General features: G+C 27.9%; 45 protein-coding genes (1 of these 45 only partly in view). 23 read left to right on the forward strand and 22 right to left on the reverse strand.

All coding sequences use genetic code 11. The features are described 5' to 3' along the window. The 3 genes from L3J60_RS00580 to L3J60_RS00590 all read right to left on the reverse strand — a co-directional run. Positions 1 to 2,310: the 5' portion of a CHAT domain-containing tetratricopeptide repeat protein gene (locus L3J60_RS00580; protein WP_291973312.1), read on the reverse strand. Its footprint begins 381 nt before the window's first position; 2,310 of the gene's 2,691 nt are visible here — the first part of the coding sequence; its start codon is at positions 2,308 to 2,310; the stop codon falls past the left edge of the window. Positions 2,311 to 2,319: 9 nt separating this feature from the next. After that, positions 2,320 to 4,308, reverse strand: coding sequence for a PKD domain-containing protein (locus L3J60_RS00585; RefSeq protein WP_291973314.1), 1,989 nt, complete (start codon positions 4,306 to 4,308; stop codon positions 2,320 to 2,322). Positions 4,309 to 4,426: 118 nt separating this feature from the next. Beyond that, entirely contained in the window at positions 4,427 to 5,452 is a 1,026-nt protein-coding gene (locus L3J60_RS00590) for a hypothetical protein (RefSeq protein WP_291973316.1), read from the reverse strand. 116 nt (positions 5,453 to 5,568) lie between these two features. On the opposite strand from L3J60_RS00590, the gene L3J60_RS00595 reads away from it, so the two are divergent. Next, complete coding sequence (locus L3J60_RS00595) at positions 5,569 to 6,144, forward strand: sigma-70 family RNA polymerase sigma factor (RefSeq protein WP_291973318.1); 576 nt, start codon at positions 5,569 to 5,571, stop codon at positions 6,142 to 6,144. Positions 6,145 to 6,154: 10 nt separating this feature from the next. Next, positions 6,155 to 6,892 carry a hypothetical protein gene (locus L3J60_RS00600; protein WP_291973320.1) on the forward strand — a complete coding sequence of 246 codons (738 nt, stop codon included), beginning with the start codon at positions 6,155 to 6,157 and terminating at the stop codon, positions 6,890 to 6,892. An 11-nt stretch (positions 6,893 to 6,903) separates the two neighbouring features. Here L3J60_RS00600 and L3J60_RS00605 read toward each other — a convergent pair whose 3' ends face one another. Further along, a complete protein-coding gene (locus L3J60_RS00605; RefSeq protein ID WP_291973322.1) occupies positions 6,904 to 7,626 on the reverse strand; it encodes a hypothetical protein in 723 nt (240 codons plus the stop codon). A 103-nt stretch (positions 7,627 to 7,729) separates the two neighbouring features. Between L3J60_RS00605 and L3J60_RS00610 the strand changes: the two genes are divergently transcribed. The 5 genes from L3J60_RS00610 to L3J60_RS00630 all read left to right on the forward strand — a co-directional run bounded on the left by L3J60_RS00610 (position 7,730) and on the right by L3J60_RS00630 (position 13,709). Beyond that, positions 7,730 to 8,497: a TatD family hydrolase gene (locus L3J60_RS00610; RefSeq protein WP_291973324.1), complete on the forward strand. Its 768-nt coding sequence runs from the start codon at positions 7,730 to 7,732 to the stop codon at positions 8,495 to 8,497. Continuing rightward, positions 8,487 to 8,969, forward strand: coding sequence for a methylated-DNA--[protein]-cysteine S-methyltransferase (locus L3J60_RS00615; protein WP_291973326.1), 483 nt, complete (start codon positions 8,487 to 8,489; stop codon positions 8,967 to 8,969). The genes L3J60_RS00610 and L3J60_RS00615 overlap by 11 nt, the downstream gene beginning before the upstream one ends. 32 nt (positions 8,970 to 9,001) lie before the next feature. Further along, entirely contained in the window at positions 9,002 to 12,382 is a 3,381-nt protein-coding gene (locus L3J60_RS00620; protein WP_291973328.1) for a hypothetical protein, read from the forward strand. Between the two features lie 61 nt (positions 12,383 to 12,443). Next, complete coding sequence (locus L3J60_RS00625; RefSeq protein WP_291973330.1) at positions 12,444 to 12,992, forward strand: DUF3575 domain-containing protein; 549 nt, start codon at positions 12,444 to 12,446, stop codon at positions 12,990 to 12,992. Between the two features lie 147 nt (positions 12,993 to 13,139). Beyond that, on the forward strand, positions 13,140 to 13,709 hold the full coding sequence (locus L3J60_RS00630) for a hypothetical protein (protein ID WP_291973332.1): 570 nt from the start codon (positions 13,140 to 13,142) through the stop codon (positions 13,707 to 13,709). Positions 13,710 to 13,836: 127 nt separating this feature from the next. Here L3J60_RS00630 and L3J60_RS00635 read toward each other — a convergent pair whose 3' ends face one another. Together L3J60_RS00635 and L3J60_RS00640 are read right to left on the reverse strand one after the other, a co-directional pair. After that, complete coding sequence (locus L3J60_RS00635) at positions 13,837 to 15,378, reverse strand: glycine--tRNA ligase (protein WP_291973333.1); 1,542 nt, start codon at positions 15,376 to 15,378, stop codon at positions 13,837 to 13,839. A gap of 104 nt (positions 15,379 to 15,482) precedes the next feature. Further along, positions 15,483 to 16,367 carry a hypothetical protein gene (locus tag L3J60_RS00640; RefSeq protein ID WP_291973335.1) on the reverse strand — a complete coding sequence of 295 codons (885 nt, stop codon included), beginning with the start codon at positions 16,365 to 16,367 and terminating at the stop codon, positions 15,483 to 15,485. Positions 16,368 to 16,547: 180 nt separating this feature from the next. On the opposite strand from L3J60_RS00640, the gene L3J60_RS00645 reads away from it, so the two are divergent. From L3J60_RS00645 to L3J60_RS00655, 3 genes are all read left to right on the forward strand, one after another. Then, positions 16,548 to 17,234, forward strand: coding sequence for a ComF family protein (locus L3J60_RS00645; protein WP_291973337.1), 687 nt, complete (start codon positions 16,548 to 16,550; stop codon positions 17,232 to 17,234). Positions 17,235 to 17,305: 71 nt separating this feature from the next. Next, complete coding sequence (locus tag L3J60_RS00650; RefSeq protein ID WP_291973339.1) at positions 17,306 to 18,904, forward strand: Ig-like domain-containing protein; 1,599 nt, start codon at positions 17,306 to 17,308, stop codon at positions 18,902 to 18,904. Between the two features lie 118 nt (positions 18,905 to 19,022). Then, complete coding sequence (locus L3J60_RS00655) at positions 19,023 to 19,766, forward strand: glutamate dehydrogenase (protein ID WP_291973340.1); 744 nt, start codon at positions 19,023 to 19,025, stop codon at positions 19,764 to 19,766. Here L3J60_RS00655 and L3J60_RS00660 read toward each other — a convergent pair. Genes L3J60_RS00660 through L3J60_RS00675 form a run of 4 tightly spaced genes read right to left on the reverse strand, consistent with a single transcriptional unit; the run spans position 19,758 to position 23,626 of the window. Beyond that, positions 19,758 to 20,903, reverse strand: coding sequence for a cystathionine gamma-synthase (locus L3J60_RS00660; RefSeq protein WP_291973342.1), 1,146 nt, complete (start codon positions 20,901 to 20,903; stop codon positions 19,758 to 19,760). The two genes, L3J60_RS00655 and L3J60_RS00660, sit on opposite strands and share 9 nt — an antisense overlap. A gap of 46 nt (positions 20,904 to 20,949) precedes the next feature. Continuing rightward, positions 20,950 to 22,188, reverse strand: a complete 1,239-nt coding sequence (locus L3J60_RS00665) for a sodium:proton antiporter (protein WP_291973344.1) — start codon at positions 22,186 to 22,188, stop codon at positions 20,950 to 20,952. A gap of 2 nt (positions 22,189 to 22,190) precedes the next feature. Then, positions 22,191 to 22,637: a DinB family protein gene (locus tag L3J60_RS00670; RefSeq protein ID WP_291973394.1), complete on the reverse strand. Its 447-nt coding sequence runs from the start codon at positions 22,635 to 22,637 to the stop codon at positions 22,191 to 22,193. Further along, the gene (locus tag L3J60_RS00675; RefSeq protein WP_291973346.1) at positions 22,607 to 23,626 is read right to left on the reverse strand and encodes an IS1595 family transposase; all 1,020 of its coding nucleotides are present in this window, start codon (positions 23,624 to 23,626) and stop codon (positions 22,607 to 22,609) included. Before L3J60_RS00675 ends, L3J60_RS00670 begins: the two co-directional genes overlap by 31 nt. Positions 23,627 to 23,808: 182 nt before the next feature. On the opposite strand from L3J60_RS00675, the gene L3J60_RS00680 reads away from it, so the two are divergent. Then, the gene (locus tag L3J60_RS00680) at positions 23,809 to 24,141 is read left to right on the forward strand and encodes an ArsC/Spx/MgsR family protein (RefSeq protein ID WP_291973348.1); all 333 of its coding nucleotides are present in this window, start codon (positions 23,809 to 23,811) and stop codon (positions 24,139 to 24,141) included. A 134-nt stretch (positions 24,142 to 24,275) separates the two neighbouring features. Beyond that, positions 24,276 to 25,175: an outer membrane beta-barrel protein gene (locus tag L3J60_RS00685; protein WP_291973349.1), complete on the forward strand. Its 900-nt coding sequence runs from the start codon at positions 24,276 to 24,278 to the stop codon at positions 25,173 to 25,175. 165 nt (positions 25,176 to 25,340) lie between these two features. On the opposite strand, the gene L3J60_RS00690 is transcribed toward L3J60_RS00685, so the two are convergent. The 4 genes from L3J60_RS00690 to L3J60_RS00705 all read right to left on the reverse strand — a co-directional run bounded on the left by L3J60_RS00690 (position 25,341) and on the right by L3J60_RS00705 (position 28,568). Then, positions 25,341 to 25,943 (reverse strand): DUF4254 domain-containing protein, encoded by a 603-nt coding sequence (locus L3J60_RS00690; RefSeq protein WP_291973351.1) that lies wholly within the window; start codon positions 25,941 to 25,943, stop codon positions 25,341 to 25,343. Beyond that, positions 25,940 to 26,941, reverse strand: coding sequence for a DNA adenine methylase (locus L3J60_RS00695; RefSeq protein ID WP_291973353.1), 1,002 nt, complete (start codon positions 26,939 to 26,941; stop codon positions 25,940 to 25,942). Before L3J60_RS00695 ends, L3J60_RS00690 begins: the two co-directional genes overlap by 4 nt. Positions 26,942 to 27,064: 123 nt before the next feature. Next, entirely contained in the window at positions 27,065 to 27,700 is a 636-nt protein-coding gene (locus L3J60_RS00700; RefSeq protein ID WP_291973355.1) for a hypothetical protein, read from the reverse strand. Between the two features lie 139 nt (positions 27,701 to 27,839). Further along, a complete protein-coding gene (locus L3J60_RS00705) occupies positions 27,840 to 28,568 on the reverse strand; it encodes a hypothetical protein (RefSeq protein WP_291973357.1) in 729 nt (242 codons plus the stop codon). Positions 28,569 to 28,748: 180 nt separating this feature from the next. On the opposite strand from L3J60_RS00705, the gene L3J60_RS00710 reads away from it, so the two are divergent. Genes L3J60_RS00710 through mscL form a run of 3 tightly spaced genes read left to right on the forward strand, consistent with a single transcriptional unit; the run spans position 28,749 to position 30,922 of the window. Continuing rightward, a complete protein-coding gene (locus tag L3J60_RS00710; RefSeq protein WP_291973359.1) occupies positions 28,749 to 29,366 on the forward strand; it encodes a thymidine kinase in 618 nt (205 codons plus the stop codon). Then, positions 29,359 to 30,459 (forward strand): alanine racemase, encoded by a 1,101-nt coding sequence (gene alr / locus L3J60_RS00715; protein ID WP_291973361.1) that lies wholly within the window; start codon positions 29,359 to 29,361, stop codon positions 30,457 to 30,459. Before L3J60_RS00710 ends, alr begins: the two co-directional genes overlap by 8 nt. A gap of 49 nt (positions 30,460 to 30,508) precedes the next feature. Continuing rightward, entirely contained in the window at positions 30,509 to 30,922 is a 414-nt protein-coding gene (gene mscL, locus L3J60_RS00720; RefSeq protein WP_291973363.1) for a large conductance mechanosensitive channel protein MscL, read from the forward strand. A 339-nt stretch (positions 30,923 to 31,261) separates the two neighbouring features. On the opposite strand, the gene L3J60_RS00725 is transcribed toward mscL, so the two are convergent. Genes L3J60_RS00725 through L3J60_RS00750 form a run of 6 tightly spaced genes read right to left on the reverse strand, consistent with a single transcriptional unit; the run spans position 31,262 to position 36,273 of the window. Next, positions 31,262 to 31,828, reverse strand: coding sequence for an MOSC domain-containing protein (locus L3J60_RS00725; RefSeq protein WP_291973365.1), 567 nt, complete (start codon positions 31,826 to 31,828; stop codon positions 31,262 to 31,264). Further along, positions 31,828 to 33,324 (reverse strand): GH3 auxin-responsive promoter family protein, encoded by a 1,497-nt coding sequence (locus tag L3J60_RS00730; protein WP_291973367.1) that lies wholly within the window; start codon positions 33,322 to 33,324, stop codon positions 31,828 to 31,830. The genes L3J60_RS00725 and L3J60_RS00730 overlap by 1 nt, the downstream gene beginning before the upstream one ends. Further along, a complete protein-coding gene (locus tag L3J60_RS00735; RefSeq protein ID WP_291973369.1) occupies positions 33,324 to 34,196 on the reverse strand; it encodes a M23 family metallopeptidase in 873 nt (290 codons plus the stop codon). The genes L3J60_RS00730 and L3J60_RS00735 overlap by 1 nt, the downstream gene beginning before the upstream one ends. Positions 34,197 to 34,250: 54 nt before the next feature. After that, complete coding sequence (gene nadD / locus L3J60_RS00740; RefSeq protein WP_291973370.1) at positions 34,251 to 34,829, reverse strand: nicotinate (nicotinamide) nucleotide adenylyltransferase; 579 nt, start codon at positions 34,827 to 34,829, stop codon at positions 34,251 to 34,253. Beyond that, complete coding sequence (gene gmk / locus L3J60_RS00745) at positions 34,826 to 35,401, reverse strand: guanylate kinase (RefSeq protein WP_291973372.1); 576 nt, start codon at positions 35,399 to 35,401, stop codon at positions 34,826 to 34,828. The genes nadD and gmk overlap by 4 nt, the downstream gene beginning before the upstream one ends. 14 nt (positions 35,402 to 35,415) lie before the next feature. Next, positions 35,416 to 36,273 (reverse strand): YicC/YloC family endoribonuclease, encoded by an 858-nt coding sequence (locus L3J60_RS00750; RefSeq protein ID WP_291973374.1) that lies wholly within the window; start codon positions 36,271 to 36,273, stop codon positions 35,416 to 35,418. Between the two features lie 120 nt (positions 36,274 to 36,393). On the opposite strand from L3J60_RS00750, the gene L3J60_RS00755 reads away from it, so the two are divergent. Then, positions 36,394 to 37,428 (forward strand): glycosyltransferase family 9 protein, encoded by a 1,035-nt coding sequence (locus L3J60_RS00755; protein ID WP_291973376.1) that lies wholly within the window; start codon positions 36,394 to 36,396, stop codon positions 37,426 to 37,428. A gap of 132 nt (positions 37,429 to 37,560) precedes the next feature. Here L3J60_RS00755 and lysM read toward each other — a convergent pair whose 3' ends face one another. After that, a complete protein-coding gene (lysM, locus tag L3J60_RS00760) occupies positions 37,561 to 38,028 on the reverse strand; it encodes a peptidoglycan-binding protein LysM (protein WP_291973378.1) in 468 nt (155 codons plus the stop codon). 116 nt (positions 38,029 to 38,144) lie between these two features. On the opposite strand from lysM, the gene upp reads away from it, so the two are divergent. After that, positions 38,145 to 38,795, forward strand: coding sequence for a uracil phosphoribosyltransferase (upp, locus tag L3J60_RS00765; RefSeq protein WP_291973381.1), 651 nt, complete (start codon positions 38,145 to 38,147; stop codon positions 38,793 to 38,795). Here the strand turns inward: upp and L3J60_RS00770 are convergent. Continuing rightward, positions 38,790 to 39,713, reverse strand: coding sequence for a DUF6427 family protein (locus L3J60_RS00770; protein WP_291973383.1), 924 nt, complete (start codon positions 39,711 to 39,713; stop codon positions 38,790 to 38,792). The two genes, upp and L3J60_RS00770, sit on opposite strands and share 6 nt — an antisense overlap. A 40-nt stretch (positions 39,714 to 39,753) precedes the next feature. Between L3J60_RS00770 and L3J60_RS00775 the strand changes: the two genes are divergently transcribed. The 6 genes from L3J60_RS00775 to L3J60_RS00800 all read left to right on the forward strand — a co-directional run. Then, positions 39,754 to 39,948: a uracil phosphoribosyltransferase gene (locus tag L3J60_RS00775; RefSeq protein ID WP_291973385.1), complete on the forward strand. Its 195-nt coding sequence runs from the start codon at positions 39,754 to 39,756 to the stop codon at positions 39,946 to 39,948. 44 nt (positions 39,949 to 39,992) lie between these two features. Then, positions 39,993 to 40,664, forward strand: a complete 672-nt coding sequence (trmB, locus tag L3J60_RS00780) for a tRNA (guanosine(46)-N7)-methyltransferase TrmB (protein WP_291973387.1) — start codon at positions 39,993 to 39,995, stop codon at positions 40,662 to 40,664. Between the two features lie 17 nt (positions 40,665 to 40,681). Further along, positions 40,682 to 41,014, forward strand: coding sequence for an MGMT family protein (locus L3J60_RS00785; protein WP_291973389.1), 333 nt, complete (start codon positions 40,682 to 40,684; stop codon positions 41,012 to 41,014). 118 nt (positions 41,015 to 41,132) lie between these two features. Further along, entirely contained in the window at positions 41,133 to 42,257 is a 1,125-nt protein-coding gene (locus L3J60_RS00790; protein WP_291973391.1) for an Mrp/NBP35 family ATP-binding protein, read from the forward strand. Between the two features lie 3 nt (positions 42,258 to 42,260). Further along, entirely contained in the window at positions 42,261 to 42,509 is a 249-nt protein-coding gene (locus L3J60_RS00795; RefSeq protein ID WP_291973392.1) for a NifU family protein, read from the forward strand. Between the two features lie 299 nt (positions 42,510 to 42,808). Then, positions 42,809 to 43,292, forward strand: a 484-nt coding sequence (locus L3J60_RS00800; RefSeq protein ID WP_291973393.1) for a homogentisate 1,2-dioxygenase, incomplete at its 3' end; no start/stop codon positions are given.

Consider the following 43,292-nt stretch of genomic DNA (forward strand, 5'->3'; position numbering starts at 1 on the left):
TTCACAGGCACTTAACACCAGTAAATCTGTTTGTAAATTATATCCGTAAATTTCGGGTAAATATAAAGTTTTATCATAAAATTCAATAGCTGGTGGCGTGTAGTAATTACCTGCAGTTGCATGTGTTGATAAATGAATTATTGAATATTTTTTGGCTTGCTTTTCAAATGCTTCTTTTGAAGCGTTCGAATTAAATAAAAACTGACCAGCTTCATAGTTTTTTATACTTTTAGCTTCCTGTATTGTATAACTAAGTTCAGATAAATTTCGGTGATTATTTTTAAAAACAGGAAAAAATCCTATAAAATTATTTTTATTATTTTGAATAATTGTATTCTCATGCATTAAAATTGAAGCAGAAAATGCGTAACTAATTACAGTTTTATGAAGTAAATATGGTAATTTTTCAAAATTGAATATTGAAGTTTTTTTAGTAATTAGTGCATCAAACGGAATAAATGAGAATAAGTCATCGGGTATTATAATTGTATTTTTATGGAGCTTAGTGTTAAATAGATTTTTGTATAATTTAAAACCTAATTCGGTATATTTTTGAACATTATTTTGTAAAGCAGTTCCTCTAGCATCTGCAAATAAATTTATAAATTCCGAAATTTGTTCATTAACCTTTTTTGTTTTAATAATTTTATTAATGCTAATTGGATTACTTTTTGAAATTGAAAAAACATAAATATTGCTTTTCCCATCAAAAAATTCAACTAACAATTCATTATTTTTTAATAGTTTTTTTCTAACTTTTTTTACGGTTATTAAACTATCTTTTTGAAGTAGTATTTGTGGATATTTTAATTTAATTTGTTGTTTTAATAGCTGTATTTTATTCGAAATTTTATTTCGTTGTTTTGTTAAATTTACTAATAATGCTACGGAAGCTTTTTCTTCTTTTAAGGTTTCAATTATTATACTTTTATTTAATTGAGCACTTTTAAAAGCTAATTTTTTTTCAAGAATAAACAAACTGTCATTTTTAAAGGGTGACTTTAAAAAAGTAGCTTCTTTTGCTTCTAACAACACTAAAGATTTAGATTGCTCTGCATACTGAAAACCTCTTTCAAGCCAAACATTATTACTAGTTTGCTGATATAATTTAAAGCACAAATCTATACAACTTTCACTTCTGTTTCTATTTCCTTGCTGCTGTATTAATTTTGAATTTTGACTTAAATATGATGTTCTCAATTTATCTTCAACATTAAAGGCTAAATCAAAATTTTTTAATGCATTTTTATAATTATTTGTTTGAATAAGTGCATTTGCTCTTCCATCTAAAGATTCTTTTAAGGTGTTTTCTGGATAAAAATATAAGGTTAATGGATTTTCAAATACAGTTTTAGGATTGTATTTTGGCAACAATGTTTGTAAAGATTTTTGATAAAACCTTAATGCTTTTTCAAACTGCTTTTGTATTGTATAAACCTCAGCCTTTCGGTTGTAAATTTTAGCAACTTCTCTGTCATTTTTTCCAAATGCAATTTTAGCGGTTTTTAACGCTTTGTCAAATTCAATTAAAGCTTTGTCAAACTCTTTTTGTGTTATAAAACAATTTCCTAATGTAATGGCATTTCTTGTTGAAACTGAAAGGTTTCTTTTAATATTCAATTTATTTGACAATAAACTGTTTTCTTTAGCTTTTTCAACTTCGTTTAAAAAGAAATAATCAATTGCTAAATCGGAATATAACCTAGATTTAATTGGTTTTTTAACACTTAAATCTAAGGCTAAATTTAAGTAGTTTATGGCTGATTTATAAGCTCCTTTTGTTCTATAAACTATCGCTAAATTAGAATATCCTGCTATTATTTGAGCAGTGTTATTTTCCTTTTGAGCTTTTTCTATAGTAATTTTTAAGATATCTTCAGCTCTGTCAACATCGCCTAATCTTGTATAATTATTTGCCAAAGGTTTTAGGCAAAATTCAATAATATTATAATTTAGTATTCTTTTACTTTTGTATATGGCATATGCTTTTTCATATTGAATAATAGATTGATTTATAAAGCCAAATTGTTTTAAATAAAAAGCATAATTAATATATAAATAAAGTTGAGCCGTAAATTCTTTTTTATGGATAGGTTTACGCCATAATTTAGAGGTTATTTTTTTAAAAATAGATAATTTTTCTACTGAAGGATTTTTAGCAAACTCGTCTAAATACACATAAATATATTCTGAGTAATTATCTTGTTGCCTTAATGATTTAACTTTATCCTCAAAATTAATATCTGATTTTTGAGCAACCGCTAGTGCTGAAAAAAATATAAAAATAACTACATTAATTTTAGTTAACATAAGCATCTTTTATATTTTCCAAATGGCATAAAAATGAAGTTGGGAATGAGGTTCATTAAAATTATAGATATAACGTATGCCAATGCTTGGCCCAATTCTAGCGGCTCCAATAGTAATATCACCAAAAATACCGTATTTAATATCTTTAAATGAAGATTTATTTTCAAATGTTCTGGTTTCATTGAGTGTATCAATTGGATCTCCTACAGTATTTTTATAATAGGTGAAATAACTCGAATTTATAGTATTGTTTGATTTATTAGAAATATCAAATGAAAGTTGAGGTCCAACTCCCAAACCAAAAATGCCATTCAAATTATAACGAAAAGAAACAGGAACAACATCAATATTTAATTCGGTAATTTTTGAAGTTATATCATCAAACCGTATGGCACTATCAATTATACCTGCCTGAGTGTCAATTGGCCCAATAATTTCACTGGCATTTTTAAAATCTGCAAATTTATGAGTAGAAATCATTAACTCTGCTTGTAAATATTTTTTATATGATTTATAGGGAGAAATAGTGGCTCCAACAAAATAACTTTTAGAGTTTTTTACATTTAAATAACTATTATAACCCGATTTTACTCCAATCGAAATTCCTGGAGAAAACCGAGACGTTGACGTATTTGTAATTATGGGTTCGTTTTTATCAAAAATTATTTCGGTTTTACTTTTTGATTTCTTTTTATGAAAATCTTTTCCAAATTTTAAAGAATATTTTACAAATCCTTTGGTAGAATCTTTATCGTGCACTCCTTTTTGGGCTGTTCCTGGAAGATAGATGTTTTTAAATTGAAATGAAATTTTATCTTTACTAATAATTGTATCTAAACAACTATATCGGACTTCTGTATCTGGACAAATTGGACATTTAGGATACATATCGAGTACCTTTAACGTTGATTTATCTAACATTTCAGGAATATCAACATTTAATTTAATTAATCTGGCAGGTCCTTCGCCATTATTTTGGAATTGAACTTTGTATTTTAATCGTTTAAAACGAACCAATCTATAATTTAACCGAGTATCATAAACTGCCATTTTATTTGGATCGTGTGAGGTTACAATTTCCATTTCTTTAGTAATTACTTTATGTGAATCGCCACTGCGTTCAGGGACATAAATACTTCTGATTGAAATTACGGCACTGGTATCTTTTAGCATTTCGGGTGTAGTTTTAAAACTAAAAAACATATTGCGTGTTTCATTGGCATCTAAATTATCAACATCATAAATTTTAACATCTTGATAATATGCTTCTGCATCCTTTAATGTTTGTGGAAAATTTTGCTTTAAAGTATCATTTCCAATTAAGTTCTTATCAATAAAAGTAGTAATACCTGTGCTTTTTATAAATTCATCTTTTGAAATATATTTATTGTTATCTGCAACTGTTTTTGAAAAAACTTCACTTTCATTATGGTACAATCTAACAGCTACTAAATCAAAATTTTTGGCTTTATATTTTTTTTCATTAAAAAATAGATAAATTTTTCCATTAGTTATATATTCTTTTGAATTGCCATAACTTAAAACTAATTGTATTTCTTCATCTGGTTTTGGATCTCTATTTATTTGCAATCTAAAACCATTATGTGCTGCTAATAAATAATGATTTTCATTTTCTGAAATAGCAAACTTTTCTTCATTTACAGTTACCTCTTTTGGACGTGTAGTAGGTGGTTTACCATCATCATAATTATTAGTTACTGAAAGTTGTACTTTGTAATTTCCTTTATTTTTATAAACATGCTTTGGTTCCTTTTCAAAACTATAATTTCCATCACCAAACTCCCAATAATAGGTGTAAAATGCTTTAGGTGCTCCAGCAATTTGATTTAACTGAGGTGTTTGCGGATTAAAAAAAACTTTATTCTCATCCACCGTATAATTAATAGTTGCAGACCTATTAATTGTATCATTTTCAATTTCTTGTGCGTAAAAACACGTTTGAAATAATAAAAAAAAGAGTATAAAATAATTTTTCATAGTTAGTAGATTTAAACAAATATAAAGAAAGCATTTTAATTAATTTTTTTAATGAGATAATCTCCCTTGCAATTAAGCCAAGGGAGATTTTACTTATTTACTACAATTTGTGGGGATACTATGGCAGTCCGTTAATTAAAGCTTCTAAAGCTGGTTGTGTTATTGGAGTTAAACTTGAAATAACTTCTATATGACCATCAACAATTGTTGTTCCTTGTATTGCATAATTTAGTTGTCCGTTTATTTCTGCAACCATAATAATGTGAACTTGTTGTCCTATTGGAATCATTCCATAATGTTCAGTAAACATTTCAAGTGCTGTATCCCAAACATCCATTCTTGCTAAAGCTGTTGGCTCTCCATCGTATGATAAATACACTGCACAATTCTCTTGGTTAAATTCATTTGGCACATCAATATAAAGTTGAGTTTTAGGTCCTGTAAAGTTGTACCATCTGTCAAGATTAGTCCAACCAAAATCACCAATATCATAGTTGTAAGTTGCAAATTCGCCATTTGCACCTCCTCCATCTTTAATTTGAGCATTATCATTTTCCCCATCATTATCCTCATCAGTTTCAATCCAATTTCCATTTGTATCATCATCTCCTCTAAAAATTTGCATTCCGCCATCTAAATCTGCAAAATCAATAGGTCTGCTTTCCACTGAAGCCATTTCTAATAATTCTAAATTATTTGTGTCTTGTTCGGCATTTATAAAAAATTCTCCTGCTGATTTTAATACTTCTTTGTCTCCGTTAGCTCTCATTCCTAAGGTTGACTTATTTTTCAAAAGCATGGAAGCTTTATCATAAATCTCAATTAATTTTACGGTTACATTTCCTGTTACTGGTGTTCCATTTAATCCGAAAGAATTTGGCTGAAATGTTACTTTAGTTCCTTGTGTTCCTGTAATAACACCACCTGTTGAGGCATCAATAGTAAATTCTTGTACTGCATTGGCTCTGTTGTCATCAAACCTTTGATTAAGTGCTGCTCCATCTGGCAACGGTGGCTGTATATCTTCTTTTGGATTACAGCTAGTAACAAATACTAATAATGATATGCCTACCACATTTTTTAAAATACTGCTCACAACTTTCCTTTTATTAAAGTTTGTGAAATTTTGTTTTTTGTTTTTCATAATTATTAAAATTTAATTGTTTTTAATTTCGTTTTACATTTACATATCAACTAAATTTTATTTTGTTACCTCTTTTTCTTTAAAAAAAATTAAATTAGCTATCTGTAGCTAAAAAAATGAAACAAAAACCGCATAAAGATCACTTATATATTGAGGCCTTATTAAAAAACGACAGTAGGGTGCTTTCTAAAATTTATGAGAAGTATTCTTATAAAATTGTTTCTTATGTTAGAAAAAACAGTGGAAATTCAGATGATGCACAAGATATTATTCAAGAAGTGTTGGTTACCATATATCATCAAGCAAAAGAGAAAAACTTTATACTTACTTGTCCGTTTGATGCTTATTTTTATTTGTTATGTAAACGTAAATGGTTAAATGAATTAAAAAAAAGAGGGAATACTAGGGTAACAATTTTAGATGATGACATATCTATTACTGAAGAGCAAGAACAACAAGTTGAAGAAACTGAAATTTTTGAACTGCAACATCAGCTTTTTGAATTAAAATTTAAAGAATTAGGTAAAAAATGTCAAGAATTATTAAAAACATCCTTTAAAATTAAATCCATGGAAAAAGTTGCAAAAATTTTAGGCGTTACTTATGGATATGCTCGCAAAAAGAAATCAGAATGTATGAAAAAATTAACCCTACTTGTGAAAAATTCGAGAGAATATCATCAGTTAAAATAGTATTATTAAAATGAAAGAAGATAGATACATATTATTTGAAAATTACTTAACGAATAAACTTTCTAATACCGAACTTCAATCTTTTGAAAAAAAATTAGAAAAGGATACTGATTTTAAACAAGAATTTGAAATTTATAAAAATTTAAATACTTCATTAAAATCTAAGTTTGAAAATGAAGAATCTGAAATAGCACTTAAAAAAACCTTAAATAATTTAGGATCTCAGTTTATTAAACACAACAAATCAAAAAAACAAAAAGTAATTTCATTATTTAATTATAAAAGTTTAATGATAGCTGCTAGTATTGCATTATTGGTTAGTTTATTTATATTTAAAAACGGAAAGCCTGTTTATAGTGATTTTTCCAATCATAACGCTTTAGAAATAGTTGTTAGAGGTGAAAATAATGGCACTGTTGTTAAAGCTGAAAACGCATTCAATTCAAAAAATTATAAAGAAGCATTACAACAATTAACCATTTTATCTAATACCTATCCAAACGATACTGAAATTAAATTATACCAAGGGATTTCTAACCTTGAATTAGGGAATTATACAAATGCAGAAACTATTTTTAATAAAATTAGTGAAGGAAATTCAGCTTTTGCAACTACAGCAACTTGGTATAAAGCATTAAATTATTTAAAACAAAAAGAGTTTAAAAAGTGTAAAGAAGTTTTAAAAACGATTCCTAAAAGTGCTGATAAATTTGGACAAGCTAAAAAATTATTGAATAAATTAAAGTAAAACACTAAATTCTAATTGCTATTTTTCTTTAAATAATAGGGTAACAATTTATTTTTTCCGTGCTCAAATCGTGTTTGGCAATTATCAATTTTACCTTCATATTTTAATTCATTTGGCACCTCTAAGTTAAAAATACCTTTCCCTTTTGCCATTTTTTCTAATCTGTGAATAGCTTTAAAAGTTAGTTTATGGTACAACGGTTGAAGGATTTTACATTGCTCAATTTCGCCATAAGTTAAATCCCAGAGTTTCGCTTTTTCTCCCTTTATAATTTCTTTAGAAAAGTAAACCTCCTTTAGCAATGGAAATGCAAATTCAAATACTTTTTGTGAACCATTGTTCGCAAATAATACAATTTCTTTATTTCTAACAATAAAAAAACGAATTAAAAAATTATCCATTTTTGATAATTGATTGGCGGCAATAGATGCAATTCCAATGCTTTTTATTTCATGACCTTTCTTTTTTCTTTCAGCATCAAACCAATAATAAAAATCTCTAATTTGACTAATAGTTCTATATTTTAAATTTCCATTTGTTACAGATATATTAAAAACATTGGCTTTATTCCAAACTTCAGTTTGTTTTTTTCGGTCTTTCTTTAACCAGCAACCATTTATTAAAATAGGATTCCCAGTTTCAATTTGATAAGCTTTTAGCGTCTTCCATTCTTGAGCATTGGAATACTTAAAAACAAGCAACATAAGTACTATTATTATATATTTTATTTTCATCAATCTACAGAGGTTTAACCATAAACTAAAGTAGCCATAAAATGGATGTCAGTGACAAAAATTTCAATAAAAAGGTTTACAAGTTTTTAATTACTTTTACGCTATGATAATTACAGATACACACACCCATTTATATAGTGAACAGTTTGATGAAGACAGAAATGAAATGATTCAGCGTGCTATAAAAGCTGGTGTTACTCGGTTTTTTATTCCTGCCATAGACTCATCGTACTATCAAAATATGCTTAATCTTGAAAAGGAATTTCCAAAGAATACTTACTTAATGACTGGTTTGCATCCGACTTCAGTTAAAGAAAATTTTGAAGAAGAATTAGCTTTTGTACAAAACACTTTGATTGAACGTAATTTTTATGGAATTGGTGAAATTGGCATCGATTTATATTGGGATAAATCATTTTTAAAACAACAACAGTTTGCTTTTAAAACTCAAATTAAATGGGCGAAAGAAAAAAAATTACCTATAATAATCCATTGCAGAGACGCTTTTAATGAAGTTTTTGAAATTTTAGAAAAAGAAAATGATGAAGATTTGTTCGGAATTTTTCATTGTTTTACCGGAACATTAGAGCAAGCAAATAAAGCAATATCGTATGATATGAAATTAGGAATTGGTGGAGTTGTTACCTTTAAAAATGGTAAAATTGACCAGTTTTTGAACCAAATTCCTATTAAAAATATTGTATTAGAAACCGATGCACCATATTTAGCTCCAACACCTTTTAGAGGAAAAAGAAATGAGAGTAGTTACATAATTAAAGTTGTAGAAAAATTAGCTGAAATTTATAATATTTCACAAGAAGAAATTGCTAACATAACCACTCAAAACTCAAAAAATATTTTTGGAATCTAATCAAACTACATATTATAAAACACCTATTGGAACTGCCAAAATTATAGGTAATGACCTTGGAATTTCAAGCATTACAGTTATTGATGATGAAATTGAAACCACAAAAAATATATCTGAATTTTTAACGGATTGCGTACAACAATTAGATGAATATTTTAAAGGCAAACGCACAGAATTTACATTAAAGTTAAATCCAAAAGGAACTGATTTTCAAAAAAAAGTATGGTCTGAGTTACTAAATATTCCTTACGGTAAAACACGAACGTATTTAGAGCAAACTAAAAAACTAGGTAATGTAAAAGCTATTAGAGCGGTAGCTTCTGCAAACGGTAAAAATCCTATTTGGATTGTAATTCCGTGCCATAGAATTATTGGAAGTGATGGTTCATTAACAGGTTATGCAGGTGGATTATGGCGTAAAAAATGGTTGTTAGCTCATGAAAGTCCTGCAAAACAACAAACACTATTTTAAACTAAAACGAATTTTAAATCGTTAAATTACCTATGAAGAAAGGATTTTTTTTAGTCTTATTTTTTTTGACGGTTGTTTTGCACGCTCAAAGTCCAGCAACCAAATTAAAATCTTTCTTGGTAAAAAATGATACCATTAAAATTGATTCGGTAAGTATCAGCTCTTTTGATTTTAAAGTTTTTAAAAATGATTCCTTAATTAATCCTTCAGAATATTCAATTGATTTTTCAAAAGCACAACTAATTTTTAATAATAGGGCTCAAAATAAATTGGATTCTATTAAAATTCAATACAAACCTTATCCCAAATTTTTAACCAAGAAATACCAACTTTTTGATAAAAAATTAATTGTTACTAACAACACTTCTCAAAATTTATATAGCTTAACCACAAATAAGTCTAAAAAAATCAACAAACCATTTGAAGGTTTAAATGCCGTTGGAAATATCACACGAGGATTAACCATTGGAAATAATCAAAATGGAGTTGTTAATTCAAGTTTAGATTTGCAAATTGCTGGAAAAATTTCAGATAAAGTTACCTTAAAAGGCTCAATAATTGACACTAATATTCCTATTCAGGAAAACGGAAATACTTATAAATTAAATGAATTTGATAGAGTTTTTATCGAGCTATTTAGTAAAAACTGGAAAATTACTGCAGGTGATATTTATTTGAATAACAGCGAAACCAAATATTTAAATTTCAATAAAAAAGTTTCAGGATTAGCCGTAAATGCAATCATAAAAAATAAACATTCCGAAATAAACATTGAAACTTCAGGAGCAGTGGTTCGAGGAAAATATAAAAAAGTTGAATTTGTGGGTGAAGAAGGGAATCAAGGCCCATATAAACTTAATGACTTAAACAATAATTCCTATATTTTAATTTTATCTGGAACCGAAAATATTTATATTAACGGACAGCTTTTAAAACGTGGAGAAAATAACGATTACACTATTGATTATAACAATGCCGAACTAACTTTTAACACTACTTTTCCTATTACTGCCAATATGAGAATATCAGCAGAATTTCAATTTAACGATCGCGTTTTCACTCGATTTATCACTTATAATAACATTAAATTTAAGAGTGAAAAATTGGTGGTAAGTAGTTATTTTTATAATGAAAATGATGTTAAAAATCAACCTTTAGAACAAGATTTAACCGATGCTCAAAAACAAATTTTAGCCAATGCCGGAAATGATTTAACCAAAATGGCAAGTCCTTCTGCTTATATTGACACGTATTCTGATAATAAAATTTTATATAAAAAAACACCTTTAGGCACATCTGAAATTTTTGAATATTCCACCAATGAAAATGATATTTTGTATCATGTTTCTTTTTCTTTTGTTGGTGCAAATTTGGGAAATTATAAATTAAAGGAAGTTATTGCCATTGGTAAAGTTTATGAATATATTGGTGCAAATTTGGGAAATTATAATCCAATTATAAAACTAACTGCTCCAAACAAATTACAAGTTGCCGTTTTTAAAGCAAATTACCAGCCTTCTGTTAAAACTTCAATTCAGGCTGAAGCCGCTTTTAGTATAAATGATGCCAATTTATTTTCAACTATTGATGATGAAAATAATAACGGATTTGCTACTCAATTTAATTGGAACCAGATAATCTATTCTAAAAAATGGGAGTTAAAAAGCCAACTGGGTTTAGATTATATTGATGCACATTTTAAGAGTATTCAACGTATTCAAAATATTGAATTTAATAGAGATTGGAATATTGTGAATTTAACAGGAAAGCAGCAATTAATTACCACAGGATTACAATTAAATAATCAACAAAATAGTAGCATTACCTATAAATTTGAAAACCTACTACTAGGTAATTCATTTACAGGAAATAAACATCATTTGTTTGGAAATATTACTCAAAAGAACTTCGCTGTTAATTTTGATGGAAGCATTTTAGAGAACGCTTCAGAAATCAGAAAAGGAACTTTTTCAAGATATCATTTAACCGCGACTTATACTTTAGGAAAAAGCTGGTTTGGGACACAATTTTCTGGTGAAAACAATGAACAAACATCAGTATTAACCCAATTAAAAGAAAATAACAGTCATAAATTTAATGAATATGAAGGCTTTTTTGGAATAGGAGATTCTACCAAAATATTTACTCAAATAGGAGCAAAATTTAGAGTTACTGATAGTATTCAAAATAATAAATTTGAACGAGTTAATAATTCCAAAACATACTATTTAAAATCGAATTTTATAAAATCTAAAACTGCAAATTTATCGACTTATATAAATTATAGAACGGTAAAAAATACTAATTTTAAAGATGAAGAATCACTTAACTCAAAGTTGGTGTATCAACAACAATTATTTCATCAATTTTTAAATTTTAGTACTGTTTATCAAACACTTTCTGGCACCTTACCTCAACAAGATTATAGTTATTTAAAAACAGAACCCGGACAAGGTTATTACACTTGGATTGATTATAACAACAACGGTATTAAAGAGTTAAATGAATTTGAAATTGCACAATTTCCTGACCAAGCAGAATATTTACGAATTATTTTACCTACCATAAATTATATTGCAACACATCAAAATAAATTTACGCAAACTATTAGGATAAACGCCCAGCAGTGGAGTTCAAAAAAAGGATTTAAAAAAACACTTTCTCATTTTAATAATCAGACCTATATTTTGGTGGATAACAAACAGTTAAAACAACCTAAAAAATTCAATTTAAACCCATTTGACATAAGCAATCCTAATGTGTTGGCTTTAAATTATCATTTTACCAATAGTATTTATTTTAATCGAGGAAAAAAACACTTTACCACCAGTTATAGTTATCAAAAATCAAAAAATGTTAGCACTACTACCATTGATAATTTAAGCAATAATTTACAAATCCAACAGTTAACCTTTGAACATAAAGTGGGGAAATTTTGGCTATTTTATATTAGTGGAAATCAAAGTAAAAATACAACAAACTCTCTTAATTATAGTAATCGGAATTTTAAGTTAAAAAACTATTCCTTTGCTCCAAAATTATCTTATTATTACAATCGAAACGTTTATTTTTCAATGTTTTATGAATATAAAAACAAAGAAAATTTAATTCAAAATTTAGAAGCTTTACAATTGAATAAATTTGGATTTGAATTTAACAGTGCCAACAATACAAAAAATTCATTAAAAATAACCTTGAATTTGTTTAACAATAAATTTAAGGGAAATGCAAACTCACCTGTTGGATATCAAATGCTAGAAGGTTTTCAGGTAGGGAAAAATTATACTTGGAGCTTTCTATTCCATAGAAAAATAAATTCATATTTACATTTAAATATTAACTATTTGGGAAGAAAAAGTGAAACATCAAACACCATTCATACAGGATCAATACAGTTAAAAGCTATTTTTTAATATTATGTTAGTTTGGTTTAATCTTTGTAATTATCTTTACTTTTTAATTTAAATTTAATCTATGAAAAAAATTAACCTAATTGTACTATTATTTATTAGCAGTGTATCATTGTTTGCCCAACAAAATAAAACTAATTCCTTAGCTAAAAATGAACTAAAAATTAATATGTCTAATTTAATTGCCTTTAAGTTTTTGGATGTTGGCTATGAAGCAATTCTTAATGAAGAATCCTCTATAGGTGTTAATGTTTTATTTAACCTAGATAGCAATTCAGATTCTAATAGTCTTGATGAATACAGAACTTTTTCAATAACTCCTTATTATCGCCATTTTTTTTCTAATAAATATGCAAGTGGTTTCTTTGTAGAGGTATTTACCATGCTTCATTCTGGGGAAGAAGAAAATTATTATAGTAATTCTGCTCCATACGATTCATATGTTAATGAAAAATACACAGATTTTGCCGTTGGAATTTCTGCTGGTTCAAAATTTGTATCTAAAAGAGGTTTTGTTGCTGAAATTTATCTTGGAATTGGTAGAGATTTGTTAAATAATAATGATACTGAAGTTGTTGGGCGTGGAGGTATTTCTATAGGTTACAGATTTTAAAACTTATATTTTATTTTACGATTAACATAATTTATGTTAATCGTTTTTTATTTAAGGAAAGTTTAACCTTATTTAACTTTCTCTTATAGATTTTCAATTCATTCTTAAATTACATTTGGTCATTATTAATCAAATTTTATAATGACTATGAAAATAATTAAAATAACCTTTTGGGTTGTATGTGTATTATTTGTATCAAACATAAATGCACAAGAAGTAAAAAAAATTGAAAAAGAAAAAGAGCCAAAACATGAAATTTCGTTAGAGCTATTTGAGTTAGTTACAATTAATAAACTTGAAATTTCTTACAGCTATTTATTAAATAATTCTAATAGTATTGGGCTAACATTAGCTCACACTAATAAAGGTGAGAGTATTTTTGGTGTAGATAATTTTCATGATAATTTTTCTGTAAACATGAATTATAAGCACTTTTTTTCAGAAAAACATACACAAGGTTTTTACATAGAATTTTTTGGAAGATATAGTAATGGAGATGCTTTTGTTTATAATAATCATGTTTACCAATATTCTGTAGAACAAAATTCTTTATATTTAGGAGCCGGAGTAGGCTATAAGTTTGTAACCAAATGCAATTTTTTTATTAATGTTAATGTTGGGTTAGCCAAAAAGGTTTATTCATTTAATAAAAATATTCCTTATTCTAAACCTAATATTTTTGTACAAACAGGTATTTCAATAGGTAAACGATTTTAAATATAAAAGGTTGCCTAAAAGCAACCTTTATGTTTTTTTGAGCAAAGTTAAAAACTCTAAAATTTTATTAATCAGATTTTAATCAATGTAATACTTTTTATAGAGATTGTTTAAAATTCTTAATAAGCTACATTCTCATTAGCCACTTTTTATGAGAAATTTCCTTTTTAATAACGCTTTGTAATTCTTCAATTTTAACACGTTTTTGTTCCATAGAATCTCTATATCTAATGGTAACCGTATTATCTTTTAACGTGTCATGATCAACGGTAATACAAAATGGAGTTCCTACTGCATCTTGTCTTCTATATCTTCTACCAACGGCATCTTTTTCATCATAAGCTACATTAAACTCCCATTTTAAATTGCTCACAATATTTTTAGCTATTTCTGGTAATCCATCCTTTTTAACTAAAGGTAAAATTGCTGCTTTTACAGGTGCTAAAACTGAAGGTAATTTTAAAACGGTTCTTGTAGTTCCATTTTCTAATGTTTCTTCTTGTAATGCATTTGAAAAAACTGCCAAAAACATACGATCTAATCCAATTGAAGTTTCTACAACGTAAGGGGTATAATGTTCGTTTAATTCTGTATCAAAATATTTGATTTTTTTACCTGAGAATTTTTCGTGACTTGATAAATCAAAATCGGTTCTGGAATGAATTCCTTCTAATTCTTTAAATCCAAAAGGAAATTTAAATTCTATATCTGCGGCAGCATCGGCATAATGTGCTAGTTTATCGTGATTATGAAAACGATAGTTTTCTTCGCCCATACCTAATGATAAATGCCATTTTAAACGAGTTTCTTTCCATTTTTCATACCATTCTTTTTGTGTACCAGGACGTACAAAAAATTGCATTTCCATTTGTTCAAATTCTCGCATTCTAAATATAAATTGACGAGCAACTATTTCGTTTCTAAAGGCTTTTCCGGTTTGTGCAATTCCAAAAGGGATTTTCATTCTTCCTGTTTTTTGCACATTTAAAAAGTTTACAAAAATTCCTTGTGCAGTTTCAGGACGCAAATATAAATCCATTGCAGAATCTGCTGAAGCGCCCAATTTTGTGCCAAACATTAAATTAAATTGCTTAACATCTGTCCAGTTTTTTGAGCCAGAAACAGGACAAACTATTTCCAATTCTTCAATTAATGCTTTTACATCGGCTAAATCTTCATTTTCTAAAGATTTCCCCATTCGTTTTAATATGGCTTCTCCTTTTTCTTTATAGCTAATAACTCTTGCGTTAGTGGTTATAAATTCATTTTTATTAAAAGAGTCTCCAAAACGTTTTGCTGCTTTTTTAACTTCTTTTTCAATTTTAGCATCTAATTTAGCTACATAATCTTCAATTAAAACATCGGCTCTATAGCGTTTTTTAGAATCTTTATTATCAATTAGCGGGTCATTAAAAGCATCCACATGACCAGAAGCTTTCCAAACAGTTGGATGCATAAATATTGCAGAATCAATACCTACAATGTTTTCATTCAATTGCACCATTGCTTTCCACCAATATTCTCTAATATTTTTCTTTAATTCAACACCATTTTGTGCGTAATCATAAACAGCACCTAAGCCATCATAAATTTCACTAGATTGAAATACAAATCCGTATTCTTTTGCGTGTGAAACTACTTTTTTAAATTGATCTTCTTGTTTTGCCATGGTGCAAAAATAGTAAAGGTTTTACATCTACAAAATAAAAAAGTGGAAATAGCCTAAACTATTTCCACTCAATTAACATTAAATATAAATTGGAGTTTCCTTTTTTACTTTAATATAATTTTGGTTTCTCCAGCAAATTTATCGTTTATAAAAATATTTGCCATATAAGATCCACGACTTATAGTAGCTCTATCTACTTCAACTAACGAGATTACATCTACTGTTTCATTTAAATAATTTACAATAGTTTTATCGCTATAATCAATAGTGGTGGTTCCGTCAGCTAAAGTTAAAGAGCCTTTTGCGGCAATTGCTTTTCCTTTAGCATTTATTATTTGTATATAAACATTTCTTTCTCCTTGGTCAGTAATTTCATTTTTATCAATGGTAAAATTAATTCTAAATGCATCTGTATTTCTTGCTCTTGAAGTTTCTACTAATTTACCATTATTACGAGTTCTCATCGCTAACATTTTAGCAGTTTTCACCTTTAAAACAGAAGCTATTGCAACTTTTTCTGATAAATTTAAATTTTGTAATGATAAGGTATCATTCAAAGCTAATTGAGTTGATATTTTAACATTAGCACTATCTAAATTTGTTTTTAATAAGGAATTCATCCCTGTTAATGAATCATTTAAAAAGAATAAACGCTGATTTGTTTTTTGCAAATTGGCAATTTGTCTGCGATATTTTCTTAGTAAACGATAATCTGTTATTTTTAAATTTTTTATAGAATCTCGTAATCCAATAATTCTATCTCTTTCTAAAGAAAGTTCATTTGACATAGACGTTTTTTGAGAAATAGCATCTTCATATTTCACAATCATACTATCTAAATTTTGTTCAATTTCAACTTTTTCATCTTTAATAACATTGGTCAATTTTTTATGTTCATAGTTACTGTAAATTGTGTAACCTATTACCCCAGCTAAGAGAATTGCCAATACTATGATAATTAGTTTGTTATTGTTTTTTTTGTCTTCCATTATAAATACTTTTAGTTATAATTTAGTAACGCAATTTATTACTTTAAATTATACTTTAAATAAAAAATTTGGAGTTTCTTTAGGCGAATTATAAAATTACAAAAATATTTACTTTAAAACTCTATTTATTTTAATTTTAACAGTTATTTAAAAAATAGTATTTTTATAAAAAGTTTTGCTATGAATTTTTTAAGAAATGTTTTTGATGTCTTTTTCCCAAAAGTTTGTTTGTCTTGTAATGCTATATTAGCATCAAATGAAGACGTTCTTTGTGTAACATGTAGGCACGATTTACCTTTAACCAACTTTAGCTTTGAGCCAAATAATTTGGTAGAAAAATCATTTTATGGTAAATATCCTATACAAAACGGAACGGCTTTATTTTACTTTTATAAACAAGGAACCGTTCAAAAGCTAATTCATAATTTAAAATATAAAAATCAGCAACAAGTAGGTGCTTTTGTTGGATTTTGGCTTGGCGAAGAAATGCTTGAAAGCAAAAGGTTTCAAAATATTGATTATATAATTCCTGTCCCTCTACATAAAAATAAACTAGCCAAACGCGGATATAACCAAGTTACTACCTTTGGTGAGAGTTTATCAAAGAAACTAAACATTCCTTTTAAAGAAAATATTTTAGTGCGTGTTTCCTATACCAAAACTCAAACTAAAAAGATTAGGTTAGATAGGTGGAAAAATGTTCAAGAACTTTTTCATGTTCCAGAACCTGCTAAAACAAATTATAAACATATATTATTAATTGACGATGTTATTACCACCGGTGCTACGCTAGAAGCTTGTTGCAATGCTTTTAAAAAATCAACCAAAATCAAAATCAGTATTGCCTGTATGGCTTTTACCAAGTAAGAAAAGTAAGCCTCATCTTTTTTATTAGATTAAACAAATAAATTGTTATTTTGCATTAAATCTAATTTTCAATGAAATTAAAATATTATTCTTTCTTTTTAGTGATTTTATTAGGATTTTCATTTTCTAATTGTGCCAAAAGAGGAAGACCTACTGGTGGTAAAAAAGATAGTATTCCACCACTTTTAGTACATGCCATTCCTGCTAATAAAAGTATTAATTTTAAGGCGAAAAAAATTAAAATTTCATTTGATGAATATATAAAACTAAAAGATGTAAATAAACAATTAGTGATTTCGCCTCCACTAAAAAATGCGCCTATCATTACACCTGTTGGTACCGCAAGCAAATTTATAAGTCTTAAAATTTTGGACACGCTAAAACCCAACACTACTTATACTTTTAATTTTGGGAATAGCATAGTTGATAATAATGAAGGAAACAAATTAGAACGTTTTAAATATGTAGTTTCTACAGGTAGTTATATTGATTCTTTAACAGTTTCGGGAAGCGTTTATGATGCTTTTAACCAGAAAACAGATGAAGACATTACAGTGGAATTATACGAAATAAATGAAGCGTTTAATGATTCTATAATTTTCAAACAAAAGCCAACATACGTAACTAGCACTATAGACACCACAGCTAATTTTGAAATTGAAAATATTAAAGCTGGCAAATATTTACTAGTAGCTTTAAAACAACCCTCCAAAAGTTACATTTATCATCCAAGACAAGATAAAATAGGTTTTTATAAAGATAGTATTACTATTCCAACCGACAGTTCTTATAAAATTTCCTTATTTAAAGAAATACCTCTTTTTAAAATAATAAAACCAAAAGAGGTTACTAAAGGACATTTGATATTTGGTTACGAAGGAGTTCCTAAAAATTTAAAAATTGAATTGTTAAATTCAACGCCAGACACTTTTAGAAAAGTAACGTATTTTGAAAAAAATAAAGATACTTTAAACTATTGGTTTTCTGATATTAACGTAGATTCATTACAATTTAAAGTTAGTAATGAAAAATATATAGATACTTTTACCGTAAGACTAAGAACTTCTAAAAAAGATACTTTAAGAATCTCAAATATTACCAAAGCTATTTTAGATTTACGTGATACTTTTGCAATAAAATCTAACATTCCAATAATAGCTATTGATACTTCAAAAATTAAACTTTTATCTGATTCCTTAATTATTAAATACACTCCAATTTTAAATAAGAGCAAAACAAAACTTTACTTAAACTTTGAGAAAAAATTTAATAAAAAATATACCGTTAATTTATTGCCTAAAGCTATTCAAGATGTTTTTGAAAACACAAATGACACGTTAAACTATAAATTTTCAACTAAAAATATAGATAGTTATGGAAACATAAATTTGACCATTTCAAATGTAAATTCTCCCATAATTATTCAATTACTAACAGATAAAAACGTATTAATTTCTACTAAATATATATCAAAATCGGGAGTATTAAACTTTAAGCTTTTACCTCCTAAAACCTATTTAGTTAGAGCAATTTTTGATAGTAATAACAATGGAATTTGGGATACTGGTAATTTTTTGAAAAGAAAATATCCAGAGAAAGTACAGTATTTTGATAAGAATCTTAAATTAAGAGCTAACTGGGATTTAAATGAAATATTTATACTAAAATAAAATTCAATTAGTTAATTATTACTAGATTAAAAAGAATTTATTACATTTGAACCAATTAATGACCTCAAATTTGAATAACTTGCTAAAAATTATAACCCCTTTTTTAACATGCTTTTTTATGTTAACTAGCTTTGCTCAAGACCATGCCAGCCATGAAATTGGGTTTATTACTGGTGCTGCATCTTTTACTACCGATTATGGTCAACGCTATAATTTTAAGGCAAATGTAGGAGGTAATGTTGGTATGGGAATTGGTTTAATTTACTATTATAATTTTAGTGATTATAGATATAGATGGAATCAACGTACTAATTATTTCAATGAACATTTTAGAATTAGAGCTGAATTATCTTATATGTCCGCTAAATTAGACCATTTTAGTACTTGGGCTCAAGAAAATTCTATTTGGGGAGAAAAACTACGTGCCATGCATGGCACATCACGAATTATTAATTTTGGAGCTCAACTTGAATTTCATTTTGTAGATATAATCGATTTTGGTTCAAGAAGAATCCCTGATTTAAAATGGTCTCCTTATATTAGTGCAGGTGCTATGGTAGATTATTATAAACCTGGTTTAAAATCAGATTTAGGCGATTGGACTCAAGATATTTCAGTAATTTATGAAAAATGGCAAGTGCCGGGTGCAATTAATGTTAACGCAAATTTCACCATGTCAGCTACCCTTGGAATAGGTACTAGACATAAATTAGGAGAATATTCTGACGTTCTAATTGAAGCTCGTTGGCAATATTTTTTCTCTAATTACATTGATGGTCTAAACGCCAAACAAGATCCAGCTAATAAATATAATGATTGGCTACTTTGGGTTCACGTAGGTTACGTTTACTATTTAAATTAATTGAAGTGCCTGTTCTAAATCATTTATTAGATCTTCTTTATCTTCAATACCAACACTTAATCTAATTAAACCATCTACTACGCCTGTTTTTTCACGTTCTTCTTTAGGAATGGAAGCGTGCGTCATACTTGCAGGATGACCACAAAGTGATTCTACGCCTCCTAAAGATTCAGCTAGTGTAAATATTTTAAGATTTTCAACAATTTTAAAAGCATCTTTTATATCATTTCCTTCAGTTACAAAAGAAACCATGCCTCCAAAATCGTTCATTTGTTTTTTGGCAATTTTATGATTTGGATGACTTTCAAATCCTGGCCAATATACTTTTTCGATTTTAGGATGATTGTCCAAAAATTCTGCTACAACTTTTCCGTTTTCACAATGACGTTGCATGCGAACGTGTAATGTTTTTATCCCTCGTAATACTAAAAAACTATCCATTGGCCCACAAACCGCTCCACATGAATTTTGAATAAAGTACAATTTATCTGCTAATTCTTTATCGTTTACTATCAAAGCACCCATTACCACATCAGAATGGCCGCCTAAATATTTTGTTGCGGAATGCATAACAATATCTGCTCCTAAATTTAAAGGTTGTTGCAAATAAGGTGTTGCAAAAGTATTATCTACAGCTAAAAGTACATTATGTTTTTTTGCGATTTTAGAAACTGCTTCAATATCAATAATATTCATCATTGGATTGGTTGGCGTTTCTACCCAAATAAGTTTTGTGTTTTTAGTTATAAATGAATCAATATTGGTAGCATTTTCCATGCCAATAAAACGAAATTTAATTCCAAAGTTTTCAAATATTTTAGTGAATATTCTGTAAGAACCTCCATATAAATCATTAGTTGAAACTACTTCATCACCAGGTTTTAACAACTTTAAAACCGTATCAATTGCTGCTAAACCTGAACCAAATGCTAAACCAAACTTACCATTTTCAATACTTGCAAAAGCATTTTCCAAAGCAGTTCTAGTAGGGTTTGCAGTACGAGAATATTCGTATCCTTTATGATCTCCAGGAGAAGTTTGAGCGTAGGTTGATGTTTGGTATATTGGAGGCATCACAGCTCCCGTTGCTGGGTCGTGTTGTTGATTTCCGTGGATGGTTTTTGTATTAAATTTCATCTTCGTTTAGTTTTAAATTCACCTATTAATTGGATGACAAATGTACTTATTCTCTAGTAATTTTTTTAATTAATTTACCAACCGTTAATCCTTGAATAATTATGGAGAAAACCACCACAATATAAGTAATTACCAAAAATAAATCGCGATGCATTTCTGATGTTAAACTTAATGCTAAGGCAATTGAAATTCCACCTCGCAAACCACCCCAAGTCATAATTAAGTTGGTGTTTGGAACAAAATCTAATTTTTTAGCAAAAATCTTAATAGGATACATTAAAGAGATATAACGAGCTAATAATAGTATTGGAATACTAATTAAACCAGCTAAAATATAAGATTTATTAAAAGTAAGTACTAAAATTTCCATGCCAATCATTACAAATAGTATGGTATTTAAAAGCACATCGGTTAGTTCCCAAAATTTATCTACATATTGCTCTGTGGTTTTACTCATCGAGGTTTCACGAACGGTATCATTACCCACAAACAAACCTGCAGTAACCATCGCTAAAGGTGCAGATAAATGAAATTTTTGAGCTATTAAAGTTCCTCCCATAACGGTTGCAATAGTTATAATTACTTCAACATCATAATCATCAATAGATTTTAATAATTTAAACGTTAGCCATCCTAAAAGTAAACCAAAAGCAATTCCTCCAACTACTTCAAACAAAAACATTTCTGCTACATGACTAAAGGTAATATTGCTACCGCCACTGGCTATTTTATAAATCGTTAAAAAAATGACTACGCCAATTCCATCATTAAATAATGATTCTCCTACTATTTTGGTTTCTAAATTTTTTGGAGCTCCTACCTGCTTTAAAATTCCTAAAACGGCTATTGGATCGGTTGGAGATATTAACGCCCCAAATAACAAGCAGTAAATAAAATCTATATCTAAATTTATTAATTTAAACACGTAGAAGGTAATTATTCCAACTAGCAATGTTGAAATTAAAGTACTAAAAGTAGCAAATGCTATTATAGGTTTACGTTGCACTTTTAATTGTTGAAAATTGGTGTGTAAAGCACCTGCAAATAATAAAAAGCTAAGCATTACATCTAGTAAAACTGTCTTAAAATCAATTTGAGCAATTAACATTTTTTCGTGCTCTAATAAAGTATTATTAAACAGACTTGTTGCTAAAACCAACAATGTAAAAATAATGGTGATTAACATTAAACCAATAGTGTTTGGTAATTTTAAAAACCGAACATTTATATAGCCAAACAATGCAGATAATACAATTAAAATAGTAGCAACTAAATATAAACTCATCGCTATATAAATTTTAAAAGCTGTAAAATAATTCCTAAATGAATTCCTTCATGATAAGTATTAAATTCAATACCATCTTCTATAGAATTCAATGTAATATTTACACTAGTTTCATATGGATAATATTTTTGAAATAATTTATTATTATAATCTTCTTTTAACTTTTTAGGCAATTCTAAAAACAGCTTTTTTATGGTATTAAACTCTTCTTCAGAAATTGGTTGTAACGGAGCCGTTCCTTTTTGATATTTCTCAATTATTTCATCAGAAATTAAACAAGGTAATCCTGCTAATTTATAACATAATAGTTGTTGGGTTACCACTAAATGAGCAATATTCCATGCAATGTTATTTTTAAATCCGTTAGGAATTTTAGTTATTTTTTCCAAAGATATACTTTCAATATTATTTAAAATGGTTATGTTCTTAAATAATGTGGAATATTCAATTTCTCATATTCTTTTCCAATATTCCTATATTGGTTTATGGTTTTAATGTTTATCATTATGATCTTTGCAAATTCTTTTATAGGTTCTGATGATTTTTTAATCTTCTGAAGAAAAACAAACCAATTTAAATATTGCGAAAGATATTTTGTAGCGACTCCGTAAAAAGGTTTAATCCATCTTTCATAACGATTGTCAAGCGAGTTCACATGTTGCACATGATAACACTGGTTTTTTACATGTTGTTTAGAGGCTACAAAAGTATGATGCTCTAATTCTTTATTCTTTGCCCATAAAATTATTGACGGATGGGAATCAGAACACAGGATGTTATTAGGACTTATAAACGAACCAATGGTTTTTTCAACACTATCTGAATCTATTCTTCCCATTTTTGCAATCTTCATTAAAGGATTTCCTTTTCTGTCTGTAGCAACCATAACCGATAATTTATCATTGCTAATCCCTCTTTTGGTTTTCCTATCGCTAGGTCTTTTATATGCTTCTCTATCTAATTTACGACTTCCTTTTTCATTTATCTTGAATTGTTTGTCATCACATTCAACTATTCCATCAAAAGAATTACCGTTAACCATCGATAATGAAGCTAAAATTTTATGACGCCAATCAAAAATTGTATTAGTACTGACGCTTAATCTTTTAGCGGCTTTCCTTATAGATACACTCTCTAATGTAAGTTCAAGATATTCTTGAAATTTATCGATTTTTTTTATTCCAGATATCGCTGTGCCTGTAAAATCATTAAATGTCTTGCCACATTGTTTGCACTTATATCTTTTCCGACCTTTATAAATACCATGCCCGTATATATCCTCTGTATGACAATGAGGGCAAAGGACTTTTTGATTCTCGTTAATGGTTGAACGGACTTTGGCTAATTGTGGCGTTTCTCCTAATTCCCTCTTTAAAATAACTAGAAGATCTTTCTTATCTTGATCTGCTAATTCCTCAATCATTAATTGTAAATCCATAATACTCTAAATTTATATAAAGATAGTAAAATCTACATCATTTCGCAACATAACCTTTAAAATTAACTTTCTGGTTTGTTGTAAAATTTCAAATTGTTTATCCATGTTTCTGATTTTTTTATAAAAGTATTCAAAATTTAATTAATAACCTTTTAAATTTACAGTTCACAAAATTTAAACTTATGAAAAAAATATATTACTTAAAAACTTGTGATACTTGTAGAAGAATTTTAAAAAACATGGATACAAGTGATTACATTTTACAAGAAATTAAAACCGAGCCAATAACGGTTAAACAGCTAGAAGAATTACATAATTTAACCAAAAGCTACGAAGTTTTATTTAGCAGAAGAGCCAAAAAATACAAACAAATGGATCTAAAAAATCAGAAATTAAGCGAAAACGATTTCGCACAGCTCATTTTAGAAGAATACACTTTTTTAAAACGCCCCGTTGTAATTAATGGAACAGCTATTTTTGTAGGAAATACGCAAAAAAATGTTAGCATTTTTTAGATTTTCACAAATAATATTCCTGTTTACTGATTAATAATTAAAAACCGTTTTTAAAAAATAAATAAATATATTTTTTATTTAAAACGTTAAAATAAAGGTAATTTAGTCTGTTATTAAAATTAACTTATAAAAAAATGAAAAAATACTTATTATTATTAGTTGCTGTAGCAATGGCAACAAGTGCAAGTGCACAGTTTTATGTATCTGCAACGGGCGGTTACGCAATAGGAAGTGCAGGTGTGCTTATGGGCACCTCATTAAATGCAGATCAATCTAAAGCTACTAACCATTATGGTAGTTATGGAGAAGGAGCTAATTACCAAATTAGAACTGGTTATATGTTTGATGATACTTTTGGAGTAGAATTAGGTGTAGGTTATTTAAATGGTGCAGATCAAAACAAAGATTCCTATGTTCAAAATTCTGATGGTACTTTTAAAGAAGTTACTGATGCTATTGCATATGGAAGAGCTTATGGTTTAACAGCATCTTTAGTTTATAAATTTACTCAAAATATTTATGGAAGATTTGGTCTTTTAACTAAAATTGGAGGGAAAACAGTTGCAGAATTTACTAAAAATACAACTACGCCGTTTGGTCCAATTGTATCAGTTGGTAAACAAGATTTTCATGGAAGACTTCCTCTTGGATTTAATGGTGCTTTAGGATATAAGTACAAAATTTCTGATCACTTAAATTTATTTGCTGAATTAGAATACTTAGGAATTCAAGTAACTAGAGATTATTCTGAATTTAAATCTTTAACAATTACTACTCCTGCAATTCCTGCAAATGCATTAGGTGCTGGTTCTCCAGCGATGCCATCACAAACTTGGAATTTAGGTGATGCTCCATTGGTACACCCAGTTTTTGGAACTATTTATGCTCCAACAAAAATTACTTATGTAGATACTTTAAGTACCTCAAATACAGATCCTTCAAAAGCATTATCAGAAACAGTTCCTTATTCTTCATTCGGAATTAACTTTGGTATAACTTATACTTTTGGAAGTAAAAAAGAAGCTAAAAACTAACTAAATTTAGTTTTATAAATGTAAAAGAGGCAGTATAAAAAAGTATTGAAAACCGTCATTCTGAACTTGTTTCAGAATCTCATTTTAATGATTACCAATCTTTATGAGAACCTGAAACAAGTTCAGGTTGACGAAAATTTCACTTTTTATACTGCCTCTTTTGTTTTATTTTTTTGCATATAACATTGGATTGGTATCCTTATCATTATACATTTTCATTTGTTTATATACTTTCATAAACTTTTCTCCTGTTGCAATATCATGTAATAAATCATCAATAGCGGTGGATAAATCTACACGTTGCTCTAACAAAACATTTAGTTTTACCTGACATTTATTTCTGTGCTCTTCAGAAGCACTTTCTCTTGTTGCTTCTTCATTCATATGATAAATTTTTAAGGCTAAAATAGATAAACGGTCAATTGCCCAAGCTGGGGTTTCAGAGTTTATTTTTGCTCCTTTTTTAACCTTAACTTCTTTAAATTTATTTAAAAAATAGCTATCAACATATTCAACCATATCGGTTCTATCTTGATTAGATGCATCAATTTTACGCTTCAATTTAATAGCTTCAATTGGGTCAATATCTGGTAATCGAATAATATCTTCATAATGCCATTGAACCGTGTCAATCCAGCATTTTCTATATAATAAATGTTCAAATGAATTTGCTTCAAAAGGGTTTTCAAAAGGTTGATCCACGTTATCTAAAACATGATATTTTGTTATTACCTTATCAAAAAGTTCGTTGTATTGTTTTGCGTTCATAATTGTTTTTCTAAAATATGTAAATATTCAACGGTTGACGTTGCTTTATGGTTTCTATTTTCGGTTTTATCTGCTTTAAATCGCCTATAATTTGTGGTTTTTAAGCTATATTTTCCGTAGGATTTCATAATGTTTTTAACTTCATTTTCAGTCATTAATCCTTCGTTATTATAGCTTAAAAAAATGTATTTAAATTTAGCATTTTTAATTAAGTCTTCAAAAGCTTTTTTTACTGCTCCTTTTTTACAATAAGAAGATTTATAATAATTGCGTAATCCTGTTTTTCCTTTTGGCTCAAAATCATCATACAAAGCAATAGTATTTAAAATATGATAATTTGCACCGTATTGCCGTGCATTATAGGGCGGATCTAAATATAAAATATCTCCTTTAATTTTTTGAATTAATTCATTGCTATCTTCATTAAAAACTTGATGAGAATTATTTGTAATTTCATAGTTTGCAGGAATAAATATTAATTTTTTTGCCGCTGTTTTTTTTATTTTTTTTAAATAAGCACCATATACAGAAGCGGTGTTTGCAACTTTATCGGCACTTTCTAATAACGATGCTAATAAAAAATAATATTCATTTAATGAAATTTGATTGTTTGATTTCCAAATTTCTATTTGTTGCCTAATCGCATCAATTTTTTTCCCATTTTCGGCAGAAAAATACAATCGGGCGGCTTTTCCATTTTCACTGTAGTTATTAAAAATAAATCCTTCTACTTCTTCTAAATTATTTAAAACTTCAAAATAATCTTTAATATCAATTTCTTGATGATTTTCAATATAATTTTTAGTTAATACGTAACTATAATATTCAATATCATTAGCAATTACCTGCTTTACTAGAGGTTTAAATGTTCTGCCAACAATGCCAGTGCCTGCAAACAAATCACAAAAAACAAGTTCCGACAAATTGTTACCAACCGTATTTATGATGGATTTTTTTAAAAAGGATGAAAGTTTATTTTTTGAACCTATGTAATTCACAGTTTAATGTACGTTTTACGAATTTTTAATAGCTGCCATAACGAGGAATAAAGTGACGTGGTTATTTCACCCTTAACTGACAGATTGCTTCATTTTATTCGCTATGACGAATATAATTATTATCTATTTAATTGCCCAAATTATATCCGCAAAAACAAGCTTATTATCAAAAGACAATTCCACTAATTTAGCACGGTCAAAATTAAGCAAATAAGTTGAGATTAATTGTTGTAGCCAATTTATTTCTGCCTTTAATTTCCAATGTTCTTTTGAATGGTTTTTATCAATTAATACAATAAATAATCGATTTTTGAAATGTTGTCTTTGTTGGCTGCTTTGATTTTTGTACAACCAAATTATTAATTCCTTTGGATGTTTTTGAGCATAAGTAACCGATTTGTTAAACCCTTTTGGGAAAACCGTAGTTTTATGGTCAAACGGAATGTTTTCTATATAAAAATCTATGAACTTATTATAAGAATTCTTATGTGCTTTTACTTTTTGATGTTCGCAAAAAATGGTTTCTACACCTTTTGCCGACCAAAAATTAAACCAACGATTTAAAGTGTAATTTTTTAAATCGTTTTTACGTTTGTCTTTACCAAAATGAAGTTCAATTTTTTCTAAAAGTGTTTTAAAAGAATAGGTTTTATAAATAAAATTGGTGCGTTTATCGAATTCATCGGTCTGTTTTCTTCCCCATTCGTAGTTAAAAATCGTTCTTTTTTTTAATTCTTTTTCTAGCCTTTTATAATCCATAAGTACAAATATAATTAATTAGCTAGCAAACAACAATAAACATATTTTACGCCTAATTGATTTTAAAACTTGATTAAAAACTAAACCTAACAGGTTTTAAAAACCTGTTAGGTTCAGTGCTTTTTAGAGTTTCATGCACTTACAAGAATTTTCGCTCAATTAAGGTAAGTAATCGTTCTTCAAATTCAAGTTTAGCACTCCAATTATAATCGGGTTTAACAACATGTAGCACAAAATTTTTGGCATCTTCTTCATTATTAAACGTATTTAATTGTGAAATTACACGGTTAAAATCTTCTTGACTTCCATCAAATAATTGATTTACAAAAGCTATCCGATCATTTAACCCAATTTGTAAATTATTTTTAAACAAAGCATCATTTAAAGTTCTATTTTTAAATGAATTTTCCTCAGAAATAACAGGGTTTTCTTTAGTTACGTTTTCAAATATTTTATTAGCTTCAGTTGCAGATACAGCGTCTTTAAATTCTTCTTCTAAAGAAGTTTTAAAAGTAGATTTTTCTGTGTTTTCTTCTTTTTCTAAAGTAGATTCATCTTCACTAATAGAAAATTCAATTTCTTCAAAATCAGGAACTTTATTAAAGTTATCTTGCTCGTTTTCAATTTTTTGAACTATTTCGTCAGTTATCTCTTTGTTGAATTTAGTTTCTATTTCTACAAATTCTTCTTGGGTTTCTAAAATAGTTTTTTCTTCCAATTCCTTTTGCTCACTCAAAAATTTAGCAATCGCTAGTTTTTCATAAATAGCTTGTGCTTTTGTATATAAAATTTCAATATTTTCATTATTTTCAAGTGCTAAAATGCTGTGAGCCAAACTAACTAATTCTGCTTCTAATTTTTTGTGCATAAGTTGCGGTGTTAAATAATTTTTAGTGTGTTATTTTTAATAAATTTGTATTTATAAAAACAATTTAAAACTTGTTTCTATATTAGAACATTTACAAATTTAAAATAAATAAAACCTATTTTTAATTTCGTTTTGTTCAAAACTAAATTTATCATAACCTTTGAATTGTGAAATTACAAAATGTTTCTTGAAAATACCGTAAATTATAATGAACAATTTGGCTGGATTGAAGTAATTTGTGGATCTATGTTTTCTGGTAAAACAGAAGAATTAATCCGCAGACTTAAACGTGCCAAATTTGCAAAGCAAAAAGTTGAAATTTTTAAACCTTCTATTGATATTAGATATGATGAAGAGATGGTAGTTTCACACGATGCTAATGAAATTAGATCAACACCCGTTCCTTCTTCGGCAAATATTAGAATTTTAGCTAATGACGTTGATGTAGTTGGCATTGACGAAGCTCAATTTTTTGATGATGAAATTGTAGCCGTTTGTAATGATTTAGCAAACCGTGGTGTTCGAGTTATTGTTGCTGGTTTAGATATGGATTTTAAAGGAAATCCGTTTGGACCTATGCCAGCGTTAATGGCAACAGCCGAATATGTTACAAAAGTACATGCCGTTTGCACCAGAACAGGAAATTTAGCACATTATAGTCATAGAACTGCAGATGGTGATGAATTGGTAATGTTAGGTGAAACACAAGAATATGAGCCACTTAGCCGATCTGCGTATTTTAAAGCTATGAATAAACAAAAACTAGAAAAGGCTAAATCCAAAAAACAAGATGAGTAATCATGTAACTATCCTTGAAATAAATTTAAATTCATTAGAATTTAACCTAAATTATTTTAAAAAAAAGCTTGAAAGTAACACTAAAATATTAGCGGTTGTAAAAGCTTTTGGATATGGAAGTAGTGCTGTTGAAATTTCAAAATTTTTAGCAGACAAGGTTTCCTATTTTGCAGTAGCTTATTTAGATGAAGGCATTGCTTTACGAAAAGCAGGAATTATAAATCCCATTTTGGTATTGCACCCAGTAATTTCTAATTTTAATAAAATTGTTGAATACCAATTAGAACCTAATATTTATTCATTTAAACTTTTAAAAGCATTTTTAAAAGATGCTAAAAAACTTTCATTAAATAATTATCCTATTCACTTAAAATTTAATACAGGTTTAAATCGGTTAGGATTTAATAAACAGGATGTAGCTAAATTGATAAAAATACTTGAACTTCAAAAAACTATAAAAGTAGCTTCTATTTTTTCACATATTGCTGCTAGTGAAGATGTAAAGGAACGTAATTTTACTTTACAACAAATTTCAATTTTCAAAACTATTATTACTGAATTTGATAAAAAATTAAGCTCCTCACCCATAAAACACATGTTAAATACTTCTGGCATAATTAATTACAATACTGAAGCTCAATTTGATATGGTTAGACTAGGCATTGGATTATATGGTTTTGGAAATGATGCAGAAGAAACTTCAAAATTAAAAAATGTACTTATTTTAAAATCTATTATATCACAAATTCATACTATTCAAAAAGGAGATTCCGTAGGTTATAACCGAGCTTTTAAAGCAACTAAAACAATAAAATCCGCTACAATTCCTATTGGTCACGCCGATGGAATTTCTAGACAATTAGGAAACAAAAAAGGTTATGTTTATGTAAATAATAAAAAAGCACCAATTATAGGAAACGTTTGTATGGATATGATTATGATTGATGTTACTAATATAGAATGTGAAGAAGGTGATGAAGTAATTATTTATAAAAACCAACAACATATTGAAGATTTAGCTCAAAAATCAAATACTATTTCTTACGAACTCATTACTGCGATTTCACAAAGAGTTAATAGAGTTGTTAAATAAATGTTAATTTGCTACATTTGATTCTTAATAATCAACTAAAATAAAAAAAATGTTAAAAGAATTTAAGAATTTCATTATGACAGGAAATGTAATTGATTTTGCAGTTGCTGTAATTATGGCTGGGGCTCTTGGCTTAGTTATTAAAGGATTTGTAAACAATATTGCCATGCCATTTGTTGGGTATTTTACTGGTGGAATAGATTTTGGAAATCTTCTTTACGCCATGGATGGTAAAGAATATGCAACTTTAGAAGCTGCTAAAAAAGCAGGAGGAGCAGTTATTGCATATGGTGCTTGGATTAACACCATTATTAATTTATTAATTGTTGGATTAGTAATGTTTATAATTGTAAAAGCATATAACAAAACTAAAAAACCTGTTGAAGCAGCTCCTGAAGCTCCAAAAGGTCCAACTCAAGAAGAATTATTAATTGAAATAAGAGATTTACTTTCTAAAAAATAAACTAAAATTTTATTTTTAACCTGAGTTCAACCTAAGGATTTACTTTAAATAACTGAAAATCAAAATGTCATTGCGAAAATTATAAATGTAGTGCCATAATTTGAAGTAATCTTTTCATAAAAAGGAGATTGCTTCCTCATTTCGCTTTGCTTCATTCATCGCAATGACGTAGCTTGTTGATTTTCAACCCAGTATTTATTTTCTTACATCGAACTCAGGTTTTTAAAAAAAGGAGATCTAAAAAGTGATGTTTTCGTCAACCTGAACTTGTTTCAGGTTCTATGAGCAACTGGTAATTGTAAGATGAGATTCTGAATTAAATCCAGAATGACGAGCTTTTCAAGACTTTTTAGACCTCCTTTTTTTCTTTTTACCATTATAAACTTCAGTAATAGTTGGAGAATTTTCTGTTTTCTTTATTAGAATTAATTCATCTCCAACCGTAACATTTCCTAATTGTAAAACTTTAAAATAAACACCACTTTTAGAAGTATTCCAGAATTGTTTTAAAAAATGTTGTGTTTTAAATACAATTCCTAGTTTTTTACAAGGTGTTCTTGGTTTTGTTACTTCAATAATAGTTTCACCTAATTTATAAACATTACCAACATTAATTTCTGTCTCATCAAGATTAGAAATGGTTAAGTTTTCGCCAAACATTCCAAAATGCCAATCTAAATTCGGATATAAATCTTTCCAATACTTATAATGATTTTCGGAATAAGCATAGACTGCTTGGTCAATTCCTCCGTGATATCTTCTATCTACAACCACATCATTTTCAACATCTTCTTTACCTAAAGTTATAAAAGTATTTACTGGATATTTTAAAATTCCTGTAACTATTTCTTTATCATTATAAATTAGCTTTTCTTTTTTTCCAATATTTACTGAAATCACTTTCATTATGCTTTAAATTTTAGTAATTCATTAGCAATTTTTCTGTCGTTTGACAATCTTGGAACTTTATTTTGTCCACCTAATTTTCCAATCGATTTCATATAATTATTAAATCCGCCTTTTAGTATTGGAGTTATTTTTAAAGGTTGTAAAATATTACCTTCTATTAAATCTAAATAATAACTGTTTTGATGTTGTAATGATTTATCTATATTTTTTGCAAACTCACTCATGTTTTTTGGCTCATTTTCAAATTCAATAAACCATTCATGATACGGTAATTCATCTATTGGTGTAATTTGTGGAGCAACTGTAAACTCATTAATTTTTATTTCAGAATTTATGGTGTTTTCATTTAAAGCTTGTTCCACTTCTTTACCAATTACATGTTCACCAAAGGCAGAAATAAAATGTTTAATTCTACCAGTAACTATAATTTTTGGTGGATTTAAAGAAACAAACGCAACAGTGTCTCCAATATTATAACCCCAAAGTCCTGCGTTTGTATTTAAAATTAATACATAGTTTACACCAATTTCTACATCTTTTAATGAAATACGCGTTGGATTTTCATCAAAAAATTCATCAGATGGAATAAATTCATAAAACATGCCATTATCTACTAAAAGCATCATTCCTTTCTCGGATTGTGAATCTTGAAAAGCCATAAATCCTTCAGAAGCTGGATATAATTCAACGGTATCCACTTTTCTCCCAATTAAATCTTCAAATTTATTTCTGTAAGGCTCAAAATTTACTCCTCCGTAAACAAACAAATTAAAGTTTGGAAAAATTTCTCCTACTTTTTTTCCTGTTTTTTCAATTAATTTTTCAAAGTACATTTGTACCCAGCTTGGAATTCCACTAATTAAAGTCATATCTTCATTAACTGTTTCCTCTACTATGGCATCAACCTTTGTTTCCCAATCATCAATACAATTAGTTTCCCAACTTGGCATTCTGTTTTTTGTTAAATATTTAGGTACGTAATGTGCTGCAATTCCTGAAAGACGACCAGTTTTTATTCCGTTAGTATCGTGCAATTCAGGACTTCCTTGTAAAAAAATCATTTTACCATTTACAAAATCAGATTTGTTAGTTTGATTGATGTACAATAATAACGCATTACGTGCTGCCGAAATATGAGTTGGCATAGATTCTTTAGTAAGTGGAATATATTTTGCTCCTGAAGTTGTCCCAGAAGTTTTTGCAAAATAAATTGGTTTTCCTGGCCATAAAACATTTTCTTTTCCTTTTTTAACTTTATCAAAATAAGGTTTAAGAGCTTCGTAATCTTTTATAGGAACTTGCTTTTTAAAATCTTGATAAGTTCTAATTTTGTTAAAATGATGATCTTTACCAAATTGAGTATTTTTAGCCTGATTAATTAATTTTTTAAATACTTTTTGTTGCAAGGCAATTGCATTATTGCTTTGTTTATAAAATTTAGTAGCAATTTGTTTTGCAAAAGGTTTTGCTAAAATGGATTTAATTTTAATCATTATTCAAAATCAATATAATTTTCGGGATTTACAGGAAGTCCTTCACTCCACAATTCAAAATGTAAATGTGCTCCCGTAGTAAATTCTCCTGTATTACCTGAAGCTGCGATAACTTCTCCTGATTTCACCATATCTCCTTCTTGCTTATGCAATACACTATTGTGCTTATAAACGGAAATAAATCCTGCTGCATGCTGCAAAATAATTACATTACCTGTATTTGAAGTCCAACCGGCAAAAATTACGGTACCATCGGCAACAGCTTTTACCGGGGTTCCTGTAGCTACAGCAATATCAATGGCAAAATGTTTACTTTCAATGTTAAATCTATCTGTTATTGTACCTGTTAATGGAGCAAAAAACACAACTTCTGATGTTTTCTTAGCAGGATTAAAAAGACTGTATCGGTCTTCACTTTCTACTTCTTTTCTAAAATTTAAATCGTTTTCAGAAGGTTCTAAATTTAATGAATCTCTATTTAGTTTTTTAACTGCCTGCATAGCAGAATCTTTATTAAACTTTACTTCAGGTATTTTGCCGGTTAATAGTTCTCTAAGGTTTTGAAGATACTGATTATTAACCTTTAAAACTTGCTCTAAAGAATCAGTTTTGTAAACTAATTGTGTTGCTTCTTTTTTTAATCTTGTTGAAGAATATCCAGGAATATATTCTTTTAAAGGAGTAAATGCAATTAAAAAAATGGTGCCGATAATAAGAGCTATTGAGAAAACACTCCCAAAAATAAACACATTTAATCGATTTAATTTAAAGGATAATTTTTCTTCAAATGTGTCTTCGTTTAAAACTACTAATCGATATTTATCAATTAATTTTTGTTTAAACCTTTTTTTATTTTTGGTTGTTTTTGCCATAATTATAAATGCTCAACAATATAACGAATATTTAGATGAATTAGTTTTAGTTTGTTATTTGTAAAAATTCATTTCATCAATATAATTCCAAACTTTTAATGGTAACATTGTACTAATATCCTTATGATTTTTAATGGCTTTTCTAATAAATGTTGATGAAATTTGAATGATAGGAGCCGCAACAAAATGAATATTTTGATGATTTTTAAATTCCTCTTTAATTGGTTTTGAATTTACACGAGGATACACATACAAATGATAATTTTTAAGAATAGTTTCATAATTTTTCCACTTATGAAAACTTTGCAAATTATCTTCGCCCATAATTAAATTGAAATTAATGTTTGGGTATTTTTCTTCTAAATGAATTAAGGTATTTATGGTGTAATTTGGTTGAGGTAATTTAAATTCAATAGATGAAGTTTTTAGTTTAGCATAATTTTCAACTGCAATATTTGCAATAGCTAACCTGTGGTAATTGCTTAGCAAAGTTGCTTTTTGCTTAAACGGACTCATTGGTGTTATAACTAGCCAAACTTCATCTAAATCGGAAAACTCAGCCATATAATTTGCAATAACCATATGTCCAACGTGAATTGGATTAAATGAACCAAAAAACAATCCTACTTTCATTTATTAATAAATTTGTTAACTAAGTTATAGGCGTTCTTTTTTGCTGTTTCTAATTGATCATTTACTAAAATTACATCAAAATCTTCTGCAAATTTCAACTCTTTTTCAGCTTTTAGAACTCGCTCTTTAATTTTTTCTTCACTATCAGTTTTTCTATTTCTTAACCTACGTTCCATTTCTGATATAGATGGTGGTTGAACAAAAACAGCAAGTGTTTGCTCAGGATATCGAGATTTAATATTTAAGCCTCCTTTTACGTCAATATCAAAAATCACATGCTTTCCTAATGCCCAAATACGTTCAATTTCTTTTTTTAAAGTTCCATAAAAATTGTTGGTATATACTTCTTCCCATTCAACAAAATCATTATTTTTAATGTGTTCTTGAAATTCTTTTAAAGAAATGAAATAATAATCTTTTCCATTAATTTCATTCCCTCTTTTTTTACGGGAAGTTGCTGAAATAGAAAAATCTAAATTCAGTCCTTTATATTGCAATAAATGGTGTACAATGGTTGTTTTCCCTGATCCTGAAGGTGCTGAAAACACAATAAGTTTACCTGTTTTTTTCATTAATACGTTCTAATTTATAAAACATTAAGACTTTGCTCTTTAATTTTTTCAAGCTCATCTTTCATTTGAACTACTAAATTTTGCATTGCTGCAAAGTTAGATTTTGAACCCATAGTGTTTATTTCTCTTCCCATTTCTTGGGTAATAAATGCTAATTTTTTTCCATTAGAAATTTCACTCTTAAGCTCTTTTTTAAAATAATTTAAATGATTTTTTAAACGAACTTTTTCTTCGGTAATATCTAACTTTTCAATGTAATAAATAAGTTCTTGCTCAAAACGATTTTTATCAATTTTTGCTTCTAACTCTTCAATAGCTTTTTGCAAACGCTCTCTAACCTGCGTAATTCGTTGAGGATCTATTGCTATTATTTTTTCTAAAATATTTTCAATATTTAAAATACGTAACTCAAAATCATTTAATAATGCCTTGCCTTCATCTATTCTGTACAAAATAATTTTGGTTATGGTTTTATCAATGGTCATTTCAATTTGTTTCCATTCTTCTTCATCTAACTCTTCTCGTTCTGTTTTTAAAGAATCGGGTAAACGAACAGCCATTTTTAGTAAATCTATTTCATGAGAGTCAACAATTTTTCTCAATTGATTCATGTATTCTTTTACTGTATTTTCATTTACTTTAGAATGTACTTCTCCTCCGTTATTCTCAATATAAATTGAAAAATCTATTTTCCCTCTACTTAATTTTGAGGCTAATTTTTTACGAATGTCTAATTCTTTTTCTCTATAATAAGATGGCATTCTGACATTTACATCTAAGTTTTTACTGTTTAATGATTTTAATTCAATTGTAATTTTTTTTGTGGGAAGTTGCAATACGGTTTTGCCGTATCCAGTCATAGATTGTATCATAGGTATTCTAAAATTTAGACAAATTTACATAAATTTAATTTTGAATTTTTCTTAAGAAAAGATTTAATTTTTATTGTACTTCAACTTATCCTATTTTTGCTAAATAAAATTTATTTCCTTTTGAAGAAAAATCAACACATTTTAGTAATTCGTTTATCAGCTTTAGGAGATGTTGCTATGACCGTTCCTGTAATAAGAGCTTTTTTATTACAACATCCTTCGGTAAAAATTACGATACTGTCAAAATCATTTTTGAAACCTTTATTTTCTAATATAGAAAATGTTACTTTCTACACAGCAGATGTTAAAGGAAAACATAAAGGATTTATAGGAATATATAAGTTGTTTAAAGAATTAAAAGTTCTAAATTTTACTGCTGTTGCCGATTTACATAGTGTACTCAGGTCTATTATTTTAAGAACTTTTTTTAAAATTTTTTTTATAAAAACTGCTTATATTAATAAAGGTAGAACAGGAAAGAAAGCCTTAACTAGAACAAAAAATAAAGTTTTTAAACAACTTAAAACTTCCCATGAACGTTATGCTGATGTTTTTAGAAAATTAGGTTATCCTTTAAATTTAAAAAAACCAATATTTCCTGCTATACAAGAATTAACTTCAGAAATAATTGCCATAACAGAAGTAAAAAAACAGCCTTGGATTGGTATTGCTCCGTTTGCACAATATAATTCTAAGATGTATCCATTATCTCAAATGAAAAAAGTAATTGAAAGGTTATCTAAAAACTCATCTTACAAAATATTATTATTTGGTGGTGGTAAAAAAGAAGTTGAATTATTAAATGAAATAGCATTAAGTTATAAAAACACCATAAATATTGCAGGTAAACTTTCTTTAGAAAAAGAACTTGCTCTAATTTCAAATCTTGATGTTATGCTAAGCATGGATTCTGGTAATGCTCATTTTGCAGCAATGTTAGGCGTAAAAACCATTACACTTTGGGGTGTTACACATCCTTTTGCTGGTTTTGCTCCATTTAATCAACCTTTAACAAATTGTATTCTTCCAGATTTAAAAAAATATCCTAATATTCCATGTTCCATATATGGGAATAAAGTTTGTGAAGGTTATGAAAATATTATGGAAAGTATTCCACCAAAAAAAGTAGTAGCTAAAATAAAAGAAATAGTATAAAAAAAGGCTGTCTTAAAAGTGAAATTTTCGTCAACCTGAATTTAATTCAGGTTCTCATAATTACTGGTAATCTACAAGATGAGATTCTGAATTAAATTCAGAATGACGATTTTTTTAAGACTTTTAAGATAGCTATTTTTCTAAAGCAGGAATTCTTAAAACCTGACCAGGATAAATTTTATCAGGATCTGATAACATTGGTTTGTTTGCTTCAAAAATAACCTTGTATTTCATAGCATCACCATAATATTTTTTAGCAATTTTACTCAAATAATCACCTTTTACTACGGTATAAAATTGGGCTTCAGGTTCTTCAATAACTACTGTCATTCTATCATCAACAGAAGCAATTCCTTCTGTATTTCCAACAACTAATACTACTTTTTCACGAGTTTCTTGAGAATTTGCTTGTCCCCAAATAGTGGCAGTATCACCCTCAACCTCAATATTTAAATCTAATACTTCAAAACCTAAGGTTTCTACAGCGTTTGTTAATTTACTTGCTTTCTCTTTTGCGGCTTCAGCAGATTCTTCTTCGGTTGTTTTTCCTATTCCAAAAACTTTAGCACCAGCATCTTTAATAAATGAAAATAAACCCATAACTTTTTCTTTTTAAATTAATAATTATTCTGTTCTAAATATACAAAAAATTATAAATGCAATTTTATCCAAAAACAAAAAATTAAAATATTATTTTTGTATTAAATTATGAATGTATGCAAGTTACTATATTAGATTCTGAAATTTCTATTTTAAATAAATTTATAGCCGAAATTAGAGATAAAAATATCCAAAAAGATGCCATGCGATTTAGAAGAAATATTGAACGTATTGGTGAAATTACTGCTTTTGAATTAAGTAAAACTCTAAAATTTAATTCAGAAAATATTGAAACTCCATTAGGAATTAAAACCATTCAAGTTCCACAAAAAGATGTTGTTATTTGCTCTATTTTAAGAGCAGGAATACCTTTGCATCAAGGAATTTTAAATTATTTTGATGATGCTGAAAATGCTTTTATATCGGCATATAGAAAATATATTAATGAAAATGATTTTGAAATAAAAGTAGAATATTTTGCTTCTCCAGATTTAACGGATAAAATTTTAATATTGGCCGACCCTATGCTTGCAACAGGAAGATCATTAGTAAGTGTTTATGAAGGATTAAAACAAAATGGAACTCCAAAAGAAATTCATATAGCTTGTGTTATTGCTTCTACTGAAGGAATAAATTACATTAAAAATTATTTTCCTGAAAACACAAAATTATGGGTAGCCACTGTTGATGATACCCTTAATGAACACGGTTATATTATACCTGGCTTAGGTGATGCTGGTGACTTAGCGTTTGGGGGAAAATTATAAAAAATAAACACTAATTGATAGTGCCAAAAACAAATATATTATTACGTTTTTAAACAACGATGATTTTAATTTAGGAATAAAATTAGCAATAATAATTGCTGCTGGAAATATTAAAAATAGTAATTCAGAACCATTTTTTATTTCTGACAATCCAACCACAATTATTGCAACAACTAAATGATTTAGTAATAATATCCATTTTTGCTTAAGTTTATTACTAACCAAAACAATGCTTGGCGTAACTCTTATTATTGACCAAATAATCATTAAACTTATCAAAATTAAGGGTAATAAATATTTTGTTAGGCTATAATAATTAAAATCTAAACTAAAATTTATATCAAACTTTTGATAAAAAAGAGGTAACTTATTTAAATAAAAACAATACGTAAAATACAAAAAAATTGGAGTTATAAATCCTACAATTGGTATTATTAAATTTCTTATAGAAACTTTTTTGTATAATATAATTCCAACATAAATCAATATAAAAAATAAAAAACTCCAAAAATATATTAGCGATGCAATTCCTATCCAAAAAGCCACATCAAACAATTTCATTTTAGTATTTAAATTGCTTGACAAACTATAAATTTTACGAAAAGCTAATAATAATAGAATATTTGTAAGCAATAATTTAGAAGAAAACATGCTTTCATAAAACGTTCCTAAAAAAATTACCCCTAATAATAATCCGTATAAATTATCAAGCGTTAATTTGTTTTTAGAAACAATAAAATTAAACACCAACACCCAAATAACACCTAATACAAACAAAATCAATATATTACCAAATAAATTGATAGATAAATTATTAGCAGAAACATAAAACGTTGCAAAAAAGTAATAAATAAATAACAGACCTATTATTAAAATAATTCCAGCTGGCTTTGATTTTTTAAAAAAATTTGCAATCATTACTTTATTCTTTACTTTTGCCTGTAAATATAATTAAGATATGATTGCAAACAATATTTTTAGAGCTATTGGTAATTTTTTTGTGAATGTATTTTTTGAACCATTCGACTCTGTGCGATTTATGCATAATTGGTGGGAACAAAATACATTTAGCTGGGTATTAATTTTAATTGCCATTATCGGTTTTTTTTACTGGTTAAATCAATTAAGAAAATACCAAAAAATAGAAGACTAATAATTTTTTGTCTTTGATAATTTTTATTTTTAATCACACTATTTGTGGGAAGCAAAAACAAACTAAAAAGATTTCGTGAAAATGAAACCTTTAAAAACGTAATTCAACCAACTAGATCTGAAGTTCTTAAAGGATTTTACTTAAAAGGAAAATGGAATTCTTTTTTTAAAAATGATAATCCTATTATTTTAGAATTAGGTTGTGGAAAAGGTGAATACACTATTGCTTTAGCACGCAAAAATCCAAATATAAATTATATTGGTATTGATATAAAAGGTGCTCGTTTTTGGCGAGGAGCTAAAACCGCCTTGGAAGAAAATTTAACCAATGTTTGTTTTTTAAGAACTCAAATTGAACTTATTGATTTATTATTTGCTGAAAATGAAGTAAGCGAAATTTGGATTACTTTCCCTGATCCTCAAATTAAATATAAACGCACCAAACACCGATTAACAAATTCTGATTTTCTAAAAAAATATCATACCATTTTAAAACCTGAAGGTGTGGTTCATTTAAAAACAGATAGTGAATTTATGCACGGATATACTTTAGGATTGTTACACGGTGAAGGTCATGAAATTATCTATGCACATCATAATATCTACAAAAATTATGTTTCTCCTGCTGAAGTTACCTCAACACAAACTTTTTATGAAAGTCAGTATTTAGAAACAGGAAAACCTATAACTTACATAAAATTTAGACTTCAATATTAATTTATTATTTTTATTGAATGAAAAAATCAGAAGGCTTTTTTGACAAAGTTTATGACGTTGCAAAATTAATTCCTTACGGAAAAGTTACTAGTTATGGAGCAATTGCAACTTATTTGGGCACTGCAAAATCTGCCAGAATGGTTGGTTGGGCAATGAATGCTTCTCATGGAAATGATTTAATTCCTGCACATAGAGTGGTAAATCAAAAAGGATTATTAACCGGTAAACATCATTTTGACGGAACTAATTTAATGCAACAATTATTAGAAAACGAAGGAATTATTGTAATTGAAAATCAAATTCAAAATTTTGAAAAAGTTTTTTGGAATCCATCAAAAGAATTAAGCTAAATAGTTCATTTTCAAAAAATGATGTGTAACAACTTCAACACTTCTTTTTAACGCATATATTTTTAATCCAACAGAACTTCTGTATATTTGTTGTTTAGAATCATTTTATATAACAATTATGGCAATTAACAAAAAAGATATAACAAAAGCCCTTGAAACCATTACGGCACCTGGTGAAGGCAAAAATTTAATTGAAAGTGGTGCAGTAAAAAATATTGTAACTTTTGATAAAGAAGTAATTGTAGATGTTACCATTAGCAATCCATCTTTACAAGCAAAAAAGAAAATGGAAGTAGAAATCATGAAAGTAATTCATGACTTGGTAGATCAAAAAACCGATGTAAAAGTAAACGTACAAGCAATTGTTCCTGTTAAGCCAATAAACACTGTTGAAAATAAATTACCAGGAGTTCAAAATATTATAGCAATTGCTTCAGGTAAAGGTGGTGTTGGAAAATCTACTATCACCGCAAATATGGCAATCTCTTTACAAAAAATGGGATTTAAAGTTGGTATTTTAGATGCCGATGTTTACGGACCTTCTATTCATTTAATGTTTGATGTAGAAAATGCTCGTCCATTATCTGTTACTGTTGACGGACAATCAAAAATGCAACCTATTGAAAGTTATGGCGTTAAAATATTATCCCTTGGGTTTTTTACAGGTGCAAATCAAGCTGTAATTTGGCGTGGAGCAATGGCTTCAAAAGCACTAAATCAAATGATATTTGATGCTAACTGGGGCGAGTTAGACTTTTTATTAATTGATTTACCTCCTGGAACAGGTGATATTCATTTATCAATTGTACAATCTGTTGCCGTTACAGGTGCTGTAATTGTTAGTACACCTCAAAACATTGCTTTAGCAGATGCTAAAAAAGGTGTTGCCATGTTTGCTCAAGCAGATATTAATGTTCCTGTTTTGGGAATTGTTGAAAACATGAGTTATTTTACTCCTGAAGAATTACCTAACAATAAATATTATATTTTTGGAAAAGATGGAGCTAAAAATCTGGCAGAAGATTCCAATACAACATTTTTAGGAGAAGTTCCCTTAGTGCAAAGTATTAGAGAAGCTTGTGATGCTGGACATCCTGTGGCTTTACAAGACAATACACCATTAGAAAATGCCTTTTCTGAAATCACAAAAAATATGCTTACAGAATTAGTGAAAAGAAATAAAGCTTTACCTCCAACAGAAGTAGTTAGAATTACCGCCTTGAGTGGATGTAGCACAAACTAAATAATGGATAAGGAAGAATTAAGAATTAACATTGAACAAGCCTTACAGGAAATTAGACCATTTTTAGAAGCTGATGGTGGTAATATTTCTTTAGTTGAAATAACCAATGATACTGTTAGTGTTCAACTAGAAGGTGCTTGCATTGGTTGTTCAGTTAATCAAATGACACTTAAAAATGGTGTGGAAGCTACCATTAAAAAGTATGCTCCACAAATAAAACGTATTGTTGAGGTTAACGGAATTTCTTTCTAAAGTTCTATAAAAATAGATTTCATTAAAAAAAGAGCACATAAAGTGCTCTTTTTTATTGCTTTAATGCTAAAAAAATATGCTATATTTGTAATGTATGAAAAATCCTTGGACAGAATTATTATTACTTCTTAAATTCTTAATCAAGAGAGATCCTGAATGAGTCAACTATTTTACATAGGCAACTTATTAATTTTCTTATGTACACAACACAACCTCAATTTTAAATCAACCTCAATACTTTTTTAAGGTGATTAAATTTTAAAGAGATTTATATTAAATACTAACTAAAATCATCAATTATGCCTAGCTATTATTCCTTAGGTGAAATTCCACCAAAACGCCATACTGTTTTTGAAAATCCAAATGGAGGATTGTATCAAGAAGAGCTTTTTGGAACTGCTGGTTTTGCAGGAATGTCATCATTAATTTATCATTTAAATCCACCAACAGTAGTAACCGAAATAAAAAAGGTAAAAGAGGTTACTCCAAAAATTGCGATTAACAAAAATATGAAAGCGCTCAGTTTTAAAGGATTTTCTTTAAAACCCACAACGGATTATTTAGAAAGCAGAAAAACACTTTTTGTAAATAACGATTTGCACATTGGTTTGGCCGCTCCAAAAGAATTTTCTTCATCCTATTTTTATAAAAATGCAGATGCCGATGAAATGCTATTTGTTCATATTGGTTCTGGAACACTAAAAACCATGTACGGAAACATAGATTTCAAATACGGTGATTACTTAATAATTCCACGTGGTACAATTTATCAAATTGATTTTG

Origin of the sequence: Lutibacter sp., from assembly GCF_021647475.1 — a bacterium.
Classification (GTDB): Bacteria; Bacteroidota; Bacteroidia; order Flavobacteriales; family Flavobacteriaceae; genus Lutibacter.

Coding starts and splice junctions, on each gene's coding strand:
- L3J60_RS00585 (WP_291973314.1), bottom strand. CDS start 4,308: ATGAAAAATTATTTTATACTCTTTTTTTTATTATTTCAAACGTGTTTT.
- L3J60_RS00590 (WP_291973316.1), bottom strand. CDS start 5,452: ATGAAAAACAAAAAACAAAATTTCACAAACTTTAATAAAAGGAAAGTT.
- L3J60_RS00595 (WP_291973318.1), top strand. CDS start 5,569: ATGAAACAAAAACCGCATAAAGATCACTTATATATTGAGGCCTTATTA.
- L3J60_RS00600 (WP_291973320.1), top strand. CDS start 6,155: ATGAAAGAAGATAGATACATATTATTTGAAAATTACTTAACGAATAAA.
- L3J60_RS00605 (WP_291973322.1), bottom strand. CDS start 7,626: ATGAAAATAAAATATATAATAATAGTACTTATGTTGCTTGTTTTTAAG.
- L3J60_RS00610 (WP_291973324.1), top strand. CDS start 7,730: ATGATAATTACAGATACACACACCCATTTATATAGTGAACAGTTTGAT.
- L3J60_RS00620 (WP_291973328.1), top strand. CDS start 9,002: ATGAAGAAAGGATTTTTTTTAGTCTTATTTTTTTTGACGGTTGTTTTG.
- L3J60_RS00625 (WP_291973330.1), top strand. CDS start 12,444: ATGAAAAAAATTAACCTAATTGTACTATTATTTATTAGCAGTGTATCA.
- L3J60_RS00630 (WP_291973332.1), top strand. CDS start 13,140: ATGAAAATAATTAAAATAACCTTTTGGGTTGTATGTGTATTATTTGTA.
- L3J60_RS00635 (WP_291973333.1), bottom strand. CDS start 15,378: ATGGCAAAACAAGAAGATCAATTTAAAAAAGTAGTTTCACACGCAAAA.
- L3J60_RS00640 (WP_291973335.1), bottom strand. CDS start 16,367: ATGGAAGACAAAAAAAACAATAACAAACTAATTATCATAGTATTGGCA.
- L3J60_RS00645 (WP_291973337.1), top strand. CDS start 16,548: ATGAATTTTTTAAGAAATGTTTTTGATGTCTTTTTCCCAAAAGTTTGT.
- L3J60_RS00650 (WP_291973339.1), top strand. CDS start 17,306: ATGAAATTAAAATATTATTCTTTCTTTTTAGTGATTTTATTAGGATTT.
- L3J60_RS00655 (WP_291973340.1), top strand. CDS start 19,023: ATGTTAACTAGCTTTGCTCAAGACCATGCCAGCCATGAAATTGGGTTT.
- L3J60_RS00660 (WP_291973342.1), bottom strand. CDS start 20,903: ATGAAATTTAATACAAAAACCATCCACGGAAATCAACAACACGACCCA.
- L3J60_RS00665 (WP_291973344.1), bottom strand. CDS start 22,188: ATGAGTTTATATTTAGTTGCTACTATTTTAATTGTATTATCTGCATTG.
- L3J60_RS00675 (WP_291973346.1), bottom strand. CDS start 23,626: ATGGATTTACAATTAATGATTGAGGAATTAGCAGATCAAGATAAGAAA.
- L3J60_RS00680 (WP_291973348.1), top strand. CDS start 23,809: ATGAAAAAAATATATTACTTAAAAACTTGTGATACTTGTAGAAGAATT.
- L3J60_RS00685 (WP_291973349.1), top strand. CDS start 24,276: ATGAAAAAATACTTATTATTATTAGTTGCTGTAGCAATGGCAACAAGT.
- L3J60_RS00690 (WP_291973351.1), bottom strand. CDS start 25,943: ATGAACGCAAAACAATACAACGAACTTTTTGATAAGGTAATAACAAAA.
- L3J60_RS00700 (WP_291973355.1), bottom strand. CDS start 27,700: ATGGATTATAAAAGGCTAGAAAAAGAATTAAAAAAAAGAACGATTTTT.
- L3J60_RS00705 (WP_291973357.1), bottom strand. CDS start 28,568: ATGCACAAAAAATTAGAAGCAGAATTAGTTAGTTTGGCTCACAGCATT.
- L3J60_RS00710 (WP_291973359.1), top strand. CDS start 28,749: ATGTTTCTTGAAAATACCGTAAATTATAATGAACAATTTGGCTGGATT.
- alr (WP_291973361.1), top strand. CDS start 29,359: ATGAGTAATCATGTAACTATCCTTGAAATAAATTTAAATTCATTAGAA.
- mscL (WP_291973363.1), top strand. CDS start 30,509: ATGTTAAAAGAATTTAAGAATTTCATTATGACAGGAAATGTAATTGAT.
- L3J60_RS00725 (WP_291973365.1), bottom strand. CDS start 31,828: ATGAAAGTGATTTCAGTAAATATTGGAAAAAAAGAAAAGCTAATTTAT.
- L3J60_RS00730 (WP_291973367.1), bottom strand. CDS start 33,324: ATGATTAAAATTAAATCCATTTTAGCAAAACCTTTTGCAAAACAAATT.
- L3J60_RS00735 (WP_291973369.1), bottom strand. CDS start 34,196: ATGGCAAAAACAACCAAAAATAAAAAAAGGTTTAAACAAAAATTAATT.
- nadD (WP_291973370.1), bottom strand. CDS start 34,829: ATGAAAGTAGGATTGTTTTTTGGTTCATTTAATCCAATTCACGTTGGA.
- gmk (WP_291973372.1), bottom strand. CDS start 35,401: ATGAAAAAAACAGGTAAACTTATTGTGTTTTCAGCACCTTCAGGATCA.
- L3J60_RS00750 (WP_291973374.1), bottom strand. CDS start 36,273: ATGATACAATCTATGACTGGATACGGCAAAACCGTATTGCAACTTCCC.
- lysM (WP_291973378.1), bottom strand. CDS start 38,028: ATGGGTTTATTTTCATTTATTAAAGATGCTGGTGCTAAAGTTTTTGGA.
- upp (WP_291973381.1), top strand. CDS start 38,145: ATGCAAGTTACTATATTAGATTCTGAAATTTCTATTTTAAATAAATTT.
- L3J60_RS00770 (WP_291973383.1), bottom strand. CDS start 39,713: ATGATTGCAAATTTTTTTAAAAAATCAAAGCCAGCTGGAATTATTTTA.
- L3J60_RS00775 (WP_291973385.1), top strand. CDS start 39,754: ATGATTGCAAACAATATTTTTAGAGCTATTGGTAATTTTTTTGTGAAT.
- L3J60_RS00785 (WP_291973389.1), top strand. CDS start 40,682: ATGAAAAAATCAGAAGGCTTTTTTGACAAAGTTTATGACGTTGCAAAA.
- L3J60_RS00790 (WP_291973391.1), top strand. CDS start 41,133: ATGGCAATTAACAAAAAAGATATAACAAAAGCCCTTGAAACCATTACG.
- L3J60_RS00795 (WP_291973392.1), top strand. CDS start 42,261: ATGGATAAGGAAGAATTAAGAATTAACATTGAACAAGCCTTACAGGAA.